General features: G+C 36.7%; 56 protein-coding genes, 1 pseudogene and 1 riboswitch. Of the genes and pseudogenes, 28 read left to right on the top strand and 29 right to left on the bottom strand.

Going from position 1 to position 56,497, the window contains the following annotated elements; translation table 11 throughout:
- Both V7121_RS16305 and V7121_RS16300 read right to left on the bottom strand, forming a co-directional pair.
- Window positions 1-335: pseudogene (locus V7121_RS16305) on the bottom strand (alanine dehydrogenase); the annotation flags it as partial.
- A gap of 130 nt (window positions 336-465) precedes the next feature.
- Window positions 466-1,704 carry a PucR family transcriptional regulator gene (locus V7121_RS16300; RefSeq protein ID WP_335547225.1) on the bottom strand — a complete coding sequence of 413 codons (1,239 nt, stop codon included), beginning with the start codon at window positions 1,702-1,704 and terminating at the stop codon, window positions 466-468.
- 332 nt (window positions 1,705-2,036) lie between these two features.
- Here V7121_RS16300 and alaP point away from each other — a divergent pair, with 332 nt between their 5' ends.
- Window positions 2,037-3,437: an alanine permease AlaP gene (alaP, locus tag V7121_RS16295; RefSeq protein ID WP_335547224.1), complete on the top strand. Its 1,401-nt coding sequence runs from the start codon at window positions 2,037-2,039 to the stop codon at window positions 3,435-3,437.
- 328 nt (window positions 3,438-3,765) lie between these two features.
- On the opposite strand, the gene V7121_RS16290 is transcribed toward alaP, so the two are convergent.
- Window positions 3,766-6,000, bottom strand: coding sequence for an MMPL family transporter (locus tag V7121_RS16290; RefSeq protein WP_335547222.1), 2,235 nt, complete (start codon window positions 5,998-6,000; stop codon window positions 3,766-3,768).
- Between the two features lie 56 nt (window positions 6,001-6,056).
- Entirely contained in the window at window positions 6,057-6,689 is a 633-nt protein-coding gene (locus tag V7121_RS16285; protein ID WP_335547220.1) for a TetR/AcrR family transcriptional regulator, read from the bottom strand.
- 166 nt (window positions 6,690-6,855) lie between these two features.
- On the opposite strand from V7121_RS16285, the gene V7121_RS16280 reads away from it, so the two are divergent.
- Complete coding sequence (locus V7121_RS16280) at window positions 6,856-7,659, top strand: 5'-nucleotidase, lipoprotein e(P4) family (protein WP_335493587.1); 804 nt, start codon at window positions 6,856-6,858, stop codon at window positions 7,657-7,659.
- Window positions 7,660-7,729: 70 nt separating this feature from the next.
- On the opposite strand, the gene V7121_RS16275 is transcribed toward V7121_RS16280, so the two are convergent.
- Both V7121_RS16275 and V7121_RS16270 read right to left on the bottom strand, forming a co-directional pair.
- Window positions 7,730-8,095: a cytochrome-c oxidase gene (locus tag V7121_RS16275; protein ID WP_335493585.1), complete on the bottom strand. Its 366-nt coding sequence runs from the start codon at window positions 8,093-8,095 to the stop codon at window positions 7,730-7,732.
- A 143-nt stretch (window positions 8,096-8,238) separates the two neighbouring features.
- The gene (locus tag V7121_RS16270; protein ID WP_335493583.1) at window positions 8,239-9,495 is read right to left on the bottom strand and encodes a DUF445 domain-containing protein; all 1,257 of its coding nucleotides are present in this window, start codon (window positions 9,493-9,495) and stop codon (window positions 8,239-8,241) included.
- Window positions 9,496-9,743: 248 nt separating this feature from the next.
- On the opposite strand from V7121_RS16270, the gene V7121_RS16265 reads away from it, so the two are divergent.
- On the top strand, window positions 9,744-11,645 hold the full coding sequence (locus V7121_RS16265) for an APC family permease (RefSeq protein WP_335493581.1): 1,902 nt from the start codon (window positions 9,744-9,746) through the stop codon (window positions 11,643-11,645).
- Between the two features lie 46 nt (window positions 11,646-11,691).
- Here the strand turns inward: V7121_RS16265 and V7121_RS16260 are convergent, their stop codons facing one another.
- Genes V7121_RS16260 through atpB form a run of 3 tightly spaced genes read right to left on the bottom strand, consistent with a single transcriptional unit; the run spans window position 11,692 to window position 13,804 of the window.
- Complete coding sequence (locus V7121_RS16260; protein WP_335493579.1) at window positions 11,692-12,666, bottom strand: DUF3939 domain-containing protein; 975 nt, start codon at window positions 12,664-12,666, stop codon at window positions 11,692-11,694.
- Window positions 12,667-12,670: 4 nt separating this feature from the next.
- On the bottom strand, window positions 12,671-13,066 hold the full coding sequence (locus V7121_RS16255; protein ID WP_335493578.1) for an ATP synthase F0 subunit B: 396 nt from the start codon (window positions 13,064-13,066) through the stop codon (window positions 12,671-12,673).
- Window positions 13,067-13,090: 24 nt separating this feature from the next.
- A complete protein-coding gene (atpB, locus tag V7121_RS16250; protein WP_335493716.1) occupies window positions 13,091-13,804 on the bottom strand; it encodes a F0F1 ATP synthase subunit A in 714 nt (237 codons plus the stop codon).
- Between the two features lie 332 nt (window positions 13,805-14,136).
- Between atpB and V7121_RS16245 the strand changes: the two genes are divergently transcribed.
- Entirely contained in the window at window positions 14,137-14,670 is a 534-nt protein-coding gene (locus V7121_RS16245) for a hypothetical protein (RefSeq protein WP_335493576.1), read from the top strand.
- Between the two features lie 104 nt (window positions 14,671-14,774).
- Here V7121_RS16245 and V7121_RS16240 read toward each other — a convergent pair whose 3' ends face one another.
- Window positions 14,775-15,086 (bottom strand): HesB/YadR/YfhF family protein, encoded by a 312-nt coding sequence (locus V7121_RS16240; protein WP_335493574.1) that lies wholly within the window; start codon window positions 15,084-15,086, stop codon window positions 14,775-14,777.
- A gap of 287 nt (window positions 15,087-15,373) precedes the next feature.
- Between V7121_RS16240 and V7121_RS16235 the strand changes: the two genes are divergently transcribed.
- Window positions 15,374-15,631: a CGCGG family putative rSAM-modified RiPP protein gene (locus V7121_RS16235; RefSeq protein ID WP_335493572.1), complete on the top strand. Its 258-nt coding sequence runs from the start codon at window positions 15,374-15,376 to the stop codon at window positions 15,629-15,631.
- 84 nt (window positions 15,632-15,715) lie between these two features.
- The gene (locus V7121_RS16230; protein ID WP_335493571.1) at window positions 15,716-16,012 is read left to right on the top strand and encodes a hypothetical protein; all 297 of its coding nucleotides are present in this window, start codon (window positions 15,716-15,718) and stop codon (window positions 16,010-16,012) included.
- Between the two features lie 69 nt (window positions 16,013-16,081).
- Here the strand turns inward: V7121_RS16230 and V7121_RS16225 are convergent, their stop codons facing one another.
- The 5 genes from V7121_RS16225 to V7121_RS16205 all read right to left on the bottom strand — a co-directional run bounded on the left by V7121_RS16225 (window position 16,082) and on the right by V7121_RS16205 (window position 21,304).
- Window positions 16,082-16,267, bottom strand: a complete 186-nt coding sequence (locus V7121_RS16225) for a hypothetical protein (protein WP_335493569.1) — start codon at window positions 16,265-16,267, stop codon at window positions 16,082-16,084.
- A gap of 115 nt (window positions 16,268-16,382) precedes the next feature.
- The gene (locus V7121_RS16220) at window positions 16,383-17,735 is read right to left on the bottom strand and encodes a hemolysin family protein (protein ID WP_335493567.1); all 1,353 of its coding nucleotides are present in this window, start codon (window positions 17,733-17,735) and stop codon (window positions 16,383-16,385) included.
- A gap of 276 nt (window positions 17,736-18,011) precedes the next feature.
- Window positions 18,012-19,340: a hemolysin family protein gene (locus V7121_RS16215; protein ID WP_335493565.1), complete on the bottom strand. Its 1,329-nt coding sequence runs from the start codon at window positions 19,338-19,340 to the stop codon at window positions 18,012-18,014.
- A 125-nt stretch (window positions 19,341-19,465) separates the two neighbouring features.
- A complete protein-coding gene (locus tag V7121_RS16210; protein WP_335493563.1) occupies window positions 19,466-20,041 on the bottom strand; it encodes a GNAT family N-acetyltransferase in 576 nt (191 codons plus the stop codon).
- A gap of 123 nt (window positions 20,042-20,164) precedes the next feature.
- The gene (locus V7121_RS16205) at window positions 20,165-21,304 is read right to left on the bottom strand and encodes a histidine kinase N-terminal domain-containing protein (protein ID WP_335493561.1); all 1,140 of its coding nucleotides are present in this window, start codon (window positions 21,302-21,304) and stop codon (window positions 20,165-20,167) included.
- Between the two features lie 140 nt (window positions 21,305-21,444).
- A riboswitch (TPP riboswitch) is annotated at window positions 21,445-21,551 on the top strand.
- A gap of 120 nt (window positions 21,552-21,671) precedes the next feature.
- On the opposite strand from V7121_RS16205, the gene thiT reads away from it, so the two are divergent.
- The 8 genes from thiT (at window position 21,672) to V7121_RS16165 (ending at window position 31,803) form a co-directional block, all read left to right on the top strand.
- A complete protein-coding gene (gene thiT, locus V7121_RS16200) occupies window positions 21,672-22,259 on the top strand; it encodes an energy-coupled thiamine transporter ThiT (protein ID WP_335493560.1) in 588 nt (195 codons plus the stop codon).
- A 162-nt stretch (window positions 22,260-22,421) separates the two neighbouring features.
- The gene (locus tag V7121_RS16195; protein WP_335493559.1) at window positions 22,422-22,646 is read left to right on the top strand and encodes a FeoA family protein; all 225 of its coding nucleotides are present in this window, start codon (window positions 22,422-22,424) and stop codon (window positions 22,644-22,646) included.
- A complete protein-coding gene (gene feoB, locus V7121_RS16190) occupies window positions 22,646-24,649 on the top strand; it encodes a ferrous iron transport protein B (RefSeq protein WP_335493558.1) in 2,004 nt (667 codons plus the stop codon). Before V7121_RS16195 ends, feoB begins: the two co-directional genes overlap by 1 nt.
- Before the next feature lie 22 nt (window positions 24,650-24,671).
- A complete protein-coding gene (locus tag V7121_RS16185) occupies window positions 24,672-24,827 on the top strand; it encodes a FeoB-associated Cys-rich membrane protein (protein ID WP_335493557.1) in 156 nt (51 codons plus the stop codon).
- Between the two features lie 112 nt (window positions 24,828-24,939).
- Complete coding sequence (locus V7121_RS16180) at window positions 24,940-25,395, top strand: helix-turn-helix transcriptional regulator (protein ID WP_335493556.1); 456 nt, start codon at window positions 24,940-24,942, stop codon at window positions 25,393-25,395.
- Window positions 25,396-25,547: 152 nt separating this feature from the next.
- Window positions 25,548-27,593: a transglycosylase domain-containing protein gene (locus V7121_RS16175; protein WP_420490517.1), complete on the top strand. Its 2,046-nt coding sequence runs from the start codon at window positions 25,548-25,550 to the stop codon at window positions 27,591-27,593.
- 440 nt (window positions 27,594-28,033) lie between these two features.
- Window positions 28,034-29,791: an ABC transporter ATP-binding protein gene (locus V7121_RS16170; RefSeq protein ID WP_335493554.1), complete on the top strand. Its 1,758-nt coding sequence runs from the start codon at window positions 28,034-28,036 to the stop codon at window positions 29,789-29,791.
- On the top strand, window positions 29,788-31,803 hold the full coding sequence (locus V7121_RS16165; RefSeq protein WP_335493553.1) for an ABC transporter ATP-binding protein: 2,016 nt from the start codon (window positions 29,788-29,790) through the stop codon (window positions 31,801-31,803). Before V7121_RS16170 ends, V7121_RS16165 begins: the two co-directional genes overlap by 4 nt.
- Window positions 31,804-31,852: 49 nt before the next feature.
- Here V7121_RS16165 and V7121_RS16160 read toward each other — a convergent pair whose 3' ends face one another.
- The gene (locus V7121_RS16160; protein WP_335493552.1) at window positions 31,853-32,473 is read right to left on the bottom strand and encodes an NAD(P)-dependent oxidoreductase; all 621 of its coding nucleotides are present in this window, start codon (window positions 32,471-32,473) and stop codon (window positions 31,853-31,855) included.
- A gap of 320 nt (window positions 32,474-32,793) precedes the next feature.
- Between V7121_RS16160 and fumC the strand changes: the two genes are divergently transcribed.
- Window positions 32,794-34,176, top strand: a complete 1,383-nt coding sequence (gene fumC, locus V7121_RS16155; protein ID WP_335493551.1) for a class II fumarate hydratase — start codon at window positions 32,794-32,796, stop codon at window positions 34,174-34,176.
- A gap of 75 nt (window positions 34,177-34,251) precedes the next feature.
- On the opposite strand, the gene V7121_RS16150 is transcribed toward fumC, so the two are convergent.
- A complete protein-coding gene (locus tag V7121_RS16150; protein ID WP_026566044.1) occupies window positions 34,252-34,455 on the bottom strand; it encodes an alpha/beta-type small acid-soluble spore protein in 204 nt (67 codons plus the stop codon).
- A 446-nt stretch (window positions 34,456-34,901) separates the two neighbouring features.
- Here V7121_RS16150 and V7121_RS24945 point away from each other — a divergent pair, with 446 nt between their 5' ends.
- A complete protein-coding gene (locus tag V7121_RS24945) occupies window positions 34,902-35,054 on the top strand; it encodes a hypothetical protein (RefSeq protein ID WP_420490725.1) in 153 nt (50 codons plus the stop codon).
- 63 nt (window positions 35,055-35,117) lie between these two features.
- Here the strand turns inward: V7121_RS24945 and V7121_RS16140 are convergent, their stop codons facing one another.
- The 8 genes from V7121_RS16140 to V7121_RS16105 form a co-directional block, all read right to left on the bottom strand.
- A complete protein-coding gene (locus tag V7121_RS16140; RefSeq protein WP_335493547.1) occupies window positions 35,118-36,218 on the bottom strand; it encodes an ABC transporter ATP-binding protein in 1,101 nt (366 codons plus the stop codon).
- Between the two features lie 106 nt (window positions 36,219-36,324).
- Complete coding sequence (locus V7121_RS16135; RefSeq protein WP_335493545.1) at window positions 36,325-37,236, bottom strand: PucR family transcriptional regulator; 912 nt, start codon at window positions 37,234-37,236, stop codon at window positions 36,325-36,327.
- Window positions 37,237-37,370: 134 nt separating this feature from the next.
- Entirely contained in the window at window positions 37,371-37,562 is a 192-nt protein-coding gene (locus V7121_RS16130) for a hypothetical protein (RefSeq protein ID WP_335493543.1), read from the bottom strand.
- A gap of 77 nt (window positions 37,563-37,639) precedes the next feature.
- Complete coding sequence (locus tag V7121_RS16125; protein ID WP_335493542.1) at window positions 37,640-37,849, bottom strand: YheE family protein; 210 nt, start codon at window positions 37,847-37,849, stop codon at window positions 37,640-37,642.
- Window positions 37,850-37,924: 75 nt separating this feature from the next.
- Complete coding sequence (locus tag V7121_RS16120; protein WP_335493540.1) at window positions 37,925-38,965, bottom strand: YheC/YheD family endospore coat-associated protein; 1,041 nt, start codon at window positions 38,963-38,965, stop codon at window positions 37,925-37,927.
- Window positions 38,962-40,326, bottom strand: coding sequence for a YheC/YheD family endospore coat-associated protein (locus tag V7121_RS16115; protein ID WP_335493538.1), 1,365 nt, complete (start codon window positions 40,324-40,326; stop codon window positions 38,962-38,964). The genes V7121_RS16120 and V7121_RS16115 overlap by 4 nt, the downstream gene beginning before the upstream one ends.
- Window positions 40,304-41,407 (bottom strand): YheC/YheD family endospore coat-associated protein, encoded by a 1,104-nt coding sequence (locus V7121_RS16110; RefSeq protein WP_335493536.1) that lies wholly within the window; start codon window positions 41,405-41,407, stop codon window positions 40,304-40,306. Before V7121_RS16110 ends, V7121_RS16115 begins: the two co-directional genes overlap by 23 nt.
- Before the next feature lie 4 nt (window positions 41,408-41,411).
- Window positions 41,412-42,788: a YheC/YheD family endospore coat-associated protein gene (locus tag V7121_RS16105; protein WP_335493534.1), complete on the bottom strand. Its 1,377-nt coding sequence runs from the start codon at window positions 42,786-42,788 to the stop codon at window positions 41,412-41,414.
- Window positions 42,789-43,005: 217 nt separating this feature from the next.
- On the opposite strand from V7121_RS16105, the gene V7121_RS16100 reads away from it, so the two are divergent.
- The 3 genes from V7121_RS16100 (at window position 43,006) to V7121_RS16090 (ending at window position 45,402) form a co-directional block, all read left to right on the top strand.
- On the top strand, window positions 43,006-43,353 hold the full coding sequence (locus V7121_RS16100) for a YlbF family regulator (protein ID WP_335493532.1): 348 nt from the start codon (window positions 43,006-43,008) through the stop codon (window positions 43,351-43,353).
- Window positions 43,354-43,535: 182 nt separating this feature from the next.
- A complete protein-coding gene (locus V7121_RS16095; protein ID WP_335493530.1) occupies window positions 43,536-44,405 on the top strand; it encodes a Cof-type HAD-IIB family hydrolase in 870 nt (289 codons plus the stop codon).
- Between the two features lie 205 nt (window positions 44,406-44,610).
- Window positions 44,611-45,402, top strand: coding sequence for an enoyl-CoA hydratase (locus tag V7121_RS16090; protein WP_335493528.1), 792 nt, complete (start codon window positions 44,611-44,613; stop codon window positions 45,400-45,402).
- A 62-nt stretch (window positions 45,403-45,464) separates the two neighbouring features.
- Here the strand turns inward: V7121_RS16090 and V7121_RS16085 are convergent, their stop codons facing one another.
- Window positions 45,465-45,650 carry a YhzD family protein gene (locus tag V7121_RS16085; RefSeq protein ID WP_335547218.1) on the bottom strand — a complete coding sequence of 62 codons (186 nt, stop codon included), beginning with the start codon at window positions 45,648-45,650 and terminating at the stop codon, window positions 45,465-45,467.
- A gap of 123 nt (window positions 45,651-45,773) precedes the next feature.
- Between V7121_RS16085 and V7121_RS16080 the strand changes: the two genes are divergently transcribed.
- From V7121_RS16080 to V7121_RS16055, 6 genes are all read left to right on the top strand, one after another.
- On the top strand, window positions 45,774-46,673 hold the full coding sequence (locus tag V7121_RS16080) for an ABC transporter ATP-binding protein (protein ID WP_335493524.1): 900 nt from the start codon (window positions 45,774-45,776) through the stop codon (window positions 46,671-46,673).
- Window positions 46,666-47,919, top strand: a complete 1,254-nt coding sequence (locus V7121_RS16075) for an ABC transporter permease (RefSeq protein ID WP_335547216.1) — start codon at window positions 46,666-46,668, stop codon at window positions 47,917-47,919. The genes V7121_RS16080 and V7121_RS16075 overlap by 8 nt, the downstream gene beginning before the upstream one ends.
- A gap of 119 nt (window positions 47,920-48,038) precedes the next feature.
- Complete coding sequence (locus V7121_RS16070) at window positions 48,039-49,259, top strand: metallophosphoesterase family protein (protein WP_335547214.1); 1,221 nt, start codon at window positions 48,039-48,041, stop codon at window positions 49,257-49,259.
- A 17-nt stretch (window positions 49,260-49,276) separates the two neighbouring features.
- Window positions 49,277-52,282: an AAA family ATPase gene (locus V7121_RS16065; protein ID WP_335547213.1), complete on the top strand. Its 3,006-nt coding sequence runs from the start codon at window positions 49,277-49,279 to the stop codon at window positions 52,280-52,282.
- A 51-nt stretch (window positions 52,283-52,333) separates the two neighbouring features.
- On the top strand, window positions 52,334-53,278 hold the full coding sequence (gene yhaM, locus V7121_RS16060; RefSeq protein ID WP_335493518.1) for a 3'-5' exoribonuclease YhaM: 945 nt from the start codon (window positions 52,334-52,336) through the stop codon (window positions 53,276-53,278).
- Window positions 53,279-53,393: 115 nt separating this feature from the next.
- The gene (locus V7121_RS16055) at window positions 53,394-53,600 is read left to right on the top strand and encodes a sporulation YhaL family protein (protein WP_335493516.1); all 207 of its coding nucleotides are present in this window, start codon (window positions 53,394-53,396) and stop codon (window positions 53,598-53,600) included.
- Window positions 53,601-53,663: 63 nt separating this feature from the next.
- On the opposite strand, the gene V7121_RS16050 is transcribed toward V7121_RS16055, so the two are convergent.
- A complete protein-coding gene (locus V7121_RS16050) occupies window positions 53,664-54,536 on the bottom strand; it encodes a peptidylprolyl isomerase (protein ID WP_335493514.1) in 873 nt (290 codons plus the stop codon).
- Between the two features lie 209 nt (window positions 54,537-54,745).
- Between V7121_RS16050 and V7121_RS16045 the strand changes: the two genes are divergently transcribed.
- Both V7121_RS16045 and V7121_RS16040 read left to right on the top strand, forming a co-directional pair.
- Window positions 54,746-54,829 (top strand): YjcZ family sporulation protein, encoded by an 84-nt coding sequence (locus V7121_RS16045; RefSeq protein ID WP_142332969.1) that lies wholly within the window; start codon window positions 54,746-54,748, stop codon window positions 54,827-54,829.
- 39 nt (window positions 54,830-54,868) lie between these two features.
- On the top strand, window positions 54,869-54,961 hold the full coding sequence (locus V7121_RS16040) for a YjcZ family sporulation protein (RefSeq protein ID WP_066251949.1): 93 nt from the start codon (window positions 54,869-54,871) through the stop codon (window positions 54,959-54,961).
- Between the two features lie 92 nt (window positions 54,962-55,053).
- Here V7121_RS16040 and V7121_RS16035 read toward each other — a convergent pair whose 3' ends face one another.
- On the bottom strand, window positions 55,054-55,233 hold the full coding sequence (locus V7121_RS16035) for a hypothetical protein (RefSeq protein WP_088085999.1): 180 nt from the start codon (window positions 55,231-55,233) through the stop codon (window positions 55,054-55,056).
- A gap of 249 nt (window positions 55,234-55,482) precedes the next feature.
- Between V7121_RS16035 and V7121_RS16030 the strand changes: the two genes are divergently transcribed.
- Complete coding sequence (locus V7121_RS16030; RefSeq protein WP_335493512.1) at window positions 55,483-55,818, top strand: DUF1878 family protein; 336 nt, start codon at window positions 55,483-55,485, stop codon at window positions 55,816-55,818.
- Window positions 55,819-55,823: 5 nt separating this feature from the next.
- Here V7121_RS16030 and V7121_RS16025 read toward each other — a convergent pair whose 3' ends face one another.
- Window positions 55,824-56,399 (bottom strand): HTH-type transcriptional regulator Hpr, encoded by a 576-nt coding sequence (locus tag V7121_RS16025; RefSeq protein ID WP_335493510.1) that lies wholly within the window; start codon window positions 56,397-56,399, stop codon window positions 55,824-55,826.
- Window positions 56,400-56,497 lie beyond the last annotated feature (98 nt).

Below are 56,497 nucleotides of genomic sequence, written 5' to 3'. Positions count from 1 at the left end.
ACCCCTTTATCTTTAAGTGCTTGTGCCAATTCTGGCTCAGCAGCAAGATGTAAGTAAGTAAATAAAATTAAACCTTGACGGAAGTATTTGTATTCACTTGAAAGAGGCTCTTTCACCTTCATAATCATATCTGCTCTTGTCCAAACTTGTTCAACACTATCAATAATCTCAGCACCAGCTTTAGCATAATCTTCGTTTGTGAAACCGCTTCCAATTCCAGCATCCTTTTCCACTAAAACTGTGTGGCCGGCAGTCAGGAATGAAACAACACCTGCTGGAGTTAGTGCTACTCGATTTTCATTATTTTTAATCTCTTTAGGTACGCCAATAAACATAGTTTTTATTTCCTCCCCTAGTTACATTAAAATGTTTTGCTATGGCTAAAGTATAGAATGTTTGCAAAAGAATTTCCTTGTTCAGAAAAGAGAAAGATTTTCATTCTTTTTGGGGATTTTCACAAAACGTTCAAATCCCCTGATATTTTTTCAGTTTTAAGTCTAGGTAGAGGATCATTTTTTGATTGGGATCTTTGAAATTCACCTCACCAATTTCAGTAATCCGTTTGAGACGATAATTTAATGTGTTGGCGTGGACATTTAATTCTTTAGCAGCATCATTGATGTTGGTATCTTTATTTAAAAAGACTTCTAGAGTTTCAATTAAATTGCTATTATGTTTCTGATCATATTCATAAAGTCGTTTTAAGGAAAGATTTTCATATTCCTCTATTCGTCTTTTCTCTAAAATTAAATCAAAAAATTGATATATTCCTAACTTTTGATAATTAAAAATATCCTTTGTTTCTTGTGGGAACTTTTCTTTAATTGACAAAACCGTTAATGTTTCCTCATAAGCTTTACGAGTTTTTTGATAATCCGTGTAGATACTGCTATAAACAGGGTTAATCGCCATAATTCCATATCTTTCACGCATTTGTAAGACAAAATATTTGGTAAACTGTTCAAGTCCATGAAAGGGACTTTCTAGATTAGTAGCAGAAACCAATAGAATCAGTTGGTTGCAGTCAATGGTATAAAGGATAATTTTTATCCTTTGATTTGTTTTTAAGAGGTAAGAGATGGATTGCTCCTCTTTATTTGTAATGTTTACCTGAAACTGAAAAACTAGAACAGCAAAAGAAGTTGGTGGTGTTATCTGCAAAGAATGGAAGTGATCAAAAATCTCGTCTTTTGCTTTTAGATGGCCAGTTAAAAGTTTCCAAAAGAATTCTTGTGAGCGTTCTTCTTTTTTATTTTTTCTCGTCTGAAGTTGCAACAGCTTATTTTTTGCTGCATCGGCCGCTTTCTTTAGAAGGATAAAATCTTCTTCTGTTAATGTTTTATCAATTTCAATTGCCCAAATAAATCCAATCACTTCATCCTGCTTCCAAATGGAGATAGCGACTCTATGGTTAAGACCAATATCATTCATGTTTTTAACACGTATCGGCTCTTGGGTACTTAGTAAAGCAGGAATCGTTCCTTCTTTCCATAACTGATTAATAACTTTTTCTGGTACCCTCCTGCCAATAATCGTAGAAATCCGTGCAGGATCGGTCCGTTCATCATGCGTACTATATGCAAGTAGACGATGGTTTGAATCTTCGATTGTTATAGGGCACATAAGTACCTGACTAATAAGGTCGGCAAATTCATCTAAACTATCAAAAGCCGTTTTAAATGGATCGTGAAGTCTATTATTCAAAAATAATTCCCCCTAGTTTAATAGTTAATGACCTTTAGTAGTCTCGTTTGATTAATAAATGCCTTTGTTTAATTTTACAAAAAATATAAAATAATTTCATGTATCTTAACAAAATAATTAATATACGATAATGTTAAAATAATTTCGAGTAATTCAAAAAGAGTAAACATTTTTAAAAAATACTCTTTTGAAAGCGTTACCATAGGTAGAAAGGAGGAATAATTGTTATTAAGCTTAAAAGTTAATGCTAACATTGGTATATTAATAAAGTATAAAAATTATTTCAATGGGATGAGAAAAATTTTGAGGTTTATTCATAAAGGGGGATTTATATGAGAAATAACACACATGGGAAAGAGCTGCATCGTGGGTTAGAAGAAAGGCATATCACCTTGATGTCTTTAGGGGCAGCCATCGGGGTGGGTTTATTTCTTGGCTCGGCAACAGCAATTAAGATGGCAGGGCCAGGGATTTTGGTTGGATACGCCATTGCGGGTCTGATTATGTTTTTTATCATGCGCGCATTAGGAGAAATGGCCATTCAAAAACCTGTAGCTGGTTCATTTAGTAAATATGCACGCGACTATTTAGGACCTTTAGCGGGGTACATAACAGGCTGGAATTACTGGTTTTTATGGGTTGTAACCTGTATGGCTGAGATTACAGCAGTAGGAATTTATATGGAGTATTGGTACCCAGATGTTCCACGCTGGATCTGGGCACTAGCCGCACTTGTAATCATGGCGACAGTTAATTTCCTTGCAGTAAAAGCTTATGGTGAATTAGAATTTTGGTTTGCATTAATAAAAATTGTTACGATTATTGCGATGATTGCCATCGGGATAGGGATGATTTTCTTCGGTTTTGGCAACGGAGGAATAGCCACTGGAATTAAGAATTTATGGGAGCATGGCGGTTTGTTCCCTAATGGAATTAAAGGGGTATTGTTATCATTACAAATGGTTATGTTTGCTTATTTAGGGATTGAAATGATTGGGGTTACAGCAGGAGAGGTAAAAAATCCTGAAAAATCTCTTTCGAGAGCAATTGATTCAGTGTTTTGGCGTATTCTTATATTCTACGTTGGCGCGTTGTTCGTCATTATGTCCATCTATCCTTGGGAAGAAATTGGGACAAAAGGAAGTCCGTTTGTACTTACCTTTGAACAAATTGGTATTCCAGGAGCAGCCGGAATCATTAACTTTGTTGTGTTGACTGCAGCACTATCCTCCTGTAACAGCGGAATCTTCAGTACGGCAAGGATGTTATTTAATCTTGCCCAGCATGGAGAAGCACCGCAGAATTTTGCTAAAGTAACAAAAAGTGGTGTTCCAGGGGCTGCTGTTATAGCTTCCGCTGCTGCCTTATTAATTGGTGTCGTCTTAAATTATATTGTTCCTGCAAAGGTTTTTACATGGGTGACAAGTATCGCAACCTTTGGCGCGATTTGGACTTGGGGAGTCATTCTCTTATCACAAATTCGCTATCGGAAAACCTTAAAGCAGACTGAGACCAACGCTTTAAAATATAAGATGCCACTATTCCCATATACATCTTATCTCTCGTTAGCCTTCTTAGCGTTTGTCATTGGTATAATGGCTTATAATCCAGATACAAGAATTGCACTAGTAATTGGACCATTATTCTTGGTCTTCTTGGTAGCCGTTTACTATGTTAAAGGCTTCCATAAACGAGAAACAATCGAAAATAATGGGGAAGAACGGGTTAGTTAAACAATGAAAAAAGCAGTGGACTCCACTGCTCAGGCTGTCGAGAAACTCTCGACAGCCTATTATTTTATACAGAAACTTTAATTATTCATCGCGTTAATTTGTTATAATATTATTAGTAAAAGCTTTGAGACTTGTCTGTTGATTGGCGCTCCCCGCAACGCCCGCGGAAAGCGAAGTGCCTGGAGCGGAAATCAACAGGACCATTAACAGGGACAAAATCAATAAAATGTCCCGGTGAAAAGAAAAATTGCCGAGAAAAGCAACCTTTCTCGACATTTACGGGGCAGATCACAATCTGAGCAGTGGACTCCACTGCTTTTTTTTTGATTTATTCATGTGAACTATTACGTTCTACTACCATGATGTGCTTTTTTGATGGCCAGAAAGCCCATTTGCCTAGTAACACAGTAATCGAAGGGACTAGTAATGGTCGGACGATGAATGTGTCTAATAAAACACCGATTGCAGTAATTGTACCAAAATGTACGAGTACTTGAATTGGCAAGGTGGTTAAAATGGCAAAGGTGCCGGCCAGAATTAGTCCAGCTGAAGTAATAACCGAACCGGATTCAGCTACCCCTTCTTTAATGGCTTGAAGGAGAGGCAGCTGTTTGCTTTTCTTCCATATGCTCGAGATCATAAAAATATTATAATCTTCACCTAAAGCGACAATAAATACAAAGGCATAAAGAGGGATAAATCCCTGGATTGCATCGACGCCGAAAATATAATGCAGAAGCACCCAGCCCAGTCCGAGTGCGCTAAAGTAAGATAATAGTACCGTTCCAATTAAATAGGCTGTAGCTGTGATTGAACGAAGATAGACCAGCAGCAAAACAGCGATGATACTTATGACGATTGGAATGATAACGCTGCTATCCTCATTGGTTGTCTGTTGGGTATCATATTGTTCTGCGGTAAGTCCCCCAATCCAAACTTTATCTGAGGCATTTGTTATGCCGGCTGCTTTTAAACTTGTTTCTACCTTTTTACGAAGGTCTGGTATATGACTCATTGCCTTATTTGAATAGGGATTAACATTCATTTCTAGATTATAACTAAGAATAGTTGAGTTTCGTTTCCCTTGAATACCCTTTGAAACTAATTCAACATATGCTAGATTCTCTAAATCTTCTTTTACCGAGTTTGATTTTCCATCCGTTTGAACAATAATTTGAACAGGTGCTAATTCACCTGGGTTGAAGTGTTCGGCAATAATATCAAAGCCCTCTCGTGATGGCATATCCTTTGGAAAAGAAGACAACGTATCGTAAGTATAGACAATTTTGGTTGAGAAAAAGGCAAAAACGCCTAAAAATAATAATGTAATTACAGCTAATTGAATTGGCCTTTTTACGATTAAATTTCCTAATCGTGAACCAAAACCTGCTTTATTCGTTTGTGATGGCAGTTTTTTTCCTTTTCTTAGGGCGCGTTCCTCCTGCATTTCTTTTGTCCGTGGCAAAAACGGATAAAAGGAAGCTCTGCCAATGATACTTAAGAGAGCCGGTATGAGCGTTAAACTAGCGGCCATCATAATCAGAATAGAAAGGCTAAATGGAATGGCAAAGCGATGGATTGCGCCGTACCTAGATAGCAATAACACTAACAGTGAGAAAACAACTGTTAGCCCACTCATGGCAATCGCTCCAGATGCACCTTTAAGAGAGCGCTTCATTGCAGTTAACTTATCTTTTTCTTCAAGTAAATAATTTCTAAATCGAGAGATTAAGAATAAACAATAATCGGTCCCGGCTCCGAAAAGAAGGACTGTCATAATCGATAGGGCTTGTGAGTCAAGTTCAACCCAGCCAGCCTTTGCAATACCGCCCAAAATCGGACTAATGACACCATAAGCAATCCCCACTCCCAATAATGGGATTACAGCTAAAATAGGTGACCGATAGATTAATAATAATAAAACAAGAACAATAGCAACCGTTCCAAATAGTAATGAAAGGTCGCCCTGACTGAATAAGGCGGTTGCATCCGTAGAAATGCCAGCGGGTCCAGTAATTCGTAATAATAATTGATCCTTATCACTTATTTTCGGTTTATTAGGATTCTTCGGGAAGATTGCAGCAGCCTTCTCTTTAAAAGCTAATAAGTCATCTTTGATGATCTCCTTGTCAGTATCCTTTTGGAACGTAACAGGTAATATCAATGTTGTGCCATCCGGTGATAGTTGCTGTTTAAGAGCGGGTAGTGGGAATTGATAAAATGGGACAATAGTATCCTGTGAGTCCACGGGATTTTTATCTAATTCCATCGTATAGCTTTGAATCAGTGTAAGGTCTTCATTTGTTATTCCAGTTGATTTATACCAGGTTAACAGGGCAGGAGTCCCTGAGGTGGTTGGGAATTCTTTCTCTGCCACCTTTTTTGCTTGTTGTGATGGTGATGTTAATTCTAAATTGCCTGCCATCTCGTTTTTTTGGGAATTTGCCTGCGGAAGAACCATATTTAAAACTGCCGCTAACAACAACCACACTACAAGAACGAACCACCTCCCTTTCTTCCCGCTTATAGCATTGCCATACGTTTTAAACCATTGATTCTTCATATTATTCACTCCAATCATTTCCCTTATCAATTGATAAGTAATGGGTAAAAAAAAGATTAGGCTCTTATACCATTAATAAAAATTTCTACCAGTAATTTAGCTTTTTCCTTAGCTTTTATTTGTCGTTCCTCTTTTGGTAATTTCGCGAAACTTTCAGGTTCAAGAATCGATTTAATGAGATTTAATATTACATAGGCTAACTCAGTGGAAGTTGTATCCAGAGATTCAGGCTTTTTAATTTCCTTCTTTATAACACCATCATTAATCATTGTGACAACAGGCGTTAAAAAACCTTTAGTCCACTCTTGATGAAGTAGTTTCTGATCATCAAGGCTTAATTCATGTGAAATATCATGAAACATTTGTGCCAGGTCAATTTCAAAATGGACCATCATATAAATGGAAATTTGTGTTAGTCTTTCTTGAAATGTAGTGAATTGAGATAAAATTGCCTTTAGATCATTTTCTGTATGATGCAGCATGTGCTGAATGACGGCAATATATAGAGTTTGCTTGTTTTTAAAATGATGATAAATGGCAGGCTGTGAAACATCACAAATTTGAGCGATTTGTCGCGTCGAGACAGCGCGGTAACCTAATTCCATAAATAAGCGTTGAGCAGTATTAATAATAGTACGATAGGTTTCTTTATGATTGATTGAACTCATTTGTTTCTGCGACTTGGCCATAAAAACATTGATCCTTTCTATTTACTTATCAATCGATAAGTAAAATATAGCGGAGGAGAATGTAAAAGTAAAGTGACAGATAAAGAAATAGCACAAATGAATTAATTGGAACAGTTATTTTTTCACATAATAATATTGAACGTAAAATAAAGGATGGGTGTAGAATTTGAAGAAGATAATTAGTGTAGTTACTGTAGTATTTGTACAACTTTTTCTAATTAATATTGACGCAAATGCAGAACCAGTGTCTGCCTTATCAGAGCAAAATACGATGTCTGTGCTTTGGTTTCAAAAGGCTGGGGAAGCGAAAGGATTATATTACCAAGGCTATAATCTTGGAAAAATGAGATTAGACAAAATCATGAGTAAAAAAAGGGGCAGGAATAACTTAAAGCCAGCGATTGTCCTTGATATTGATGAAACTATTCTAGATAATAGTCCACACCAAGCCTGGTATGTGCTGGCAGGCAGAAAGGTGCCATTTAATTGGAATGAATGGTTCAAGCGGACAGAAGCTAAACCTCTTCCAGGAGCGGTCGAATTTTTGCAGTATGCAAACTCTTTAGGTGTCGAGATTTTTTACATTTCCAATCGTTATGAATCACAAAAAACTGCCACAATCATGAATTTGAAAAATGTGGGTGCACCGCAGGTCGATCTAAAACATGTATTATTAAAGCAGCCTGGTGAAATCGGTAAAGAAACACGACGTAGACTAGTGGCAAAGACTCATGAAATTATCTTATTATTTGGAGATAACCTGGGTGATTTCAGCGGATTTGATAGGCTATCAGTTTCAAATAGAAATAATGCAGTGGTTAGGCTTAAGGGAGAATTCGGTAAGAAACTTATTCTGTTTCCAAATCCAATGTATGGAGATTGGGAAGGGGCAATTTATAATTATACTTCCAAGCTATCGGATGAAGAAAAGATTAAGCTGAGAAGGGCATTTTTGGAAACATACCGTTAAAATGCAACAGACGCCATTAAAAGGCGTCTCTGTTGCTCTCTTTAAAAATATATATGATGTAATAGTGCACCTAACTCTTTACATTTTTTAAGATATTAATAGCAAAGATAATAATACCTAACACCATTAATGTTCCACCAGTTGCCACTGCGGGCGCAGCACTTTCCGTCCCTGTAACTAATAATGAGAGACCAATCATCATAATCGGCAGTGAAATATTATGAAGCCAGAAGTGTACCTTTGCGAGAGTAGTTTCGGCTGCATTAGGAAATCCAACATAGATAAGTCCAGCAAGCGCCAGTGACATCCAGCCCAATAAATTAATGTGGACATGAACAGGTGTTAAATCGAAACCTTCCGTCATTGACATATACATCCCAATGCAAACACCAATCACAAAATACACAACAGAAATTTTAATTAACCTAACTGCCATTTTTCAGCCTCCCTTTCATTAATAGATATGACTACAGTACTAAATATGCTGAAAGATTTTGAAAAATAACCATGACTTCAGGCGGACAAAATTAGATTTTAAATAGGAAAAAGCTGCCATCAAGGCAGCTTTATACAAATAGTTTAAAGTAAGGCTTTTATTCCAACTAAGACAAGACCAATTAGAAAACCACACACCGCCCCATTAACGCGAATCCATTGAAGATCTTTACCTACGTTTGTTTCAACCATATCAATAAGCGTTTTATCATCTAGTTTTTCTAAATTTTCTTTAACGAGTATGCCTATTTTCGAATGATTCTTATCTACAAAGCTCGATATGTGGTTCTTAATCCAGGCTTCAATCGCAAATACTTTCTCTGGGTCTGATTTTAAGGAATCTAATCCATTTTTAATAATTGGAAGGAGATAGTCATTATAAAAATGGGGAGTATCAATAAAATGATCAACCCTTTGTTGAATTTGGGTTAATAAATCAGTAATTTGTTCCTGTAATTCCCATTTATCAACCAGATGTGCTTTAAACTTATTCAGTTCATCATAGACATTTTGATCATTTTTTAGCGATTGTAATTTGGTATCGATATAAATCAATAAGGTTTGTCTATTTTGATTTAAAGGGTCTTGATAGCTTGCCACACCTTTTATAATAAGACTTTGAATTATATTTCCCAATTTTTCTTCATTAACCAGGTTACTAAATGATTTTAATGCGAATTGCATAAAACCATCAGCTTTAATATTTTCGACCGCATCAACTGCTAATCCACCTAGCTTATACTTTGTACTTTCTTTACTTGCCCACTCATCAACCTCATTAAGCAGGTAATCTAGAACTTTTTCATCATATTTTCGATTGGTAAGTTGATCAATAATCAAGGGAAGAAAGTCTTTACTATCTATGTTCTTGATTCGAGTTTTGAGTTCCTCTTCTAATAGCGGAGCAAATTTTTTTATATCAACTTTTTTTATTAAATGTTTAGAAATGATAATGAAGTTCTTCTCGACAGCAGGTGTAGGTAACTCACTGTCAATGATATCAAATATTTTTTCGCTGAAATTTATCGTATCAATTTTATTACGGATACTTTCCTTAGTCAGCCAATCATTTTCTAACATGGAAATGATTCCAGCAATAATTCTATTCCGATTTTTTGGAAGCAGCGCGGTATGTGGAATAGGTATCCCAAGTGGATGCCGGAATAATGCTGTAACGGCAAACCAGTCAGCTAGTCCCCCAACTAGTCCAGCTTCAAACCCTCCCTGCAAAATCATACCCAAGATTGAGTCTTCTATTGGAATAGTAGCAAGAAAACCAATTCCCATCACAGCAAGAAAAATCGTTGCTAAATGCCGTGTTTTATTTTTACGATTTACCATCTTTGAAACCCCTCATTTTTGAGAAATAGTATTGTCTATTGCTATTATCTCAAGTTTAGTAAAAAAAAAGCAAAAATAATTACTTATATATGGATTATTTGCTAATCATTATGACCTATAAGGAAAAAAATAACATAAAGAATTCATAAACTGTTCGGGGAAGTGGGTTGTAATTATTATTTATAAAACTATAATTATTCTAAATAATTAGATTAGCTGTTTGGAAGAAAACGAAAGGAGTCTTTTGTATGGTCCATTGGGTGAAAGTGCTCGAATGGGTTTTAGGTGTAGTTGCATTGGTGTTAATTTGGTACTCGATTCATAACTTAAAGAGTGTAAAAAAAATTCTACTAGGACACCCAATGCGTACAGCAGAATTGCAGAGCAAGCATACAAAATTACTCTGGTTTATTGCCCTGCCGATTTTATCAGCAGATTTATATTCGTCTGTTTCATACGGTCCAGAATCGGGATTAACTGAATTGGTTTTACTCGGAGAAGAAGGAAAATGGCTTATTATTCCGATTACAGTGGCTACTATAGTGTTACTAGGCATATTGATATTATCATATATTATGGGAATTTTAGCCTATCCAAATGGCGGGGGAGCCTATGCAATCGCTAAGGATAATTTCAGCACCATTTGGGTTTCTTTAGTTGCTTCAAGCTCTTTATTAATTGATTATATTTTGACTGTTGCCGTTTCTATTTCCGCAAGCATAGAAGCATTAGTCTCGGCTTATCCGGCATTGGAACCATATGAAACAGTCCTTGCGATTCTGTGTCTAGTAATATTAGTAATAATTAATTTACGTGGTGTTGCGGAATCAGCAAGAGTCTTAGCGTGGCCGACTATTTGTTTCATCGTCTGTATGCTTTTGGTTATTATTGCAGGACTTTTGGATGAATTCCAATACGGGTTTATTAAAAGTTCCACACCTGCATTTGGTACATTTCCGAAGGGTTTATCGATTCTTTTGCTACTTAAGGCATTCAGTTCAGCGTGTTCTGCGTTAACCGGAATAGAGACAATTTCCAATGCTGTTCCTATATTTCGTGAGCCGCAAAAAAGGAATGCAATAAAATCTTACATCACATTAGGTATCATTACTGCAATCACTTTATTGGGGATTTCCTTTCATATATATATCAATGGAATATCTGTGGATTCACATAACACGATGTTATCACAATTAATAAGTATTTACTTTGGGGATGGAATCCTTTATCAATTAATTATTTGGTTTACCTTTATTGTTTTAATTCTAGCAGCAAATTCAACATTTACTGGATTTTCACAACTAGCCGCTATCGTTGCTGCGGATGGATTTTTACCGAGGGGGTTCTTAAACAGGGGAGATCGTCTAGGATATTCAAATGGCATTATTGTTTTAGCCTCGATAGCCTGCATCCTTATTATTATTTTTCATGCCCATACAAATGCTCTAATTCCACTATATGCGATTGGAGTTTTTGTCTCTTTTACGATCGCACAATTTGGCCTGATAAAAAGATGGCTAAAGATAAAAGGGGCTTATTGGCCGTTAAAATTCTCTATAAATCTTGTTGGAGCAGTTATTACCTCTGTGGTTGCAGTAATATTTGCGGTTACTAAATTTACGGGTGGTGCTTGGATTATTTTAGTGATATTGCCTATGTGTATCTTCTTCTCACTAGCGATACACCGTCATTATCAAGAGGTTGCTAATGAGCTTAAGCTTGATGGAAGTACCCTCCCAATATCAAGTGAGGTATTATCGATTGTGCTCGTTTCAGGGGTACACAGGGTCGTGAACAATACCATATCGTTTGCAAAAAGTTTAAATTCAGAAGTAATTGCTGTTTATGTAGGATTTGACGATGAGGCAATAAGAACAATGGAGGATAACTGGGCAAAATGGGGGAGCCCTTGTAGATTAGTTTGTTTAAAGAGCAAGTATCGTTCCCTTCTTGAACCTTTATCCCGATTAATAAAAGTGTTGGAGGAAAAACATCAAGAAAAAGTAATTCATATCTTAATTCCGCAATTTATTCCTATTAAGTGGTGGCATCATTTATTACATAATCACAGTGCATTGATGCTGAGGGTTTGGTTCTTAAGTCATAAGGACATTGCGGTTACGACAGTTCCATACCATTTAAGGAAATAATAATCGATGATTAATTTGGTTTCCTTTAATACAGGTAAAACACCTCTCAAACGTGAGAGGTGTTTGTCATTTTCTTTTTCTGAGGTTTTATATGTGTGATCAAACCATCAAGGTCGGTAATGTAAAATTGTATTTTAGGGTCTTCTTTAAGGTATTTCTCCTGCTTTAATTGAAAATAATTTACCTTATGATGAGGGTCGAACTTTAACATAGGATATTCCTTATGTTCTTTAACAAATAAATCAACGGCTTTCTGGACAATATCCATCTCAATCGGAATTTCTTTTTCATGTTCCTCAAATAAATCATAAGTTTCTTTCGACATATAGAACTTTTTAGAAGGGATTCCACCAAGAAGTGGAGCAAGTTGATGAAAGTCGATGCTATTATCTTCCTGAACAAGAATCGTCCGGTAAACACCTTTCGGTAAATTATCAGAAAAAGCTCTGATGGTTTTCCGTACTTCTTCGATAGAGATATCTATAATCGGGTAGTCCTTATCAGCATCCTGTTTAGTTTTTATAGATTTTTGTCCGCTTTTTGTCTTTTGAATTGAGCCTTTAAAGTATTTTTGAACCATTGAATAAACAGATATCCCGCCAATACCAATACCAAAGAAAGTTCCTATTAACGTAAAAGTAGGATAGATATTATAGCGATCATCTAATAAAGCGCCTAACTTGTAGCCGGAAAAAACTGTAAGTGCAATAGTGATTCCAAAGACCATATTAAGTGAGAGCGTTTTAATGAGAAAATTAGTGAATTCCTTCCAATGTTCATCACTATGGTTCTTTCCACTATTAAAAAATTCATTCACTTCTTTTTTCATTTCATCTGAAACTTGATTTTCTTCAAAGAAGTTTTCAAGATACTCCTGTTCGGTTTTGTTTTCATTTTTTAATAGACAGGCGGTTTTTTCGATTGTCCCTTTTTTATAATGTACATAAATCCACTTTTCCTCAAAACCTAACTCTAGACTCTCAGTTACTCTCCCTAAGGATTTAGTAAACTTGTGCCTCATGTTCTTACGCCCCCTTTATTTGGTCTGCTTTTATAAAGGAACGGGTACGAGCATGAAATGCTTCTTCATTAGCTTCTTTTAGAATTTGTTTAGCCTTTTCTTTCGCATCATTAATAATCAATGCTGCTTCATTTTCGCTATGCTTCATCATTTCCCTTGCCTTAACCCTTGCTTGCTTCATCATTTCCTCACTACTCTCAAGGTTTCTAGCTGCATCATGCTTATATTGTTCAGTTAATTGTAACTGGTTTTCGATGTTTAATTTTCTTTTTTCAAGGATAGAAACTAACTTTTTAAAAACAAGCTTTTTTAAAATGAATACTAATACAGTAAAAAGGACCGCTTGATAAAGCATTGTACCTAATGAAATTGGCAAACCAAATAAAGTAAAATCACCCAAAACAACTCACTCCCTTCACTACTATTATGTTAACCTGTGAGCAATATAAACCATGGTTAGTGTAACGAAGATATAAGCTTGAATCGTTCCTATAAAAATGCAAAATGCTTGCCAGAGTATCATTGGTACACTAGCCAGGGCAGCAATGATAAATCCTTGTGTTACCGCACTAGCTAAAAGAGTTAGCAGTACTTCTCCAGCATAGATATTACCAAACAAACGGAGTCCCAAAGTTAGAGTGGTGGCAAGTTGTTCAACAGCATTAATTGGAAATAAGAATTTAAAGGGTTTGAAAAAGCTTAGAAAAAAATGCTTAAAACCGTGTAAGCGAATATCGATGAAATGTGTGTAAACAATAATCATGATGGCAAGAGTCATCGTTACATGTGCATCGGCAGTTGGCGACCTCCACCATGAAACTGCATGTTCCTCAGCAGTAATAATTGAAAAGGGAACACCTAACAGATTAGCAACAAATAAGTACATTAATAAAGAAACTCCAGTTGATAGAATGAATAAATTGTTTGATACTACCATTGAATCATTCATGATGTTTTTTACAAATTCGATAATCCATTCCATAAAATTTTGCCATTTTTTTGGTGTGTTAGTTGTGGGGTTTATAGTAAATAAGTAGGCGATGAGGAAAACAATAATTGCTGCAATGGTGCTAGTTAAAAGTATCGATAAATCAAACGTTAAATTAAACCAAACCACTTGCGGTCTAGTGTATTCGATGATGTCCAACCCCTTTCTTTAAAATTTGATTAAAAGAAATAGCGGGACTATTGGTGTGGGTCATTTGTTATGTCATCTTCATTATATACAAAAAATTTCAATATTGTAACATAGTTCACAATTTATTCTTAATTTTCTGAAAAATAAACTAACCACGCTTAGAAAGATAATAACCATTATTTTATTTCTATAGATATTTTTGTTTCCAATAGGAAAAAAATTTATATTTTTATAAAAAAATTAACAATTTCAAACTTCTTATACTTTTTTAATATAATAAAATGTTGTAAAATAAACAAGGTTCAAAAAAAGTGTATTAGGGAGAAATGGATATGAAAAAATTCTTATTATTAGTATCAGCGCTTACGATGGCTATAGCTTTGGCTGCATGTTCAAGCAATGATGAAACCAAAACAGATAAGAAGGAAGCCACCAAAGAGTCATCTGCAACGAAAGTGGATGTTAAAAAGGAATTAGTTAGATTTTATATGGATTTAGGAAATAAAATTAACGCAAAAGATGCTGATTTAAATGCATATGTAGCGAAGGCAACAAAAGAAGATGCTAAGCCTGAAGAATTACCAACGGCTGAAGATCGAGCAAAAGCAAGTGCATCTGCAGCAGCGGTTGCAGAAGAGTTAAATAATTATCAAATTCCGTCAACTTTAAATGATAAAAAAGCCGACCTTGAGGCTGCAATTAAGGATTTCGCAACTTCATACCAAGCTAAAGCGGATGAATTAAAAAAAGATGCACCTAATTTCGATGCTGCAAATGCAACCTTCACACAAGGCGAAGAAAAACTCGGGAAAGTATATGAAAGTGAAAAATTACTGGCACCAAGTGTAGATAAGCAAGTAAACTAATTTATCTAAAAAACATTCATTAAGCAGCAATTGCTGACCATAAAAAAACAAGCCGGTGGACCTTCTGGCTTGTTTTTTGTCTATTAAAATATTATCATTTTAAGTTAACTTACAGCTGATCCTGTAAGATCTTTATAAGTGACCATAATTTCTTCCAAGCAAACATCCACAGTCAAGTTTGTTTCAGTATCTTCAAAGAACCAAACATCATTAGCTTCCACAAAAAAATTAATTCCATCAACCTCATGTGTATATCCAATATTAGCTGGTGTTTCAATCGAAAAGCCTAAACTATATCCTTTATGCATCTTGCCAAAACCATCATATTGAGGAAACATTCGAATACTAAAAGGTTTGTTAAATTCGAATTCTTTTGTAAACCAAGCAACAGCACTTTTGTCAATAGATACGAACATCTAAATGCACCAACCTTTTCCTATTGGGTAATTTCATAAGGATGGAATGGAAGCAGGTATACAACTGGATTGAATCCTTCCCATTTCCCTTATATTGAAAGAGTATAACTTTTAAACAGTTTTGCATGTGATTTTTTTCACGAACAAATCATCAGGGAAGGGAATGTTAAAAAGTGTTCAATAATTTTCCTTGTAACGTTCACTTGTGTGTATTTAATCACAATATTTATAAACCAAAATGGTTTTAATATAGATAACAAATAATAGCATTTTTATGGGGGCCATATATGGATAAAGATTGGACGAAGGATTTAGAGCATGATGAATATGAAATGAGTATAGATTTGATCATTACTGATGCACTTCAAGCGGTGGAAGAAACAAAAAAAGGCTGCTATGTAAATCTAGTGACTGCTGAGAGGTTTGGAAATCCGGTGAATTATTTACAGCCACTTTTAGAGGAATTGTACACGAATAATGTCAATATTAAATTCATCAATCAGTGTGGATGCGGGGGATATGTATTAAGAGTTTGGAAAATATAGGAACAAGGAAGTGTTGTTATATTGTAACATATGTATAGTGAAAATGGTGTTAAGATAAAAACAGGATGAAAAGGAGGTTTTACAATGGCGCAAGAATTCGATCAGCTAACAGATAATGTTAATGACATTAAAAGCTTATTTCATACATTAAACCAAACTTTAGAAAATATTGAAAAAAGACTAACCCGGCTTGAAAAGATGGATAGCATTGAGCATCGTGTCGAAGTAAACCAAATCGATCTTTCTGATATTAAGGAATCACTTCAACGGATTGAAGAAACACACAATAACGAAATTCAGCATATTAACCGACGCCTTGATTCACATTTAATTAAAATTGCAAAAATTGAAGAAGAAATGATTATATTCAAATCTAAATAATGCTTCCTAAAATCAAAAAGATCAGATTTATTGAAATCTGATCTCTTTTGTTCCAATTTTAGAAAACGCTTACAATTCTTTAAACAATGCTTTAACTCCTAGGTAAAGCAAAACTAAAGAGAATACTAAAATTGCAAGTGCTCCAACGATATGGAAAAATGATGACAGGCCAGCTAGGAAAGAAATTCCAGGCATGTGTACTAGGGCAAAGCCTGCTAAGATACAAGCCAAAAATAAATTTGCTAAACGATCCATATTCAATCCCTCCTTTGGGAATAGAATATGCGTACAGGGTGAGCATTGACTGGTTAAAAGTACTATAATGATATAAAAAAACCAGACTGGAGTACCCGTCTGGTTTAGTAACGTTTTAAGATAGCACCTCTGAATTGGATACTGCAACTTGTTGATTAATTGGATCTTCGTTATTGGCGTTTTTTGTAACTTCAATATATTTAATATGATGCTCTTCCATATCGAGTATTTTAAAGGAATATGTGTCATGAAGGAGGATATCTCCTTCCTTGGCTTCATAATTTTCGGTTAAGATCCATCCGCCAATCGTATCTACATCCTCATCATCAATTTCCACACCTAAAAGATCATTGACCTCGCTAACTAAAACCTTAGAGTCGATGATATAGTGGTTTTCCTTAATTTTACGAATCTCTGGAACTTCATCCATATCGAATTCATCCCGAATTTCTCCAACAATTTCTTCAAGAATATCTTCAACAGTAACTAATCCCGAAGTACCACCATATTCATCCATTAGAATCGCCATATGGACACGGTCTTTTTGCATTTTTACTAATAGGTCATGGATTGGAATCGTTTCTATTACTCTAATAATTGGTCGAGTATAGTTTTCCAGGGTTCGTTCGGCCAGTTTTTCATTACCGATTAAATCTGTCATAACTTCTTTTATATTGATAAGTCCGATTATATGATCCTTATCACCATCAATGATGGGGTACCGTGTAAACTTCTCCTCGCGTAATACCTGAAGAAAGGTTTCTAATGTATCGTCCTTAGATAAGGAAACAATTTCTGTCCTTGGCACCATAACTTCTTTGGCAATACGGTTATCGAATTCAAAGATTTTATTTACATACTTAAACTCTGATTGGTTAATTTCACCACTTTTGTAGCTTTCAGATAGGATAATTCGAAGTTCTTCCTCTGTATGGGCGATTTCATTTTCTGAAACAGGTTTCAGCCCAAAGAATTTTGTCGTAATTCGTGCTGAACCGTTTAGCAGCCAAATAACAGGATACATGACCTTATAAAAAAGAATAAGCGGGCGTGACATTACCAAAGTAATCCATTCCGCCTTTTGAATGGCCAATGTTTTTGGTGCAAGTTCACCTACGACAACGTGTAAAAAGGTAATAGCTGCAAACGCAAAGCCTACAGATAATACTTGGTTAAAGCTTTGAGGAATGTGCAAACCTTCAAATATTGGATGAAGCAGCTTTTCAAATGTCGATTCTCCAAGCCACCCTAAACCGAGGGCAGTAATGGTTATTCCCAACTGACAGGCAGAAAGGTATTCATCCAGATTAGAAATCACTCGTTTAGCTGTTACAGCACTCGAATTTCCATCTTCAATTAACTGATCAATTCTGGAGCTCCTAACTCGGATAATAGCAAATTCTGAAGCAACAAAAAAAGCAGTTAACGCAATTAAAATGGCTATAATAACCAAGTTAAATATGTCCAAATAAGTTCCCTTATCCCGTTTTTAGACAGGTAAGGAGTCACCTCCTAGTTTAATAAAAAAATCAGCTCTTATTTTCTAGTTTTCTGTTAATCTCGTCTAATGGTCATATACCACCTCGGGCAAATATATAAATTAACAATAATTATAAAGAATTTGAACTATACAGTCAAACGTTCTAGTTAGTATATTGGTTGATAACTATATTTTATGGGAAAAGATAGTGAATATGATTAAACAAGACTAAATATTACAAATATTTAGCGAAAAAAGCAACTCCTATTCAGGAGCCGCTTCTTCTTCTTTTTCCTTTGTTTTAACTTTACTCACTTCAATGTAAAGGATATGATGGCCTTCAATCTCCTTTATTTGAAATACAAAACCGTTGTTTTCAATTGTATCCCCTTTATGTACATCGAACTTTTGTGTTAAAAACCAGCCGCCAATCGTGTCGACATCCTCTTCAGCGAGTGTGGTTCCTAGCAGGTCATTTACTTCACTAATTAGAACCTTCCCATCTAAAATAAAATGGCCATCCGCTTTTTTTTGTATAAGAGGGAGTTCATCCAGGTCAAATTCATCCCTTATTTCCCCAACAATTTCTTCGAGAATGTCTTCAACTGTAACAATTCCTGCAGTCCCGCCATATTCATCAGATAAGACGGCCATATGTGAACGGTTCTTTTGTAATTTGACCAGAAGTTCCTGAATCGGTATTGTTTCAATTACATGAATGACTGGCTTTAAATAGGGTAGCAGCGGTCGTTCCCCAGTACATTTTTGCTGAATACAATCGGTTAAAACTTCCTTAATATTAACAACCCCTAAAATATTATCCTTGTCTCCATCAATGAGGGGATATCTTGTATATTTTTCTTCCTTAACGATTTCAATAATCTCATCCATAGAGGCATCTCTGGAAAGAGTGACAAGTTCAGTTCTTGGTACCATAATTTCTTTTGCAATCCGATTATCAAACTCAAATATTCGATTCATATATCGATACTCAGATTGATTAATCTCTCCGCTTTCATAACTTTGTGAAAGAATTAACCTTAATTCTTCCTCCGAAAGGACGATATCGTTCTCGGATGCCGGTTGTATTCCAAATAGCCCAGTAACAAACCTTGCCGACCGATTAAGGATCCAAATAAATGGATACATCAATTTATAAAAAAAGATGAGTGGGCGGGAAATAAACAAGAGAATTTCTTCTGCCTTCTGAATGGCAATCGTTTTCGGTGATAATTCTCCGATCACGACATGGAAATAAGTTATTATAATAAAAGCTATAATAAACGAGATAATGTGCTTTAGAGATAGAGGGATATGAATCCAATCAAAAATGGGATCCAGTAGCTCTCGAATCGTTGGCTCGCCAAGCCACCCCAAAATTAACGAGATAATTGTTATCCCTACCTGTGTAGCAGATAAATAGCCATCCAAATTAGAAATAACCTTTTTGGCTGCTTCCGCTTTTGGATTTCCTTCAGATAGTAATTGGTCAATTCTTGTGGTACGAACCTTTACCATCGCGAATTCTGAAGCGACAAATAGGGAAGTAAAAGCTATTAGGATAATAATAATGACTACATTCATCCAAATCATCTATCACCTTACAAATGGTAAGGTATTCCACCTCGCTTATGTTGTACTAAATTCATTATTTCAAAAAAAAAATCTATTAGCAAATCGGCATAAAAAAATGCTGCCCATATGGCAGCAGAAGAGAACTAGGATGTTAGGTTTGTATCAAAATAAGGGATCCTTTTATTCCAATCACGGGCAAGCATACTATAAATAAAAAGGTCATGAAAGCGTCCATATAATTGTTCGCCATCTCTAATAATCCCTTCCTTAATAAAGCCGAGTCTCTCAGGAATTGCGCGGCTTTTTTTATTTTTGATCCCACAGCGAATTTCCACACGGTTTAAACCCAAATGGAAAAAGGCATAGTTGAGCAGGGATTTTACTGAACGAGTTATAATCCCATGACCTTCAGCCCCCTTTGAAAGATAATAACCGATACTTGTCATACGGTTGTGCCAATCAATCTGATGCAGCCCTATGGAACCGACAAGTTCATCCTTGTAAAGGATTCCCACGTTTAATCCGCTATTTTCTGCAAATTGGGATAGCCAAATTGGTATGATGGATTCAAACTGATATGGGGAGGTCATGCTATCTACCCAAGGCATCCATTCACGCAGATGTTCCCGGTTTGATTCAACCAACTGATATAGACTTCGGGCATGATGCTGCTGAAATAACTGAAGCTCAATTTCATTATCAACTTTTAATGTAAACATAGGTCTAATCTCCTGATGAAAATTTTTAGTTCATCATATGCAAACGTGTACTTTGGGGGGAGGAGTATCTGTAAATAAATAAAAAAATCCCTGCTTTAATTAAAGCGGGATTTACTCCTCAAGCTATGAATTTGTAGGGATTACGTCTGCGATAGGTAGGAGAATCGAAAATGTAGTTTTATCAGGAGCAGAAACACAGTCTAAATTTCCTTTATGCTTTTCAATTATCTCTTTACACACAAATAAGCCAAGACCCGTACCAAGTTTTTTAGTAGTAAAAAATGGCTCAAAAATTGATTTTCTTAATTCAGCAGGAATCTCAGGTCCATTGTTGGAAATATTAACTACTATGGATTGACTTTCCAGACTGCTATTAATCTCGATTGTTGGATTTGGATTCCTATCATGGGTCAATACATCAATGGCATTAAAGATGATATTAATAAATACTTGCCTAATTTCATCTGCATAGCCATTCAGAGTAATATCTTCATTTAATACTTTTCTTATTTTTACCTTTCCGTCAAGAATACTCGGATAAAGGAAATTTAGTACTTCCTCCACTAATTTATTTAAATTAAAATTATCTTTTTCTTTACCAATTAGCTCTTTCTTTGACAGGAGGAGGAATTGTGAGATACGGAAATTAAGCTGGTCCAATTCACTTGAAATAATATCTAAATATTTCATATCAGGATAATCAGCTTTCAATAATTGAATAAATCCTTGTACAGAGGTTAGTGGATTTCTGAACTCATGGATAAAGCTTGATGTCATTTGACCAAGTAATGTCAATCGGTCTTGATGAGTAGAATCAATGTGCATGGTTTTTTCTTCAATAATCTTGTTTTTTGCTTCAGAGTAATTTGAAACAGCAAAATATAAAAATTTATCGAAGCAAAAATTGATTCTGTTTAATGCTTCTTGCATATCTGACCAGGGGATCCCAGTTTTACTTAACTGGCTGTATAAAACGGTTCTGCCCAGATTAACATTATAAACAAAATCTCCAAGGTTAATATCAGCCAAAACTCGTTCTTCAGAAACTTCGATGGCGAGTTTCTCAATTATGTCAATGACCTCTTGATTTTTCATTTTATGCATATTTAGTAAAACTTCAAGTAATGACTCTCCGTTTTCATGAATTTTTAACTTAAAAGGATCTGCTTTAGTGGTAACAATGGCATTTTCCCATTCTTGAATTAATGTTTGTTTATTTCTATTAAAAAAATCTATTAAATCTGTTTGGTTTTCCGTGAACATGCCGTTTTCCCCCTATGATAATGACAAAGAAATGCTTACATTGTTTATTCGCTTAAAAAAAAGAAAATCCTTCTTAATTTTTGTTTTTCCTTGTATATGTCGTCAAAGAAGAGTATATTTTCTTTATGGAATCAATTGAATACTTCCACAGGGGGAGCTGCTTTTTTGCGGCTGAGAGTGAACGTTATGTTCTGACCCTATGAACCTGTTAGTTAACACTAGCGTAGGGATGTGGTTTGCCGGATATTAAAGCAATGCAGACAATCCTTATCGTCGTGCATTGCTTTTTTTGCGTTTCCATTTGTGGCACATCTTCTAATCGGAAGAAATCAAACGGGACCATATAGATTATAAGGGGGGAACGTTGGTGAATCAAAAAAGAAGCAGCACATTATTTATCGCTGAGGTAGCCGTTTTTACTGCTCTAGCTTATTTATTGGATTTCGCAGCAGGAATATTATCTTTAAAAATATGGCCACAGGGAGGGTCCGTATCTATCGCTATGGTTCCTATCTTTTTAATGGCTTATCGCTGGGGAATAAAAGGGGGCGTGTTAACAGGATTTTTACTAGGGCTATTGCAATTTATCCTTGGATTCTCACAAATATATACACTTGTTCAAGGATTTATTGATTATTTTGTTGCCTTTTCAGTGGTAGGTTTAGCCGGTGTGTTTGCCTACCTAGTGAAGAATTCTTTATCAAAAGGTGAAAAAGGAAAGTGGATGACCTATGTGATAATGGGAGCCTTCCTAGGGAGTGTCTTAAGGTATCTTTGTCATGTGGTATCTGGAATCGTGTTCTTTGGAGAGTATGCCCCAAAGGGACAGCCAGTGGCTATCTACTCACTGCTATATAATGGGACATATATGCTTCCTAGCTTCATCATCAGTGCAATTATTATTATTCTTGTTATTAGTGCTGTACCGAATAGATTATTTTTACAAAAAAATTAATAAAGCAAGTGAAACGGAAAAGTGTAAAATCGCTTTTCCTTTTTTAATTAAAAACTTTTCGAACTTTTGTCAAATTTATAATACTTATTACCTCTAAAAAAGTGTTAGAATGACAATATATAAAGATAATCATTCTCAATTAACATAGATAGGGTGATATACATGTTCGAATTGTTAAAAGCAGGAGGTAAGGGTAAAATTGTCAACATTTCCCAAGTTGGCCACCTAGTACAAAGAAGGTTACTTGACTTAGGAATCACAGAAGGCTCAGAGGTATGTGTGAAGTGTGTTATGCCGTTTGGCGGGCCTGTAATGATTGAATCCTGTGGGCAGTGTGTCGGAATCCGCCGCAGGGAAGCAGTTCAGATTGAAGTGGAGAGAATATAATGGAAATCGCTCTTATTGGAAATCCCAATACAGGGAAAACATCATTGTTTAATAATCTAACAGGTTCATATGAGTATGTTGGGAACTGGAGCGGCGTAACGGTTGAAAAGAAAGTCGGCGTTTTCAAAAACAATATTGGCCATTTAATTGATTTACCTGGTGTGTATACATTGAATCCACTGTCAAAGGATGAAGGGGTTGTAACATCCTTCTTTTTAAATGAATCCGTCGATCGTCTCTTGAATATATTAGATGCTTCTCAATTGGAACGTAATTTACATTTGACTTTGCAATTACTAGAGTTTGAGAAGCCTGCACTTATTGGGCTCAATATGATTGATGTAGCTAATAAGCGCGGGATTCAAATAGATGCCGTTAAGTTATCGGAGGTTCTTGGCGTACCAGTTGTTCCGGTTGTAGCAAGAAACGGAAAGGGCTGTGATAAGTTAGTAGATGTTATCTCAACAAAATCAATTCAGCCTGCTAAAAAGAATCTAGTTTACTATGGCAAAGAGGTTGAGGAAGCAATACTAACATTAGCTGGTGAGATAAATGGAAAAACTGACCTTTCTGCGCGCTTTCTTGCAATTCAATACTTTGAAGGAAATGAATATGTTCGGAACTATCTAAACACAAAAGTAAATCAACAAAAGCTTAATACTTTAACGGAAAACTTAAAATTGAAATTAGAGAAGCAATTTGGCGTTAAATCATTACCAAACTTTATTTATCAACAAAGAAAAGTAGTAATTGAGAAAATCGTCGATGAGGTTGCTTTGAAAAGTAACTCGGATATTCCCCTCTCTGAAAAAATTGACAGTATAGTGACCAATCGATTTCTAGGCATGCCAATCTTCTTGCTTCTAATGTATTTCATGTTTATGCTCACTTTTGATTGGCTCGGAACACCACTATCGGATATTTTAGACGGTTTCTTAACCGGACCGATTACTGTTGGATTTGAATGGTTTTTAAGTGCCATCCATGCTTCGGATTTTATACATGCGTTAATAATTGAGGGATTAGTCGCTGGGGTAGGCGGCGTACTCGTATTTGTCCCGCAAATTTTTATTCTATTTTTCTTTATTTCTTTATTAGAGGATTCTGGATATATGGCCCGTGTTGCATTAGTAATGGACCGAATTATGGAATCAGTTGGATTAAATGGGAAGGCGTTTATCCCCATGATGATTGGATTTGGCTGCAATGTACCAGGAATCATGGCGGCTCGGACAATAGAGACTCCCAGGGAGCGGCTGGTAACGATTTTACTTACTCCGTTAATGTCCTGTTCCGCTCGTTTGCCAGTTTATGCGTTATTTGTTGGTGCTTTTTTTGCAGGGAATAAGGCATTTGTAGTCCTCAGCCTATATGTACTTGGTATAGTAGTTGCACTAGTGTTAGCCAAAGTCTTTTCGTCGACTCTACTAAAATCGGAAACTTCATTATTTGTTATCGAACTGCCACCTTATAGGCTCCCACAATTTCAATCTCTCTGGAGGAGTACTTGGGATAAAGGGAAAGGGTTTGTTAGAAAAGCAGGAACATTTATTTTTGCAGGTTCTGTCTTTATCTGGCTTTTATCTTATGCCGGTCCCAACGGTTTAAAGGTTGACATGGATCATAGTTATTTAGCATCGATTGGAAATGTAATTGCCCCAATATTTGATCCAATTGGATTTGGAACATGGCAAGCATCTGCATCGTTAATTACCGGATTCTTAGCAAAAGAAGCCATTATTTCTACGATGAACATTATCTACTTTGTCCCAAATGATGCAAGTTTACAGGGGTTATTGGCTGACTATTATACTCCGCTTGCTGCCTATAGTTTCATGGTGTTCATTTTATTATACATTCCATGCTTGGCAACCGTAGCAACAATCTATAAAGAAACGAATTCAAAGAAGTGGACAGCTTTTTCGATGATTTATGCGTTTGCAATTGCTTATATTCTTTCATTGATTATTTATCAAGGCGGCAAATTGTTTGGACTTGTTTAATTCTAAATTGAGGTGAAGCGAAATGATTGCCAATATTTTAATAGGGGCTGCTATTTTTGGTTACGCGACATGGGCTTTAGTGAGGTTTATTAATAAATCGAAAAAGGGAAAATGCGGGGCATGTGATTTGAAAAATTCATGTTCGAGCAATTGCAGCACACCTACCAAATTACCTTAACTTTTTTTATTCTGCTATCTATTAAGGTAGCAGTTTTTTTGTTGCTAGGATTTGAATGATTTGGCAAACTAGTGTAAAATTACACTAGTTGTAAGTGAAGGAAGGGCTTAATGTGACCAGGGATGAAATTATAATGCAGGTTTCTGATAAGCTTCGCCTAATACGGACAGAAGTCAGCTATACGCAAGATAAAATGGCAGATATTATAGGAGTTTCGAAGAAAACACTAGTTCAAATTGAGAAAGGCAGGGTTCTTGCCAACTGGTCTACCGTGGTATCAATTTGTGCACTTTTTCGTGAAACGGAAACTGTCCAATTTTTATTTGGAAATGAACCTCTCGAGGTGTTAGAAACGGTAGCACGAGAAGGCATAGATATTCGAAAGTCAAAGACATTTGGCGGGAGGATTTGGTGGAGAGTGGTCTCCAAGAAAAACGGATATATTCTGCAACAAAATATTCTTAGTAAGCATTATCGGATATTGGATGAAGAAAATTATCGAATCTTTAGCAGTATTGATGAAAAGCTAGCTAAACAACGGTTTAAAGAATTGGCTAAAAATGAATAATTATGTGGAAAAGATGGGGGTTCCGCCCATCTTTTTTCATTTTTATGGAATACTAATGGTGCATAAACTTCTATGATTGACCGTCCAAAAAACGAAATCGAAAGTTATGCTGTTTTAGATTACAAACAAAGGATGTTTTTCATTTGCTCTCTATAGATAAACTAGTGTCCATCTTTAGAAATTGGAAAAAGTGGCATTTAATTCAGGTTTTAGTGCTTTCTATATTAATTATCATCCTAAGTTTCTTCGGACTTCTTTATTATTTTTCCAAGGATGCGGATATATCAGGACTTAAAAGTGAACTGCCTCAAGCAACCGTTTTTTATGATATGAACGATGAAGTGGCTAGTAAAGTGTCTGCCAACAAAAATGAAGGTGTTTCCATTAAGGAAGTTCCTGATTCCATGAAAAACGCCATCGTTTCGATTGAGGATCATCGATTTTATCAACATAGCGGCGTCGATCTGATTGGAACATCAAGGGCACTAATCCGTGACTTAAAAGCCGGGGGAATGGTTGAGGGAGGAAGCACCATTACTCAGCAATTGACAAAGAATACTCTACTTACCTCACAAAAAACATTAAATCGAAAGATGCAGGAAGTATTTTTAGCACTCCAGATTGAACGTGAGTATTCAAAACTGGAAATTTTGCAAATGTATTTGAACCAAATCTATTTCGGAAATGGTGCATGGGGAATTAAAACGGCTTCCAGTAAATACTTTGCCAAGGATGTAAAAGACTTATCAATTAGTGAATCTGCTTTACTTGCTGGGTTAATTAAAGCTCCCTCTGCTCTTAATCCGTATGAACATATGGAAAAGGCGCTTAAAAGGAGAAATTTAGTATTAGCACAAATGAAGAAACAAGGATATATTTCAGAAAATCAGTACCAAAAAGCCAGTCATGAAAAAGTGGTGTTAAATGATCGGGGCGGTGACCCGTTCCGAGGGAAGTTTCCATACTATGTTGATCAAGTTTTAGATGAGGCAATCAACATCTATGGATTATCACAGGATGAATTGCTCACTGGCGGCTATCAAATTTTTACTGAACTTAATCCAGAGATGCAATCTGCCATGGAAGAGAAGTATAGAGACGATTCTCTATTTCAAGAAGGGAAAGATCGGCTCGTTCAAAGCGGTGGTGTTTTAATCGATCCAAAAACAGGCGGAATCAAGGCGATTGTAGGCGGAAGGGGAAAACACACATTTAGAGGTTATAATCGCGCCTCGCAATTGGAGGCGCAGCCAGGATCTTCCTTTAAGCCATTAGCGGTTTATACACCTGCACTAGAAGAGGGTTGGAAGATAAGTGATATGTTAAAAGATGAACCGATGACCTTTGGGGATTATCAACCTAGTAATTACGATTTTCAATATGAGGGTCAAATTCCTATGTATGAAGCAGTGAAAGAATCAAAAAACGTTTCTGCGGTATGGCTTTTAAATGAGCTTGGAATCGAAAAAGGATTAAATTCAATTAAGCGTTTCGGAATTTCACTGAACAAAAATGACCGTAATTTATCTCTTGCCCTTGGTGGTTTGCATAAAGGAGTCTCTCCTATGAACATGGCGGAGGCCTTTTCGGTCTTTCCTAATAACGGGGTAAGAATGAAGGCACATGCAATTAAGAAAATTGTTGATGCTGACGGAAAGGTTGTTGCGGTCTGGAAAGCAAAAAAAGTGAGAGTTACAACTAAAGCCGTAACAGATAATATGACGACCATGCTTCTTGGTGTAGTTGAACAAGGTACAGGCAGTGCTGCTCAAATCCCCGGACGAGAAACAGCAGGCAAAACGGGATCAACCCAGGTTCCGATAAAAGGCATAAACGGCTTAAAGGATCAATGGTTTGTTGGCTATACACCACAACTAGTCGGGGCTATTTGGTTAGGCTACGATAAAACAGATGCGGAGCATTATATAACTCCTGTAAGTAATAAAGGGGCGGCAGTAGTGTTTAGGGAAGTAATGTCAAAAGCATTATCCAATGAGCCTGCCCAAAGCTTTAATGTCCCACATATTGCCACATTGATTGAACAACAAAAACAGGAAGAGGCTACTAAGAAACGTTTTAATTTTCTAGGAGACTTTAATAATGAGGTTCAAAAGTGGGAAGAGAAATGGAATAAACAAAAGGAAAAGTGGCAAAGGAAGTGGAAAAACAAAGGAAATGGACATAACAATGGGCATTAATGCAATGTAATATAAGTGTCGATGCCACTCAGAAACAATTCTGAAAAATGGGAATTGACTTTTAAAATAACTGGTGTTAATCTAACAAAGGAAGAAATATTAGGAAAGGGAGGGTTACAAAATGAAGAGATTCAATCAATTGTTTAAACTAGCTGAATATTTGAATGTAACCTGTCCTAAAATTTTTAGTTGATTTTTTCAATCTATAAATTGATATATGACAAAAACACAGGTTATGTTCGCCTTTTGAAACGTAACGTGTGTTTTTTTGTCCCTTCTTTTAAAAGGAGGCATACTGCACTACTGCGGTATGCCTTTTTTTATAGTTTCAAATAACTTAAGGGAGGAAAAAACGATGAGAAATTTGGAGGGATCCTGGAGGGGAAAGACAACTGGAGCGCTAGAGGGTGGATAGTAACACATAAGGGGGGACATTAGTTATGTTTGCGGTTTTAAAAAAATTAAGTTGGTTCTTTAGAGAAAATTGGCAGCGTTATGTCATCGCAATCACCCTGTTAATTTTAGTAGGAATTTTAGAAGTCATGCCGCCTAAATTAATAGGAATGGCAATTGATGATATTCATGTGGGCAGTATTAATAAAGAAAAAATAATCCACTACCTTGCCATTCTTATAGCAATTATGGTGTTATCCTATGCGATCACCTATGTCTGGATGTTTCGCTTGTTTGGAGGAGCTTTCCTTGTTGAAAGGAAACTTAGGTCACGATTTGTCACCCACTTATTAAAAATGACGCCAGTTTTTTATGAAAAAAACCGGACGGGGGATTTAATGGCACGCGCCACTAATGATTTAAAAGCCATTTCCGTTACAGCTGGTTTTGGAATACTCACACTTGTCGATTCAAGTGTTTGGATGTTGACATTACTGTTGACGATGGGGATTTTTATTAGCTGGCAGCTAACGTTAGCGGCGATTATTCCGCTCCCATTTATGGCTATTTTGATGAAAATTTACGGAAAAAGAATTCATACTCGCTTCATGGAAGCCCAGGATGCCTTTGGTGAACTAAATGATAGAGTCCTTGAGTCAGTTGCAGGAGTAAGGGTTGTTCGTGCCTTTGTTCAAGAAGCAGCTGATAGTAATCGCTTTCATCAGCTCACAGAAGATGTCTACAATAAGAATATTAAGGTTGCAAAAATTGACGCTCTGTTCGACCCTACGATTAAGGTACTTGTCGGCATTAGCTACCTTATTGGACTCGGTTATGGAGCCTATTTAGTTTTTCATCAATCAATCACATTGGGTAATCTTGTTTCATTTAATGTGTATTTAGGGATGTTGATTTGGCCAATGTTCGCGATTGGCGAGTTAATCAATGTGATGCAAAGAGGGAATGCCTCACTCGACCGTGTAAACGAAACACTTGGCTATAAGGAAGAAGTGATCAATCCATTTGAACCGGTTTCAATTGAACTTGCTGAGCGTATTGATTATCAAAAGGTAACCTTTCGTTATCCCTCTTCTACAAACAATAATCTTGAAAATGTGGATGTTACTCTCCTACAGGGTCAGACCTTAGGTATTGTTGGGAAAACTGGCTCAGGAAAGACTACTTTTATTAAGCAATTATTAAGACAATATCCACTTGGTGATGGAGAGATAGCTATTTCAGGGATACCAATAGAGAAACAATCCTTACATCAAGTTCGCAACTGGCTCGGTTATGTGCCACAAGACCATGTGCTATTTTCCCGAAGTGTGAGGGATAATATCATCTTTGGCAGAAAGGATGCGAGTGAGGAAGATATAGAAGAGGCGATTGAATTAGCTGCGTTTCGTAAAGATTTAGATCAACTTCCTGAGGGATTAAATACGCTCGTTGGTGAGAAAGGGGTTGCCTTATCAGGGGGACAAAAACAACGGATTTCAATTGCTCGGGCACTTATCAAAAATCCAGAGATCCTTATACTTGATGATTCCTTATCCGCAGTAGATGCGAAAACAGAAAAACAAATTATTGATAATATCAGAGAGGTAAGAAATGAAAAGACTACAATTATTACTGCTCATCGAATGTCAGCTGTCCAGCATGCTGATCATATTATTGTTTTAGATGAAGGCAGAATTGTTGAAGAAGGGACACATGAGCAGCTTCTCAAACATGATGGATGGTATAGAGAACAATTTATCCGCCAGCAGATTGCCGGGAAGATAGAGGATGGGGTGCAAGCATGACTACAGGGAAAAGATTAGCAAGATACGCCTTTGCTTATAAAAAAATTATTATCGCCGCATTGATCATGCTAACCATTTCTGTCGTAACCGATCTTGCTGGACCATTTATTGCTAAAAATATAATTGATCAGCATATATTAGGGATTGAATCTGTTTGGTATGAAACAACAAGTGGTAGCAAAGCTGTAAATTATAAAGGTGAATTTTACAAGCGGGCAAAGTATTTCGGTAGTAAAGAACAAAAGGGGAACTCAATTCGGATTTTACAAGTCGGATCCAAGTTTGTTTTCATCGAACAAAAACTTGAATTTGATGGGAAGCGAACCTTAAAAGAAGGAACATTAGTGATAAAAAATGGGAAGCGAACGGCTCAATACCAGGCGAAAATCCTTAAGGGTTCAGAAATAGTAAGCTTTTACCAGCCAGAAATCCCAGCAATCGTTCAACTATTGGCCATTTATTTTGGACTCTTGGTAGTTTCGGCAATTTTTCAGTATGGTGAACGCTTTTTATTGCAAAAATCAGCCAACCGCATTATTCAAAAGATGCGTGAGGATGTGTATGGACAGATCCAACGTCTGCCAATTAATTACTTTGATAACCTGCCTGCCGGTAAGGTAGTAGCAAGAATTACGAACGATACGGAGGCAATCCGTGAGTTATACGTTACAGTTCTTGCTACCTTTTTTACCAGTTCGATTTATATTACGGGTATATATGTGGCTTTATTTATTTTAAATGCAAAGCTTGCAGCGATTTGTTTAGTATTATTGCCGATATTGTATGCTTGGATGTTAATTTATCGTAGATATGCTTCTAAATACAACCGAGTAATCCGGTCCAGGAATAGCGAAATTAATGCAATGATTAATGAGTCCATCCAAGGGATGAGTATTATTCAGGCATTCAGTCGTGAAAAAGAAACTCAGGCAGATTTTGAAAAACTAAACCATGAGCATTTTACGTATCAGAATAAACTGTTAAGCTTAAATGCGCTCACCTCTCATAACTTAGTTGGAATCTTAAGGAATCTTGTTTTTGTGGCATTCATTTGGTATTTCGGTGGTCAGGCACTAAATAATACGACCATTCTTTCACTAGGAATGCTGTATGCCTTTGTTGATTATATTAACCGGCTTTTTCAACCGGTACAGGGGATTGTCAATCAATTGGCAAATTTAGAGCTTGCTTTAGTTGCGGGGGAACGTGTATTTAAACTTATGGATGAGCCAGGGGAAAATGTTAGCAGAGAGCGAATTCCTCGTTTTAAAGGAAATGTATCGTTTGAGGATGTTTCATTTGGATATAAAGAGGGAGAGTATGTCTTGAAGAATATTCACTTTGAGGCGAAACAGGGTGAAACAGTTGCTCTAGTTGGTCATACCGGATCTGGAAAAAGTTCGATTATGAATTTACTTTTCCGCTTTTATGATTGCCAAAAGGGCAAAATTACAATTGATGGTAAAGATATTGAAATGATACCTCGTCAATCCATTCGAAATCACATGGGCATTGTACTGCAGGATCCTTATTTATTTACCGGTACGATTGCTTCTAATGTAAGTCTTAATGACCCTGGAATTTCTATAGAAAAGGTCGAGAAGGCATTGAAGGATGTTGGGGCTGAAAAAGTTTTTAAGAACTTGGAAAATGGCTATGATGAGCCAGTACTTGAGAAAGGAAGTACACTGTCGAGTGGGCAGAGGCAGTTAATTTCCTTTGCACGTGCACTAGCATTTAATCCAGCAATTTTGATTTTGGATGAAGCTACCTCTAGTATTGATACAGAGACCGAGGCGTTGATTCAACAGGCAATGGAAGTTTTGAAGAAGGGGAGAACTACATTTATCATTGCCCACCGGTTATCAACCATCCGAAATGCCGACCAAATTATTGTATTGGATCGAGGAATGATTGTTGAAAAGGGAACCCATGCTGAATTAATGATGCAAAAAGGAAAATATTATCAAATGTATCAGCTCCAGCAGGGCAGCACAGATTTAGCAGGATAGAAAAAGCAGACCCCTTAACATAACATAACTTGTTATCGGGTCTGCTTATTTAATACGTCAATCCTACACGAGAACCAATAAATTGATTGCTAAACAGTTGTTCAAAAGCAAAATCCGCCGTATCGTAAATAGAGATAGAAGAAGGGTGATCAGGTAGAAAGTCTTTCTCGTACCTGTAATGTCCTATTCTTTCTCCGATGGGCAAGTAGGTCGGACATACAACAGTCCAATCGAGCCCAGAATCTTTTAATAATAAATAGGCCCGTAAATGTTCCTCAGCATCTCGTGTGCTTTTCCGTTTAGATTCTGATGATTGAAAACGATACAAATGCGGTGCAGAACGTGCTTTCAGTATCCCTGCTGTTCCTATCGTAATAATACGTTGTATTCCATGTTCTTTCATATGTTTAATGATAAAGGGCATGGATTCAGATAGTGTGGTGGTACCTGCTGTATTTAGTGCACTAATCACTGCATCAGCACCCGTTAAGGTCCTCGCAATGTCCTTTTCATTTAGAACGTTACCTTCGTTCACTAGAAGACCAGCTGATTGTATGTTTAGTTTCTGGCTATCTCTGACCAGGACTTGAACGGTATGTTGCTTAGATAACGCGTTTTCTAAAATAATTGTGCCAACTCTGCCCGTGGCTCCGAAAAGGCAAATATTCACAAAAAATTCACCTCTTAGTCAATAAAGTGTAATATTCATCACTTGCAATACCTTGCTCTTGTGATATTTTAAAAATGTTTAAGCATTTACAAAATACAGGGGTGGGATGTATATGTCAGAGTATTCAGTTGTACTAATGATCGGTAGTTTTTTAATCCTTTCTTATTATATCGGATATACAATCATTAAACATTAAAACATGAACTGCAGACAAGAGTCTGCAGTTTTTTTTATGGATTTTAACTTTTAATATTTTAATAAAATGGATGGAATTGGGTATATATATGGAAGTATACGAAATGGTGAGGTGAGGATATCAAGTGGAGAATTACCGGATCGAAAAAGATACGCTTGGTGAGGTGCGTGTACCTGCTGATAAATATTGGGGTGCACAAACACAACGGAGCAAGGAAAACTTTAAAATTGGCTCAGAAAAGATGCCCCTGGAACTAATTTATGGTTTGGTTTTTATTAAAAAGGCAGCAGCCATCATCAATTACCAATTAGGAAGTCTTAGTGAAAGTAAAGTGCAAGCCATTCAAAAAGTATGTGATTCTATCCATAATGGTGAAATGGATGATCAATTCCCTTTAGTCGTCTGGCAGACAGGCAGCGGGACTCAAACCAACATGAATGTAAATGAAGTGATTGCCAATCGGGCAAATGAATATCTAAACGTTCAAGGAAAAACACAAGAAAAAATTCATCCCAATGACGATGTTAATAAGTCGCAGAGCTCCAACGATACCTTTCCAACTGCTATGCATATTGCAGCCTATAAAAAAATAGTAGAAGAACTCCTGCCGGCCATAGCAGAACTCAAGAATACCTTGCTTGAAAAGGAAAAAGATTTTTCAAACATTATTAAAATTGGAAGAACGCATTTGCAGGATGCAACACCACTAACGCTCGGACAAGAAATCAGTGGTTGGCGGGCTATGCTTGAAAAATGTGAAAAAATGATAACAGTAGCCAGTAAAAGTCTGTTGGATTTGGCGATAGGAGGGACCGCGGTTGGGACAGGGATCAATGCCCCATCGCAGTTTGGTAACAAAGTCGCTGAGCAGATTTCCACATTAACAGGGTACCCATTTCATTCTTCAGAGAATAAATTCCATGCATTAACTAGTCACGATGAGATTGTTTATGTTCATGGTGCACTAAAAGCCTTGGCAGCTGATCTAATGAAAATAGCTAATGATGTCCGTTGGCTAGCAAGTGGTCCGCGTAGTGGAATTGGAGAAATTATCATACCAGTGAATGAGCCGGGGAGTTCGATTATGCCAGGTAAGGTTAATCCAACCCAAAGTGAAGCATTGACAATGATCACGTGTCAGGTTTATGGAAATGACACTGCTATTGCTTTTGCTGCAAGTCAAGGAAATTTCGAGCTAAATGTGTTTAAACCAGTGATTATCCAAAATTTTATTCAATCGGTCCAACTTCTTACAGATGGGATTAGGTCTTTTAATAAAAATTGTGCGATGGGGCTTCAGGCAAATGAGGAAATAATTAAGAAACACTTGAACCAATCTTTAATGCTAGTTACAGTATTAAATCCTCATATCGGTTACGAAAAGGCAGCAGAAATTGCTAAATTGGCATTTAAAGAAAATTGCTCGCTAAGGGAAGCCGCCATAAAAACAGGTTACGTTACTGAAGATCAATTTTCAAAATGGGTTATGCCTGAATTTATGATTTAACAAATGAAAGCCCCTTCCGATAAGGAAGGGGCTAAGCCAAAATATTTATTTGTATTTACTATGTTTTACCAAATATTAGCGTTGGAATCCGCCAAGTTGAGATTCAGCCATTGCTACAAGACGCTTTGTAATTTCTCCACCAACAGAACCGTTGGCACGTGAAGTAGTGTCTGCACCAAGATTTACACCAAATTCTGAAGCGATTTCATACTTCATTTGACTAAGAGCTTGCTCGACACCTGGTACTAAAAGTTGATTAGAGTTGTTGTTACTTGCCATAGTTGAATAACACTCCTCTTAATAAGTTTGGGGTCAGTATGGAGTTGAACCATAATGGAGATTAAACCATTGCCGCCTTGGCCTAACCCATATTATCAATGTTACTTTTGATAAATAATTTTACAAATTGGAGATCCATTCATTTAACTTTGGTTTGGCTGGATGAGTCGGACTTGCACCGGCAATTACCCTGTTTGGTTTCATCCATCGTGTGTAATGGTTGCTTGCTTTGTAATACTTATTATGATTAAAACGGACAGACTTATTCGAGAATTTAATTAGTAATTTATTCCACTACATATGGCATGTAAGTTAACACAAACTAAGGTTATCAATTAACCAAAAGGGTGAATCGAATGACTGTGTGCCCAGTATGTAATGGACTACGTGAAGCATACCTATTATGTTCCAATTGCGGGGAGCCTATGATGGAAAGTGGTCGTCTAATGGATTTTTATGATGATTACAGTCCTTATATGGAAATCGACTTAATGAAAATGGAAGACGGGTTTCCTGATACGAATTCAGGTCATAAGTGTCCCCATGTCTATCGTTGTCCAACCTGCAATAAAGAAGAAGTATTCTTTATAAAAGAATAAGCCCCGCATATTAACGGGGCTCCTGGCGATACGCCGCTGACCAGGGCGCTTGCGCTTTTAGTATTAAGGTCTGATTCTTGCTTCTGTTTCTTCATCAAAGAAATGAGCTTTATTCATATCGAATGCTAGTTCTAAACTGTCACCAGGATGTATATCTCCACGTGAATCAACGCGTGCGACGAAATCTTGACCGCTAATGCTTGAATAGATCATTAATTCTGCACCAGTTAACTCGGCAACATCAACAGTAGCTTTGATTTTAGAACCTGTTGAGGCATCGATGAAGACTGGTTCATCATGAATGTCTTCAGGACGAGTACCAAGGATAATGGATTTTCCTACATATCCCTGTTCACGAAGATATTTCATCTTTCCTTCAGGAACCGCAATCGAAGTATTTCCAATCACAAATTTTCCATCTTCCAATTTTCCGTTAAAGAAGTTCATGGCAGGGGACCCGATAAAGCCACCGACAAACACATTTTCTGGCTTTTCATAAACTTCCTTAGGGGAACCAACTTGCTGAATGATACCATCTTTCATTACAACTAAACGTGTAGCCATGGTCATAGCTTCCGTTTGGTCATGTGTCACATAGATGGTAGTGGTGTCTAAACGACGGTGAAGTTTAGCAATTTCAGCACGCATTTGAACGCGGAGCTTAGCATCAAGGTTTGATAATGGTTCATCCATTAAGAAAACTTTTGCATCTCGGACAATTGCACGGCCTAAGGCCACACGTTGACGCTGTCCACCAGAAAGAGCTTTAGGTTTACGAGTTAAGTATGCTTCCAAGCCGAGAATTTTTGCTGCGTCATTAACACGACGATCAATTTCATTTTTTGGAAATTTGCGAAGTTTTAAACCAAACGCCATGTTATCGTATACTGTCATGTGTGGATAAAGAGCATAGTTTTGGAACACCATCGCAATATCACGGTCTTTTGGGGCTACATCGTTAACTCTTTTTCCATCAATATAGAAATCACCTTTTGAAATATCTTCCAGGCCTGCGATCATTCGTAAGGTTGTAGATTTTCCGCACCCTGATGGGCCAACGAATACGATAAACTCTTTATCTTCAATATGTAAATTGAAGTCTTGAACTGCGGTAACTTTATTATCATATATTTTATAAATGTGATCTAATTTTAACTCTGCCATTTTGTGTTGCCTCCCTTTAACTTGTTAATTCTATTTTACAATTAGAGGCATATTTTCAATATGGACAGTGTGCACAAAAATTGAAAACGCTTTTTTGGGCAGATTGTTACTTTTTTTGACTTTGTTCAAATAAAAGGCAAGCTAGAAAAACAGTAAAAGCACCATAGAAATCCTTTAGTTGGATGCCGGTTCGATCAATAAACTTGTCGACTCGATATTGAAGCGTATTTCGGTGGATATACAATTTTTTTGAGGTCAAGCTGGCATTTAGATTATTTTCTAGAAACACTTTTATAGTTGAATACATCTCAGAATCATCATTAAAAACTCCAATGATATTTTGATGGACCATTTGTTTTAATTCAGCTGGTAAATGAAATGCTAAATAGGCTGGAAAGACACGCTCAAAGGAAAAGATATTTATTATGCTCAAAAGGTTCGAAAGACCAAAAGAAAAGTATTCCTTTTCCAAGAGAAATTTTGAGCGGAGTTGATCATTAAAAGGATTGAACTTTCCCACAAAAAAGAGAAATTTGACATAAAAATCACTTTCTAATGTTTCTGACATGGAGATCAATTCTTCTTCTGTTAAAGAAAATGAGGTATTTTCTTCAATTACAATTCCCCGATATTTATTTTCCCAAATAATGATGACCTCTTCAGTAAAAAAACCTTTTAAGGCAGACTCCATTTCGATTTGATCCGTTTCTTCGCTGTTCATTTGGAACTGAATGAAACGGAGATTGGTCTCGGAATAATAGGGAGGCAGCGGACCATTCTTCAATAAATATGTGTCCCATCCCTTTGTCGTGGAAGGGCTGGCAGGCAATTGCGCTTCAACTAATTGGTATATCGTCTGAAGAAGGGTTAATTCCTTTTCAGTAATCTCAGATTTCGGAATTCCAATCCATTCATTTTCAATTTCGTTGAAAAAAATATAATACTGGTCAGAAGGCTTGTCAGGTTTATCGGGAAACAAAATGGAGTTTTTATAAATAGATAATAATTTTTTTAGCATCGTTGATTTCCCCGTTTAATTAAATTTTCTTAGCAACTATTAACATTATACCAATAGTTGCTGAAACCTAAAAAAATAAAGAAAGGCTAGCAATCGTTAATAACAGCTAGCCTTTCTTTATATTGGAAATATGATTAATCAGATTCATATGGCGGTTGTTCCTCTTGAAGGTCCCGTGCTTCTTCGATATTAGTTGTCTCCTCGCGGGAATGGACAGAACCACCGGACATGCCTTCGTTAATCATTCTGTCAACATCCATAAACATCTTATCTCTGCCTTCATAAGAAGAACCTAGACCGGTTATCTTGTCTTTTCCTTTGTCCATAAGATCATTCCTTTCCATAACTACATTTAGTTTGCTGAAAAGGTAATTTTTCATGCATTTTACCACGCTGTCGTAGATTATTCATAGACATGGTAAAGCATAAGTTCATGGACTTGGCTGGTTAATGTCTCAATTTCATCCTGTTCAGGTAAATTTTTTGTCCACTCTATTTTCCCTGTCTGATGATATATACCCGTAAATTTTTGCTTTTTATGATAAAAGGAAAAATTCCAGCCAGGAATATTTTTATTTTCATATAATGGTTTGAATTGAAAGTGCATGATCATTAGTGAAATCCCCCTTTTCATAATCCTACTTCTAGCTTAACTTGTTTGGGGGAATATTTAAATATGAATTTTCTGTCAGTTTTTATATTTTGAAAGTTGATGGAATAACCTGCAAAGCTGCTCAATTTTCTTTTCTTCAATTTCTGCTTCGTCAAAGCTCATTGGTTTGGAATTCACTTCGTAAATATAGTACTGACCCGTAGTACTGACCCCGGCATCAATGGAAAATTCGCCGAAATAGCCAAATCGTTCAGATAATGCCTTCCCGATTTCAGGGATAATTGTGTGAATAAAATGATCATGCTCTTTTGATTGGAAAAGTTCATAAGGAAGGATTCTGCCACCCGTTGGAATATGGGTAGTAATATCTTGTTCTTGTGATTGCCGAATCCCCACCCCAGTTAACAAGTATCCACCATCATCTGCATGGGCAAGGATGCGAAAATCGAAGCGATTCCCCTCGTACGTGGCGGACTTTATTTCTGCTTGTGCTAAATAATTTTTTTCAAGCAGTTTCACACCCCATGTTTCCCAAAAATGATCTAGTGAGATGTAAAGTTCCTGCTGCTTAATTCCATCTAACTGAAGTTTCGAAGGACTAATCCGCTTTAAGCGGAAAATTCCTTTTCCTTTTGAAGATTGGGCTGGTTTTAAATATAGGCTTTTATGTTTTGCTAAAAAATTAGACAAGTCTTTCTGCTGCTTAATGAGGCATGTTTGCGGTAAGAAGGTTCGCAGAAATCTATGGTTGTTAAGCATTTCATATAGTTCGTATTTATCGATAAAACATGGATTAAAAAAGGGGATATTTTTCTCCTTTAATATGGATAGAAATTGCTGTGATGGTTCACTTTGTTCTGAATTTCGGAAAGGAATTCGGTTATAAACCAGGTCAGGGTACCGAAATTTTTCCTTTTTCCAATTTCCTCGTTCAGGTAAAAAAATATAGCCGGTTATAAATTCTGCCTCTGCATCTTCTGGTGTAAAAACAAAGCTTATTCCATCTAGTGAAATAAGCTTTTTTTGTAAGGCAATAAAAAGCGGGCCATTTCCAGCGATGGAACCATCTGATTTTCTTGCTGTCATTATCCCTATCAGAGGACCTGGGGTTTTCATTTGAATAACTCCTCTGGGCTTAATAAGGATTGCTCTGTTAGAAAGACGGCGAACGCGATGGATAATTTTCGGGTTAACAAATCAAACTCTTTTAATTCAGGATGTGTAAAGATGGTTCTTCCCGGTTTGGAATTTGCTTCGAAGAGCCAAACATCTCCACATCGGTCGATGCCAAGATCAAAACCAATCTCACCTATAATGCCTTCTACATGCCGGTCCAATGATTGGCTTAAAAGTAGTGCAGCATTAGAAAGTTTCTCTTTATACAGGGTACACACTTCATTGGAGAAAAGCTCTTCGATTGTCTTGATGTCCCCTCCGCTTCTTGCGTGGGTTGTCACGCTGCCAAGTCCTGCAAGCTTTGCCGCCAATGCAGATACATGCCAGTTCCCCAGATCATCTTTATTGGTGTGCACGCGAAAATCAATGGGGCGGGATTCACTACGGAGTAAATGAATACCCTGTTGTACCAGCATACTATCAAGGGATTGATTAGCAAAAACAGTTTCCATTAATCGTTCTAAACTTGAGAATTTCCGCAGACGGTTCACACCACTTGAATCCTGATATCGGCAGAAATAATCGTCACTGTATTTGTCGTAAATAACTTGGTGTACACCTAAACCGAGACTGCCATTTTTAGGTTTGATAAAAACATGGCCATAGTTGGAAAGCATCGTTTCAATTGACGAGAAGGAGGTAAAAGGCAATGTGTCTGGAAGAAAATGAGCCACTGTTTCATCCTGAATAAGCCTATCATGAATATCAAGTTTATTGAAAAATCCAGGATTATACCAAGGAATAAGATACTCCCTTTGCAATCGTTCTCTTACTTTAATGGATCTAGGGCTATTTTCACTTCTCCGATTTGGAAGCCGATCATAAATGACATTTGGAAAAGGAACTTCAACTTTTTCCCACCCCTGATTTTGATAAAAGAAGCCCTCTATTGTACCTTGTTCCCAATCGATATGTTGTTCTCCAAATATAAAAGCTTGGGCGCCTACCATTTTATTAACAGAAAGGAGTTTTGAAAAAAACTCAGTTCGATCCCCGATTGGCTCTAATGGCAAGGAAGTAAATCCAGCGGTGAATATTCCTACAAGTGGTCCAATAATAAGACTTTGGTTATCGAAAAAAACATGGAGTGGAATATTGAAACTAGGAAAACGGAGTGCATCTTGAATTTTTCGGCTTATGGAGATTCGATCATTTTGATCTGGATGTGGGATAAAATCAACTTCTATCGATCTTGAACCAAAGACAATCCGTGTTAATTTTTTTTCCTTTAGTATGGATGGAGGACAGAAGACCACTAACTGATCATTTTGAGCAACTTCAATGAGATAATGTTTTCTCATAATAGCTCTTCCTTTCTAAATGACCCATTTGGCTTAGGTGTTTACCATAAAGCAGAGGGGCAAGGTTCAAAGTTTCCTTTATGTCTGGGCGTGTATGAAGAAGGACCTTTCGACCTGGTTTCGAATTAATATCTAGAATCCAAATGGATCCATCTTTTGCTATTCCAATATCAATGCCAATCTCAAACAGTGTTAAAAAGGCATTTTCAAGAATCAATGGGAGACGGGAAAGAATATAATCTAGTTCCTGATTAATGTATTCTTTTTTAGCTTGCGGGAAGGTTGCTGACCAATCTGGATAAGGTAAAACAGTCCCGCCAGCACTTAAGTTTGAAAGGATTCCTCCCGTACTGCCAATTCGGATTCCTCGGCCCATTTCTCCCCATTTCCCATCCATATCTTTTTGCAAAAGAATACGGAGGTCAAATGGCTTCAGTTCATCATTGGCCAGTTCTAAATAGGGCTGCAAAAGGTATTGACGCTTGTTAAGAAATGGCTCTAACCATTTGATAAGCTTGGATTCATCCGGGAAAATACGTGAGATAATATTTTTTTGTTTTTCTGTTTTGACATGGATTGATTTCTTGTTTTTTTTCAAATAATAAATGCCATTTCCTTGAGAGCCATTAGTTGGCTTTAAAATAATTCGTTTCCTTGCCGTTAATTCATTTAACACGATGTCTGGGTTGGAAGCCAACTGAGTCAATGGTAAATAGGCCGATAAGACTGTAGTTTTTAATGATTCATAAAGTTCAAGTTTATTAGGCAGCCCATACCCTAAAAAGGTAAGATCTGTTCTCGTTTTTAACCAGGATACAATCGGCAGGCATTGTTTAGAATGCTCATCATCACCATAAAAACAACGATCATAGATAATGGCCGGCAGCGGAAATTCATCCTCTATCCAGGATTTTGTTTGTGAATTGAACTTTTTTCCTTTTACTTGGAGTGTAAGTGGATTTATTTTTGTGGGGATGAAGCGGAAGCATTGCATCCCGCAGGATTCAGCTAGATTAGCGATGTCGTTAATATAAGACTGCTCACTTTCTAGTTTTACTGACATAACACCAAAGGCAATCAATTTACTAATCCTCCTTTATAATCATGGTATCAAATGCAAGCATTGTACAAAATTGAATAAGTGCCTTTGCAGAGGGTCTAATTTTTCCCAACCCATCCTCAAAGTTTTTCGAAGGTTTTGAGTTAACTTCGATGATCCACAGCTTCCCTTCTTGGTCCACTCCAATGTCGATTCCAAGTTCCCCAGTAATCCCTGTGGAGGAAATACTAATGATGGATGCTGTTTCGAGTGCCAATTCCTTCATATGAGCAAGGACCTCAATCGCTTTCTTATGCCCTAGACTAGTTCGTAAAACATTCAACGGTCTCAGCATTTTTCCTCCTCTTGCGATATTAGAAACGAACTCATCTTTAGCTGCTACCCGTGCTACAACGGAGGTAACTTGCCAATGGTTGTTCCGATTTTTATGACATAAGACCCTAAAGTCCATGGAACATGATTCGTACTTATTTAATTCAACGCCTTGTTGAATAATAAAAAGTCGGTTATGGAGTATCGGCTTGATTAGGTGGTGTATTTCCTCTAACGAGTATCTACCATAAAAGTTGTCGTTAAGAGATGCAATCGAGGATTGTAAGGTGTAGCGGCCATCGTCTTCCTTTTTTAATTTGATAATGTTTCGACCCTGACTGCCATGGGCAGGCTTAATAAAAACAGTTTCACATTCTAGGGCTAGTTCATGCAGGTGCTCTATTGTGTAGGTCTTTGTTTTTGGTAAATAGGGAAAGAGATGTTTTTCTTGAAAAATTTGATTATACACCTCCCATTTAGATAGAAACCGTTCATTAAATAGAGGAATCGACAATGTTTCCAATCTGTTTCGAAATAGTTTAAATGGCTTAGATTGTTCAAGTTTACGGGAATGGATCCGATTGTAAATAACATCGGGCAGAGGATGTTCAAATGGACACCATTTACCATTAGAAAGATAAAAACCATTATTTAAAAACTCATTATAAGCAAAAACATAAAAGAATCCACCAGTCTCAGAAATACCTTGGTGAAGCTCCTCGCAAAAAGCATGGATTGAACGAAAGTGTGGTTCATCCTGACGATTAGAAGGGAAATCAGTTAATAGTCCAATCACAGGTCCAAGTTCGAGTGTGAGTGTTTCAGACCGATAGATTGCTTGGAATTTATAGCTTTGGACGGGCAAACAAAATTTCTTTAGAATATTTTCAGGAATATGGAGAGTATTTAGGTCCAAGTCGGCAAGTTGGGCTGTTAGTTGTAACGATTTATGCCCTACCTTAATATTTAATGGAAGCTTCCTTCCTAACTGTAAACTAGTAAACAATGGTTCGGATATTTGCACAAGGCAGTCATTCTTATTTAAAGGTTTTCTTGGTTTTACGATCACCTGAATTTGTGGAAAAGACATATTCATTCCTCAATTCCTATCCAAAAAATAAAACCACTGGGCATTAGTTGATATAATAATGTATGTTAAACAAATTTGGATGGTGATATTAACATTCTCGCCTTTTGAAGAATAGTTTGGTATAGTTGATTCGGATTAGAAAAGCGGTAGCGTCCCTTCTATGATGAACAAACTGATGGACGCTTGAGCTTAACACTATTTTAAGGAGTGGATACAAGTGGCAGTTAATTTATATGATTCCGCCTATGCGTTAGAAACAGCTATTCGACAAAGTGATGAATACCGACAACTACAGCAAGCTTATAATGAAGTAAATGCTGATCCAGCTTCAAAACAAATGTTTGATAAGTTTCGTCAAATCCAAATGGATTTGCAACAAAAACAAATGATGGGGCAGGATATATCAGAACAAGAGGTACAGCAAGCACAGTCAACCGTAGGACTCGTTCAGCAAAATGAAAAAATTGCACGGTTAATGCAAGCAGAACAACGGATGAGCATGGTTATTGGAGAGTTAAACAAAGTAATTATGAAACCTCTAGAAGATTTATACGGAAAAATGTAATATGCAAGGAGAGCCTTCGGAAAGTAACCGAAGGCTTTTTTCTGCCAAAAATACTAAATTCTTGTGAAGATGCTTAGTTCCAAAATGCCTGCTCAGGAAGCATTGCTTTTCTGTTCTATAAATGCCTTAAAAATCATAAAAGTGTAATAAGGTTTATTTCAACAAGAACAGGAGGCAACGAAATGATTTATCGCTTGCTTGCGTTAAATATTGATGGAACGCTTCTTCAAACAAATGGAAAAATTCATAAATCAACAAAAGAGGCAATTGAATATGTGCAGCAAAAAGGAATTTATGTCACACTTGTAACATCGCGGAGTTTTCCTTCTGCGAGAAAAGTGGCTAAAGCGTTGAAAATAAAATCACCAGTCATTACCCATCAAGGGGCATTTATTGCTAGTTCTGAGGACAAACCAATTTATGTAAAGAGAATAAATGAAGACATTACCTATGATACGGTAAGTTTTCTGGAGGCACTCCCATGTCAAATTCGTCTTGTCCACGAACAATATTCATTAGCAAATAAGTTAAAGTTAAACAATAATTTGCTGGCTAAAACTGTCTTTACGTCAGGAGACCCCGTGTTCTACTCACAGCAATTTGTTTCGTCGCTTTCTGAATATTTACATGACCAACCTGTGAGTCCTCCGAAAATTGAAGTCTATTTCGAAGAAGAGAGTGATCTGCAGGATGCAAAGAAGGCACTTCGAAAAATGTTTACCGAGATTGAATTAATTGAGTTGGATGCATTACGGTTGGATATTGTCCCAGAGGGGGTTTCAAAGTTATCAGGATTATCATACCTAGCCAGCCAACTAGGAATTCAAAGGAAAGAAATGGTCTATATTGGTGATGGCTTAGATGATATTCCCCTGCTTGAAGCGGTAGGTCTGGGAGTATCGATGTGGAATGCTGATTTTGAAGTAAAGAAAGCATCAGATTGGGTGACCAGGTCACAGAATGAACAAGGTGTTGCATATATGGTAAAAGAGCACTTTAGAAAGCAACAACCAATTGAGTTTTTGAGAAGGATGAATATCATCAAAAAATAATCCTAGGAACTTAGGGAACAAGGGCAAATCGATGTTATTTGAAAAGTATTGTCAAGAGGACAGGGAGAGTTCCTTGTCCTCTTCGGAATGTAAAAAACACGTAAATAGACGGTAGAAAATTCACTATATTTAAAAAACTGTTATATATTTCTATCCCCAATACCATATATAATGGAATTGATTAAATTGAATGGGAGGGGTTCAAGTGTCGATTAACTTTCTTACGGATAAGGTGAATGTAAACATTGCGGGACGTGTGGCTACAATTGAAATGAACAGACCTGAATCTTTAAATGCGATGGACTCAGAAATGATTAAGGGGCTTGTCTGTAAGCTAAAGGAGATTAGTGACTCGGATGAAATTGATATTGTCGTTATCACGGGAAAAGGAAGAGCCTTTTCTGCAGGCGGGGATATTAAAACGATGCTTTCAAACATGAATGAAAGCGATTTCTATCCGGTGATGGATAGTATCAGCGAGCTGATTATCACGCTTTATAGTATGCCTAAACTAACCATTAGCGCAGTCTCCGGTGCAGCAGCTGGCTTGGGGTTCAGCCTTGCGCTGGCAACGGATCATATCATTGCTGAAAAAACGAGTAAACTGGCAATGAACTTTATTGGGATTGGTTTAATTCCTGATGGAGGAGCCCATTTTTTCTTAGAGAAAAAATTAGGTGAGACAAAAGCTAAACAGTTAATTTGGAACGGAAAAATGATGGATGCAGATGAGGCGTATTCGTTGGGGCTAATCGAGGAGGTAGCATCGGGCAAGCTTCAGGATACACTGGATAATAGAATTGAAGATTGGTTAAGCCGGCCGGTCCAGGCAATGATTAAAACGAAAAAAATATTAGCAGATATGCATCGTCCCTATTTGCTAAAAATCCTGGAACTAGAAAAGCACTCCCAACAAAAAATGCGTGAAACGATGGACCACCAAGAAGGAATAAGAGCATTTATTGAAAAAAGACCACCTAGGTTTATAGGGAAATAAACAAAGAAGCCCTTGGCTTCTTTGTTTTTTTATATTCTCACTATACTGGCACTTGCGCATTCTTATGAATGAAAGAGCAGTAGTTTACCGCTTGGTGAGGTGCATCGATGTGTCCGTTCTAATAAGTTTTTTTCTGCTAACAGTTTTTCGGCTAATTCCTTAGCTGCAGCATCATGTTCAGCTTGGAAGGATTCGTCTAAAAGCTTTTCTCCATTGGTTTCAAATGCAGTTAGTTTATAAGTTTTCATTATTACAACCCCTTCATAAAGTACTGATATTTTATATTTTCACATAATTAATAAAATTGCGCAAAAGGAAAGTGAAACTATTATTATATATATACGTAAATAGTAGGGAGAGGAGTGTATGAAATGGTTCTAAAACTTGAACATGTCACAAAACGGTTTGGGAATTTCACAGCGGTTGATGACTTATCTTTAGTAATTCCTGAAAAAGAAATGTTTGGCTTTCTGGGGGCAAATGGTGCTGGAAAAACAACCACTTTCCGAATGATTTTAGGGTTACTTGACCCTAGCGGAGGAAAGATTACATGGGATGGTCAGCCAATTGATTATTCCACCAGTCACTTGGTCGGCTATTTACCTGAAGAGCGTGGTTTGTATCCGAAACTCAAGGTACGTGACCAAATTGTTTATCTAGCAAGATTACGAGGAATGCAAAAGTCTGAAGCACTTTCAGAATTAATATCTTGGCTGGACCGTTTTAAAATTCCCGAATATGAGAATAAGAAAGTCGAAGAGCTATCAAAGGGGAACCAACAAAAGATTCAATTTATAGCTGCAGTTGTACATAAACCCAAATTATTAATCCTTGATGAACCATTTAGCGGCCTTGACCCTGTAAACGTGGAAATGCTAAAAGAAGCGGTCTTAGCCTTGAAAGAAAGTGGGGCGACCATTGTATTCTCAAGCCATCGGATGGAGCATGTTGAAGAAATGTGTGAACACCTTTGTATCTTGCACAAGGGACGGCCAGTTGTGCATGGAACTTTAAAGGAAATTAAGCGGTCCTTTGGTAAAAAGAACCTTGTGATCCATGCCGACTTCCCGTTAAACTTTTTAAAAAATTATCCTGGTGTGGTTAAGTCGAAACCTACTATGGAAGGAATTCATTTGCAAATTGAAGGAGAATACATCGCAGAAAAAATCCTTAAGGAGATCGTCAGCAAAGGGTTTATTCGAAAATTTGCACTAGAAGAGCCTTCTTTAAATGATATTTTTATCGAGAAAGTAGGTGCCTCTTATGAATAATTTTTGGATTATCCTATTCCACACCTATATAAATAAATTAAAAACAAAGTCGTTTATCATTACGACCCTTTTAACGGTTTTGATTGTCTTAGCCTTAACTAACTTAACGAATATCATCGCCATCTTTGATAAAAGTGGCGGGAAAGAGAATGTCGCTGTACTTGATGAAACCAGCCAACTCTACGAGCCCTTCAAAAAACAAGTCAGTACCATTAATAAGGATATAAAATTAACTCTCTTCAAAGGTAGTGAGACAGAAGCGGAAGAAGCTGTTGAAAAGGGGAACTATCAAGGGATGATTCAGCTTGGATTAAATAAGGAAAACCTTCCCTTAGCTACATATAAAGCAAGAAGTATTGCGGACTCTTCCTTGTTTACTGACCTCCAAACGAGCTTGCAGCAATTAAAAACGATGCTTGCCGCTTCCCAAATTCATTTGTCACCTGTTCAGCTGGAAAAGCTGTATGAGCCAGTCTCATTTACAAAGATTGCACTTGAGAAAAATGCAAAAACGGAAGAGGAACTAAATCAGGCGCGTGGTATAGTTTATGTATTGCTGTTTATTATTTATTTTTCAGTCATCATGTACGCAAACATGATTGCGATGGAGGTAGCAACAGAAAAGTCGTCTAGGGTAATGGAAATCCTTATTTCAAGTGTCTCTCCCATTAAACAGATGTTTGCAAAAATTATTGGGATCGGCTTATTAAGCCTGACACAGCTCGCTGTATTTCTGTCCGTCGGCTATTTCTCATTTAAACAGAATATGGAGTCATTAAAAGAGGGGTTTTTGGGTGTATATGGTTTTGGTGATATTCCACTAGGGACGATTATTTATGCAGTCATTTTCTTTATACTTGGTTATTTTCTTTATGCAACACTTGCCGCATTTCTTGGGTCACTTGTCAGTAGAATTGAGGATGTTCAGCAAATGATTACTCCAATGACTTTGCTCGTAGTTGCCGGATTTATGATTGCTATGTTTGGTTTGGGTAAACCTGATGCCCCGTTTATTACGGTAACATCCTTCATCCCATTCTTTACGCCCATGATTATGTTTTTACGGGTGGGAATGTTGACTATTCCCGTCTGGCAAGCAGTAGCAGGAATCGCTGTTTTGGTTGCAACAATTGCCTTCTTAGCAATATTTGGTGCACGTGTTTATCGTGGCGGAGTTTTAATGTATGGACAATCCAATTCCTTCAAGGATATTAAAAGGGCACTGCAATTAACAAAAAATAAATAATGAATATAACAGCCTTTACCAGCAGGTAAGGGTTCTTTTTTTTTTTTACAGCTGACAAGAACGTGCATTCGTATTTCAGTGGTGCTACAATGGAGAAAAGGTGATGAAAGGATTATTTTATGAAAAAGATATCTTTTATTCATGCAGCGGACCTGCATTTGGACAGCCCAATGGTGGGGTTAAAGCACTTGCCCCAAAACATTTTTTCCCGAGTGAAAGAGAGTACCTTTACGGCGATAAAAAAGGTTACTGCAGCAGCAATTCAACATCAGGTTGATTTTGTAATTTTAGCAGGAGATTTATTCGATGGTGAGGATCGCAGTCTGCGGGCACAATCGCGGTTTCGGACAGAAATGCTTAAACTTGCAGAAAAAGAGATTCCTGTTTATGTCGTTCATGGAAATCATGACCATTTAAATGGATCATGGGTTCATCTCGACATGCCCTCAAATGTTCATGTGTTTACTAGTGAGGTAGAAACAAAAGTATTACATACCCAAAATGGCGTGAGTATCCATCTATATGGTTTCAGTTATCCAACTCAGCACGTCTATGATAGAAAAATAGTTGACTATCAAAAGAAAGATGGCGCCGATTTCCATATTGGGATTCTTCATGGAAATGAAAGCACGGGGGTTGAGCACGATAATTATGCCCCTTTTTCTGTAAATGAGTTACAGAAAAAAGAATTTGATTATTGGGCTTTAGGACATATCCATAAAAGGGCAGTTTTATCTGAAACTCCGCCAATTGTCTACCCAGGTAATATTCAAGGAAGACATAAGAAAGAAACAGGAAGAAAGGGCATTTATCATGTAACTTTGACGGAACTGGATTATAAAATGGACTTTTTAGAAACAGCCGATATTATTTGGGAGGAAATTGTAGTTGACGCCTCTTCAGCAAATAATTTCCTTGAAGTTTTACAATTATGTCAGACCACAATTAATAATGCTCGAAGGGAACAAACAGGGACATTATTATCACTTTTTCTGAAAAATCTTGATTTAGAGGATGCACGTGTTCAAAGAAGTGTAAAGGGAGAACTTTTAGAAATCCTTTTAGAGGATGAAAAAGGAGAAGATTCATTTGTTTGGGTTGTCGACTTAACCATTACGGAAGGCCAGCAAATCGATAAAGAGATATTGAAAAAAGATGCAAACTTTTATGCTGAGTTATTTGAAACAATTGACCACTATGATGATGTGGACCATGCCCTGTCATCTTTATACAATCATCCATTAGGGCGAAAATATATAGAACATTTACCAATTGAAGAACAAAAGGAACTGGTCATGAAAGCAGAGAAGCTGCTAATCGAATTATTATATCAGTCATAGCGGAAGGGGGAGAAGATGTGAAGATTCTCGAACTGCATATTTATGGATATGGTCAACTAGAAAATATTGAAATTACTAACCTTCATGATTTTCAAGTTTTCTATGGAGAAAATGAAGCCGGCAAGTCCACGATTATGGCCTTTATTCATGGCATCATTTTCGGGTTTCCTACAAAACAACAAACAGCTGAGCTTCGTTATGAGCCTAAACATAGTACTAAATACGGTGGTAAAATCAAAATTTTTCATGAAAATTATGGCGGAGCCGTAATTGAACGAGTAAAGGGAAAAGCAGCTGGTGATGTTAAAGTCTTTATGGACAACGGTAAGATGGGCGGTGAAGAGCTTCTTAAGGAATTAACTGCAAACTTTGATAAAAGCTTATTTCAATCGATTTTTTCTTTTAACCTGCAAGGATTGCAAAATATTCATCAAATGAAAAGTGAAGAGATTGGAAAATTCCTTTTTTCTGCGGGTACACTTGGAACAGAAAGGCTGTCACAGACAGAAGCGATTCTGCAGAAAGAGTTGGATACGCGCTTTAAGCCTTCAGGCAAGAAACCGTTATTAAATGAAAAGTTACAAGCCCTTCATGAAATCAATAAAGATTTGAAAATAGCTGAAGCTAAAAATAGGGATTATACCATCTTAGTTGAAAAGAAAGAAAATCTCGAGCAAGAAATGAACGAAATAAACGGTTCAATACAGGCGATTAGGAAGAAAATTGAAAATTTAAATGAATGGAAGAGAATCGAATCCATCGTCAAAGAAGAAAAGTGGACAAAAAAAGAGCTAAGAGAATTAGGTGAAGTTGAATTTCCAGTCCGTGGGATTGAAAGAATCGAAAACTTAAATCAACTGATCCATCCTTTTAACGCAGAGATTCATAGCCTCGCTGAAAGAATTGATCAGTTAAAAGAAGAAGCAGCTGGAATTCAACCAGACGAAACTTTTCTTAAAAACGAGCCTGCCCTTTTAGCCTTGCTTGAACAAGTTCCGCTCTATGACCAATTAATGCAGGAAAAACTACAATGCGAAACAAAGCTTTTGGCATTAGAAGAAGATCTATCGATTACTAGGGAGAAGCTTCATTTAAACGTAGATGAAGAAGAGATCTTTTCGATTAATACAAATATTTACATGAAAAACCAAGTTGAAGCGGTGTCTAGGAAAAACCAAAAGTTAAAAGAAGTAAAAGAGGAATTAGATCATCAATATCAAGAAGAAAAATGCATATTAGAGGAACTAGAAAAGGAAGTCCAGTTAGCGGTGAAACAGCTCCTTACAAAAGAGGAGCGGTTATCCCTTGAGGAAAAGGTGAAAATTGGAAATGATAAACAGAGTATTGAAGTTGAAATAAGGAACTTACGGGATAAGATAGAATTCTATCAACAGGTCAATGAACGAGATAAAGAAACTGCCGATAGACAAGGAAAGCAGAGGAAAATTCAATTTTTACTTTTTGGGATGGTGCTAGTGGCTGTCACTCTGTTTGGATCGTTTTTGCAGCAGTGGTTTTTAGCTGCGCTAGGCATACTCGGATGTGTGTTAGTTGGTATTTTTATGACTAGAGGCACTAAAGTTCAGAAGGGGATAGAAGTAGACCAAACGATAAACAGATTACGAGAAAAGGAAGAACGTTTGAATCAAAAACTCCAATCCACGAAATATATGGAAATCTCAACGCTTGAAGAACAATTATTGAGTGATAACCAAAGGAGAGAAGAGCATCGAAGTTTAAACTTGAAGATCAAGCATCAACAGTCTCACTTTGATAAGGTCATAGCTAAGCTTGAGCAATGGGAGCTGGAGGCAGCTCAAAATAAAGAAAAGCTAACATCAATTAGTCGTGAATTAAAACTGCCTGACTATATTGCAGAGTCCTATTTACTTGAAGCCTTTAAACTAATGGAACAATCTAAATCGATAAGCAGAGAGAAAAAACAATTACATTCAAAACTTCAGCATATTGTTCAGCAGCAGGAAAAAATAGTTCAGGGTCTAAAATCTTTTAGTCATCTTTATTTAAATGAAAAAGGGTTAGATTTGTACAATGAAGCATATTTACTACGGAATAAATTAAAGGAAGAGCATAGTAAACAGATTGTAAGTCAGGAAAGACAGAGCAAGCTTTCCGACCTTGAAGCAGATTTGAGACAAAAAACTCAGGCTTTCAAGCAACTTCAATCGGAATATGACAAATTAATTTCTTCAGCTAAGGTGTTAACAGAGCAACAATTTTACGAACTTGGAGCCAAAGCAGCACGGAAAGAGCAACTGATTGAAAAAATGGAATCGCTCCAGAGTCAACTTCAGTACTCGATTCTTTCAGAAGGAGAAAGGGACCACTTCCTTGAGGTTCATCAAAGTGAAGAATTACTTGTAGAATGTAATCAACACGTTCTTTTATTAGAGGGAAAACTAAAAAATCTTCAGGAGAATCATGCGTCCATCAAGTACGAGATTCAAGTATTGGAAGAGGGCGGTGTCTATTCAGATATTCTCCACCATTACAAACAGAAAAAATTTGAACTGGAAGAGGCGGCCAAAGAGTGGACTGTCTATAGATTGGCACAGGATATCCTTTCAGCAACAATTGAGAAGTATAAAAATATCCATTTACCAAGGATGATTTCCAAAGCGGAAGAATATTTATCTTTTCTCACCGATGGAAACTATCAAAGAATTCACTTGCAAACTTCTGGTTCAGGCTTCCTAATTGAGCGTAATGATTATACAATATTTGAAGCAAATGAACTAAGTCAGGCAACAACCGAACAGTTATATGTTGCTATTCGGCTTGCCTTTGCAGTTACGGTTTATGAGAACTATCAATTTCCAATTATTATCGATGATAGTTTTGTTAATTTCGATGCAAAAAGGACTGAAAAAGTGTTGAAGCTTCTAAAAAGGATGGATAGAAACCAACTTTTATTTTTTACTTGTCATAAGCACTTGCTGTCCTTTTTTGAAAGGGAAAATGTTCTTTATCTAGCAAAAGGTGCTGTTCAAATAATATCATAGAGTCATAATAGTGTATGTTATACTCTAACTAGTAGGAAGGACGTGAATTGGATGAGTAAAGGAATACTAAAGCATGAAGTAGGGGAGCAAGTAGAATTATTTCTACTAATCAAAAGTTCAACAAAAGGGATTGCTAGTAACGGCAAACCTTTTCTAACCCTAATTCTTCAAGATAAAAGCGGTGAAATTGAAGCAAAACTATGGGATGTTAATGAAGAGGACGCTAAAAGTTATGCTCCGCAAAGTATTGTAAAGATTCAGGGCGATGTACAAAACTATCGTGGGAAAAGTCAATTGAAAATCCGTCAAATTCGCCGAACAGGGCTATCCGATGGCGTCAAGTTAGATGACTTCCTAGAAACAGCTCCATTAAGCCAAGAAGAAATGGCTGGAAAATTAACACAATATATTTTTGATATGAAGAACCCAAATATTCAAAGGATCACACGCCATTTAATCAAAAAGCATCAGCAAGCTTTTTTAGAGTTTCCAGCGGCAACAAAAAATCATCATGAGTTTGTGTCGGGACTTGCATATCATGTTGTTAGTATGCTCGACCTTGCCAAATCAATTGCTATGCTTTATCCGAGTCTTGATAAAGATTTGCTCTATGCAGGCGTTATATTGCATGATATGGGGAAAGTGCTCGAACTTTCAGGCCCGATTTCAACGGTCTATACGATTGAAGGAAACTTACTCGGGCACATTACAATTATGATTAATGAAATCGGCAAAGCGGCTGAAGAACTAGGTATTACTGGAGAAGAAGTTTTAATTCTTCAACATCTTGTACTGAGTCATCATGGGAAAGCAGAATGGGGAAGTCCAAAACCCCCAATGATTAAAGAAGCAGAAATCCTCCATTATATCGATAATCTTGATGCCAAAATGAATATGCTAGACCGCGCTTTGGACAGAGTCAAGCCAGGTGAATTCACTGAGAGAATTTTCGCACTGGAGAACCGTTCGTTCTATAAGCCGTCGTTTCACAAGTAAAATAACCTCATTCGGGTTATTTTTTTTTGTGGCCTGCAGTTCTTATGAATAATTTCTTTTTGAAGGAATATGATTTAGTAAAAGTGGACAACCACTAAGAAAGGGGCAAGATATATTGACTATTCCTATTTGGGTATATGCAGTTGTGGTTGGTATCGTAATAAGTGCACTAATGGCGCTTAAAACGGGAAGAGAAGAGCGGCAATTGGAGATGGAAAACATTGAACAGGAAGGCGAAATCTATATGAAACGCCTTGAACGAGAAAGAGAGAAACGGGAAGAACCTGAAGGACCAGAAAGACTTGGGGCAACAGGGGAATAAAAAAAATATGGAGGCCCAATAGGGCCTCCACTTTTTGTTAGTTAAACGGGTGCTTCCGCTTTGTTAATGTGCGGCAGCTTCTGTTCCTGTTTGAGGGTTTAATGCATCTTTTAAGTCCTTGTCGCTTACTTTAACATCAGCAGCATCAAGTTCACGCTTCATCGCTTTATTAATTTCTTCTGTGGTCAATTTAGAAGATTTTACTTGAGTTTCGATTTCGCTTTTCATTTCAGCAAAAGGTTTTTTCTCTTTTTTATCCGTTAATTGGATAATGTGATAGCCAAATTGTGACTTTACTGGGGCACTAATTTCATTAACTTTTAAAGCATATGCAGCTTTTTCAAAGTCAGGATCCATCTTGCCTGTACCGAACCAGCCTAAATCGCCGCCGTTTGCCTTTGAACCCTCATCTGTTGAATATTTTTTGGCCACATCTTCAAATTTTTCTCCCTTATCAAGCTTACTCTTTACTTCTTTTGCCGTTTTTTCATCTGCAACAAGAATATGACGAGCTTTGATTTCTGGCTTGTAAGTATTGTAGTAATCCTGTAATTCCTTATCCGTTACTTTAACGCCTTTCAACGCAGCTTTTTCCTGCATCATGCCTAACTTCATGGTTTTCTTCAAATCAGCTTCGCTTTTATAGCCGTACTGAGCAAGCGTTGTTTCAAAATTGGCGCCAAGATCTGCCTTTAATTGATCGATTTTTGCATTTAATTCTTTATCTGTTACCTTGTACTTCTTAGAAAGAACTTTTTCATATACAAGTTGCTGAAGGGCTTGATCACCGTACTTTTCCTTCATTGTATTGTAAAGTTCTTCTTGTGTTACGTTACCAACCTTGCTCTCTGCCACCGTATCAGAACCGCTTTGATTACATGCACTTAATGCAAGTACTCCGCCAGCTAAAGTAAGGGCTAAAATCATTTTTTTCATGATGATATCTCTCCTAAACAGTAAATTCTTGTCCACAAACTCTACTATAACATAAATGGGAACTACTGCAAAAATAATAACAAAGATTATTGTTTGAATTATTAACAAAAACTCACACGAACTTTTCAAAAAAAAAAGTGGGAAGTGCCTAAACGAATTGGTGATTGCCTGAATAGTATATCGTAGTAAATGAAAAAGGAGGTATTACGATGAGCCATGGATATGGAGCGGGCTTTGCTCTAATTGTAGTACTTTTCATACTATTAATTATTGTTGGAGCTTCTTGGTTTTAATTAGTGAAAAATAAATCATTTATGAATGGAGGTAGAAATATGTCTGGTGGAGCAGGTTACGGTGGAGGATTTGCGTTAGTGGTTGTTCTATTTATCTTATTAATTATCATCGGAGCATCTTGGGTTTATTAATAAAAGAACAAACTAAAAGCGATGGGAGAGACTCTCATCGCTTCTATTTGTAATTAATACATATCCTACGTTCGCTTAGCGATCTTTTTGGATTATGTATATAAAATTTCCAAGTAGGAAGATATCAGAAGAATGGTTATTAGAATATTAATGGTACGAAATACCTTATGCTGGTTTTCTTCAGGGATTTCCTTTTGAATGCAAAGTGAATTGGTCATTTTATTTACATAAAACAAGATGAAAATAGCGAAGACAATAAAAATGGAGATCATCAATGATTCCCTCCCTGATGTTCGTGTTATGTTTAATACAATATCAAAAAATGCAAAAAAAAGATAGTCATAAAGAATGGAAGAGTGTTAGGCTTTTAATTGTCTGATAGGAACAACCTGAAAATTTTGAAGGTAATTCTTTTTAAATAATTTCCCCTGTTTGCTAAAATAGAAAAGGGGTTTACCCAATGTTTTAAAAGGTTAATAATAAATATATAAATATGTAATCGTTTGAAAAGAGGCAAGAGGATGAACGAAAATGAATTGCTGAAAAGAATAAACGTACTCGAATATCACCAAAAGTTATTAATAAAGCTGCTTAATGACCCGTCGCTTGAATTATATAAACTTATCATTGAAAATGGAATATCCGAACAGGAGGTAGGGCAGTTTTATTCATTATGTGACAAAATGAACATAAAATTAGAAGAACAAAAAGCGGAGGGGTACGTACACTTCCATCCGCTCTTTCATGAACTATCATCATCGTTACCGCCAACCCTAAGGATTAAAGAAGTTATTAATGCTTGCTTAACACAGAAAGTATACCTGTCTCTTTTTCAAGAGTTGCTAAAATACGTATAACACTTTTATACGAGCTCCTGCTCAGTACTTTGTAATTTCTTTAATTTGCCTTCATCTTCAACAAATCTACTTTCAATATTATGAAAAGAACGCTCGAAGATTTCCATAAAATCTTCACCATATATATTACGGACAATCGCCATCATTTCAACAATTTCTGGAAACTTCCCGTATAATTCACGAAGCGGCAAAGCACCAGAAAATACTGCATTGCCATCAGGCGCATAGGTTTCCATTAGTTGAAGTAAAATATTTTCCCCTTCTTCGGTCAGTTGAATATAGGTATTACGTTTATCATTTTCCTTTTTAGAAAACTGCAACAAGCCCCGCTCTTCTAACTTTTTTGAAAAATTAAATGCTGTTGAAACATGCATCACTCCGAACTTAGCCACATCTGAAATGGAAGCGCCGTTTAAATGATAGGCAATCCAAAGGATATGGTGTTCGTTAATATTTAAATCAAAAGGCTTAATCCATTGCTGCCAATCTTTCTCAATCGCTTTCCACAACGCTTTGCTTAATTGTGCCACTCTTTGGGTAAAAATCATCGCTTCCTTCATTGAATACTGTTTCTCAGTCATCCCCATTTTCACCTACTTTATATTTCTCTATTTTCATTATGCCAATAAAATAAAAATTAATAAAGATATAATTCACAAAATTTTTAAAAATTAAAACA

It is taken from the genome of Neobacillus drentensis, assembly GCF_036962125.1.
Taxonomy (GTDB): domain Bacteria; phylum Bacillota; class Bacilli; order Bacillales; family Cytobacillaceae; genus Neobacillus; species Neobacillus drentensis_B.
This window is presented reverse-complemented; position numbering and strand designations above follow the sequence as displayed.

Bases quoted from the DNA above. Each gene is read 5' to 3' on its own strand.
- alaP (WP_335547224.1), top strand. From the start codon at position 2,037: ATGAGAAATAACACACATGGGAAAGAGCTGCATCGTGGGTTAGAAGAA.
- V7121_RS16290 (WP_335547222.1), bottom strand. From the start codon at position 6,000: ATGAAGAATCAATGGTTTAAAACGTATGGCAATGCTATAAGCGGGAAG.
- V7121_RS16285 (WP_335547220.1), bottom strand. From the start codon at position 6,689: ATGGCCAAGTCGCAGAAACAAATGAGTTCAATCAATCATAAAGAAACC.
- V7121_RS16275 (WP_335493585.1), bottom strand. From the start codon at position 8,095: ATGGCAGTTAGGTTAATTAAAATTTCTGTTGTGTATTTTGTGATTGGT.
- V7121_RS16270 (WP_335493583.1), bottom strand. From the start codon at position 9,495: ATGGTAAATCGTAAAAATAAAACACGGCATTTAGCAACGATTTTTCTT.
- V7121_RS16265 (WP_335493581.1), top strand. From the start codon at position 9,744: ATGGTCCATTGGGTGAAAGTGCTCGAATGGGTTTTAGGTGTAGTTGCA.
- V7121_RS16260 (WP_335493579.1), bottom strand. From the start codon at position 12,666: ATGAGGCACAAGTTTACTAAATCCTTAGGGAGAGTAACTGAGAGTCTA.
- V7121_RS16245 (WP_335493576.1), top strand. From the start codon at position 14,137: ATGAAAAAATTCTTATTATTAGTATCAGCGCTTACGATGGCTATAGCT.
- V7121_RS16240 (WP_335493574.1), bottom strand. From the start codon at position 15,086: ATGTTCGTATCTATTGACAAAAGTGCTGTTGCTTGGTTTACAAAAGAA.
- V7121_RS16235 (WP_335493572.1), top strand. From the start codon at position 15,374: ATGGATAAAGATTGGACGAAGGATTTAGAGCATGATGAATATGAAATG.
- V7121_RS16230 (WP_335493571.1), top strand. From the start codon at position 15,716: ATGGCGCAAGAATTCGATCAGCTAACAGATAATGTTAATGACATTAAA.
- V7121_RS16225 (WP_335493569.1), bottom strand. From the start codon at position 16,267: ATGGATCGTTTAGCAAATTTATTTTTGGCTTGTATCTTAGCAGGCTTT.
- V7121_RS16215 (WP_335493565.1), bottom strand. From the start codon at position 19,340: ATGATTTGGATGAATGTAGTCATTATTATTATCCTAATAGCTTTTACT.
- V7121_RS16210 (WP_335493563.1), bottom strand. From the start codon at position 20,041: ATGTTTACATTAAAAGTTGATAATGAAATTGAGCTTCAGTTATTTCAG.
- V7121_RS16205 (WP_335493561.1), bottom strand. From the start codon at position 21,304: ATGTTCACGGAAAACCAAACAGATTTAATAGATTTTTTTAATAGAAAT.
- V7121_RS16195 (WP_335493559.1), top strand. From the start codon at position 22,422: ATGTTCGAATTGTTAAAAGCAGGAGGTAAGGGTAAAATTGTCAACATT.
- feoB (WP_335493558.1), top strand. From the start codon at position 22,646: ATGGAAATCGCTCTTATTGGAAATCCCAATACAGGGAAAACATCATTG.
- V7121_RS16185 (WP_335493557.1), top strand. From the start codon at position 24,672: ATGATTGCCAATATTTTAATAGGGGCTGCTATTTTTGGTTACGCGACA.
- V7121_RS16170 (WP_335493554.1), top strand. From the start codon at position 28,034: ATGTTTGCGGTTTTAAAAAAATTAAGTTGGTTCTTTAGAGAAAATTGG.
- V7121_RS16165 (WP_335493553.1), top strand. From the start codon at position 29,788: ATGACTACAGGGAAAAGATTAGCAAGATACGCCTTTGCTTATAAAAAA.
- V7121_RS16150 (WP_026566044.1), bottom strand. From the start codon at position 34,455: ATGGCAAGTAACAACAACTCTAATCAACTTTTAGTACCAGGTGTCGAG.
- V7121_RS24945 (WP_420490725.1), top strand. From the start codon at position 34,902: ATGGATTTTTATGATGATTACAGTCCTTATATGGAAATCGACTTAATG.
- V7121_RS16140 (WP_335493547.1), bottom strand. From the start codon at position 36,218: ATGGCAGAGTTAAAATTAGATCACATTTATAAAATATATGATAATAAA.
- V7121_RS16135 (WP_335493545.1), bottom strand. From the start codon at position 37,236: ATGCTAAAAAAATTATTATCTATTTATAAAAACTCCATTTTGTTTCCC.
- V7121_RS16130 (WP_335493543.1), bottom strand. From the start codon at position 37,562: ATGGACAAAGGAAAAGACAAGATAACCGGTCTAGGTTCTTCTTATGAA.
- V7121_RS16125 (WP_335493542.1), bottom strand. From the start codon at position 37,849: ATGATCATGCACTTTCAATTCAAACCATTATATGAAAATAAAAATATT.
- V7121_RS16120 (WP_335493540.1), bottom strand. From the start codon at position 38,965: ATGAAAACCCCAGGTCCTCTGATAGGGATAATGACAGCAAGAAAATCA.
- V7121_RS16115 (WP_335493538.1), bottom strand. From the start codon at position 40,326: ATGAGAAAACATTATCTCATTGAAGTTGCTCAAAATGATCAGTTAGTG.
- V7121_RS16105 (WP_335493534.1), bottom strand. From the start codon at position 42,788: ATGTCTTTTCCACAAATTCAGGTGATCGTAAAACCAAGAAAACCTTTA.
- V7121_RS16095 (WP_335493530.1), top strand. From the start codon at position 43,536: ATGATTTATCGCTTGCTTGCGTTAAATATTGATGGAACGCTTCTTCAA.
- V7121_RS16085 (WP_335547218.1), bottom strand. From the start codon at position 45,650: ATGAAAACTTATAAACTAACTGCATTTGAAACCAATGGAGAAAAGCTT.
- V7121_RS16080 (WP_335493524.1), top strand. From the start codon at position 45,774: ATGGTTCTAAAACTTGAACATGTCACAAAACGGTTTGGGAATTTCACA.
- V7121_RS16075 (WP_335547216.1), top strand. From the start codon at position 46,666: ATGAATAATTTTTGGATTATCCTATTCCACACCTATATAAATAAATTA.
- V7121_RS16070 (WP_335547214.1), top strand. From the start codon at position 48,039: ATGAAAAAGATATCTTTTATTCATGCAGCGGACCTGCATTTGGACAGC.
- yhaM (WP_335493518.1), top strand. From the start codon at position 52,334: ATGAGTAAAGGAATACTAAAGCATGAAGTAGGGGAGCAAGTAGAATTA.
- V7121_RS16050 (WP_335493514.1), bottom strand. From the start codon at position 54,536: ATGAAAAAAATGATTTTAGCCCTTACTTTAGCTGGCGGAGTACTTGCA.
- V7121_RS16045 (WP_142332969.1), top strand. From the start codon at position 54,746: ATGAGCCATGGATATGGAGCGGGCTTTGCTCTAATTGTAGTACTTTTC.
- V7121_RS16040 (WP_066251949.1), top strand. From the start codon at position 54,869: ATGTCTGGTGGAGCAGGTTACGGTGGAGGATTTGCGTTAGTGGTTGTT.
- V7121_RS16035 (WP_088085999.1), bottom strand. From the start codon at position 55,233: ATGATCTCCATTTTTATTGTCTTCGCTATTTTCATCTTGTTTTATGTA.
- V7121_RS16030 (WP_335493512.1), top strand. From the start codon at position 55,483: ATGAACGAAAATGAATTGCTGAAAAGAATAAACGTACTCGAATATCAC.
- V7121_RS16025 (WP_335493510.1), bottom strand. From the start codon at position 56,399: ATGACTGAGAAACAGTATTCAATGAAGGAAGCGATGATTTTTACCCAA.